The 57,671-nt window shown below is 58.9% G+C and carries 49 protein-coding genes and 2 pseudogenes (2 of these 51 cut by a window edge); 17 read left to right on the forward strand and 34 right to left on the reverse strand.

Annotated elements, in window-relative coordinates; all coding sequences use genetic code 11:
* The 3 genes from AC3WWR_RS09620 to AC3WWR_RS09630 form a co-directional block, all read right to left on the reverse strand.
* Positions 1-766 carry the 5' portion of a YCF48-related protein gene (locus tag AC3WWR_RS09620; RefSeq protein ID WP_020798234.1) on the reverse strand. 365 nt of this gene lie to the left of the window's left edge, so the window shows 766 of its 1,131 coding nt (coding positions 1-766); it begins with the start codon at positions 764-766; the stop codon falls past the left edge of the window.
* Positions 767-861: 95 nt separating this feature from the next.
* Positions 862-2,220: a DUF1329 domain-containing protein gene (locus AC3WWR_RS09625; protein ID WP_020798235.1), complete on the reverse strand. Its 1,359-nt coding sequence runs from the start codon at positions 2,218-2,220 to the stop codon at positions 862-864.
* Between the two features lie 30 nt (positions 2,221-2,250).
* A complete protein-coding gene (locus tag AC3WWR_RS09630; protein WP_020798236.1) occupies positions 2,251-3,912 on the reverse strand; it encodes a DUF1302 domain-containing protein in 1,662 nt (553 codons plus the stop codon).
* 420 nt (positions 3,913-4,332) lie between these two features.
* Between AC3WWR_RS09630 and AC3WWR_RS09635 the strand changes: the two genes are divergently transcribed.
* Together AC3WWR_RS09635 and AC3WWR_RS09640 are read left to right on the forward strand one after the other, a co-directional pair.
* The gene (locus AC3WWR_RS09635) at positions 4,333-5,178 is read left to right on the forward strand and encodes an SDR family oxidoreductase (protein ID WP_020798238.1); all 846 of its coding nucleotides are present in this window, start codon (positions 4,333-4,335) and stop codon (positions 5,176-5,178) included.
* A 90-nt stretch (positions 5,179-5,268) separates the two neighbouring features.
* On the forward strand, positions 5,269-6,153 hold the full coding sequence (locus tag AC3WWR_RS09640; RefSeq protein WP_020798240.1) for a DMT family transporter: 885 nt from the start codon (positions 5,269-5,271) through the stop codon (positions 6,151-6,153).
* Here AC3WWR_RS09640 and AC3WWR_RS09645 read toward each other — a convergent pair.
* The 4 genes and pseudogenes from AC3WWR_RS09645 to AC3WWR_RS09660 all read right to left on the reverse strand — a co-directional run.
* A complete protein-coding gene (locus AC3WWR_RS09645) occupies positions 6,150-6,935 on the reverse strand; it encodes a tyrosine-protein phosphatase (RefSeq protein WP_020798241.1) in 786 nt (261 codons plus the stop codon). The genes AC3WWR_RS09640 and AC3WWR_RS09645 overlap by 4 nt on opposite strands.
* Positions 6,936-6,937: 2 nt before the next feature.
* Positions 6,938-8,137: a phosphotransferase gene (locus AC3WWR_RS09650; RefSeq protein WP_020798242.1), complete on the reverse strand. Its 1,200-nt coding sequence runs from the start codon at positions 8,135-8,137 to the stop codon at positions 6,938-6,940.
* On the reverse strand, positions 8,134-9,171 hold the full coding sequence (locus AC3WWR_RS09655) for an amidohydrolase family protein (RefSeq protein ID WP_020798243.1): 1,038 nt from the start codon (positions 9,169-9,171) through the stop codon (positions 8,134-8,136). Before AC3WWR_RS09655 ends, AC3WWR_RS09650 begins: the two co-directional genes overlap by 4 nt.
* A gap of 395 nt (positions 9,172-9,566) precedes the next feature.
* A pseudogene (locus AC3WWR_RS09660) lies at positions 9,567-9,770 on the reverse strand (DUF1329 domain-containing protein); the annotation flags it as partial.
* An 80-nt stretch (positions 9,771-9,850) separates the two neighbouring features.
* Here AC3WWR_RS09660 and AC3WWR_RS09665 point away from each other — a divergent pair.
* Together AC3WWR_RS09665 and AC3WWR_RS09670 are read left to right on the forward strand one after the other, a co-directional pair.
* Positions 9,851-10,231 (forward strand): TetR-like C-terminal domain-containing protein, encoded by a 381-nt coding sequence (locus tag AC3WWR_RS09665; RefSeq protein WP_020798246.1) that lies wholly within the window; start codon positions 9,851-9,853, stop codon positions 10,229-10,231.
* A 138-nt stretch (positions 10,232-10,369) separates the two neighbouring features.
* On the forward strand, positions 10,370-10,819 hold the full coding sequence (locus AC3WWR_RS09670) for a hypothetical protein (RefSeq protein WP_020798247.1): 450 nt from the start codon (positions 10,370-10,372) through the stop codon (positions 10,817-10,819).
* Positions 10,820-10,986: 167 nt separating this feature from the next.
* On the opposite strand, the gene AC3WWR_RS09675 is transcribed toward AC3WWR_RS09670, so the two are convergent.
* Positions 10,987-11,898 carry a LysR family transcriptional regulator gene (locus tag AC3WWR_RS09675; RefSeq protein WP_033043238.1) on the reverse strand — a complete coding sequence of 304 codons (912 nt, stop codon included), beginning with the start codon at positions 11,896-11,898 and terminating at the stop codon, positions 10,987-10,989.
* Positions 11,899-12,040: 142 nt separating this feature from the next.
* On the opposite strand from AC3WWR_RS09675, the gene AC3WWR_RS09680 reads away from it, so the two are divergent.
* The gene (locus AC3WWR_RS09680) at positions 12,041-12,946 is read left to right on the forward strand and encodes a helix-turn-helix domain-containing protein (protein WP_020798249.1); all 906 of its coding nucleotides are present in this window, start codon (positions 12,041-12,043) and stop codon (positions 12,944-12,946) included.
* Between the two features lie 39 nt (positions 12,947-12,985).
* Here the strand turns inward: AC3WWR_RS09680 and AC3WWR_RS09685 are convergent, their stop codons facing one another.
* The 8 genes from AC3WWR_RS09685 to AC3WWR_RS09720 form a co-directional block, all read right to left on the reverse strand.
* Positions 12,986-13,912, reverse strand: coding sequence for a quinone oxidoreductase family protein (locus AC3WWR_RS09685; protein ID WP_020798250.1), 927 nt, complete (start codon positions 13,910-13,912; stop codon positions 12,986-12,988).
* A 95-nt stretch (positions 13,913-14,007) separates the two neighbouring features.
* The gene (locus tag AC3WWR_RS09690) at positions 14,008-15,255 is read right to left on the reverse strand and encodes an MFS transporter (protein WP_020798251.1); all 1,248 of its coding nucleotides are present in this window, start codon (positions 15,253-15,255) and stop codon (positions 14,008-14,010) included.
* Positions 15,256-15,266: 11 nt separating this feature from the next.
* The gene (locus tag AC3WWR_RS09695) at positions 15,267-16,088 is read right to left on the reverse strand and encodes an SDR family NAD(P)-dependent oxidoreductase (protein ID WP_020798252.1); all 822 of its coding nucleotides are present in this window, start codon (positions 16,086-16,088) and stop codon (positions 15,267-15,269) included.
* Positions 16,089-16,147: 59 nt separating this feature from the next.
* Positions 16,148-17,509: a phosphotransferase family protein gene (locus AC3WWR_RS09700; RefSeq protein ID WP_020798253.1), complete on the reverse strand. Its 1,362-nt coding sequence runs from the start codon at positions 17,507-17,509 to the stop codon at positions 16,148-16,150.
* A gap of 37 nt (positions 17,510-17,546) precedes the next feature.
* Positions 17,547-17,996, reverse strand: coding sequence for a nuclear transport factor 2 family protein (locus AC3WWR_RS09705; protein ID WP_020798254.1), 450 nt, complete (start codon positions 17,994-17,996; stop codon positions 17,547-17,549).
* Between the two features lie 33 nt (positions 17,997-18,029).
* Positions 18,030-18,848 (reverse strand): SDR family NAD(P)-dependent oxidoreductase, encoded by an 819-nt coding sequence (locus AC3WWR_RS09710; protein WP_020798255.1) that lies wholly within the window; start codon positions 18,846-18,848, stop codon positions 18,030-18,032.
* A 66-nt stretch (positions 18,849-18,914) separates the two neighbouring features.
* The gene (locus AC3WWR_RS09715) at positions 18,915-20,267 is read right to left on the reverse strand and encodes a DUF1329 domain-containing protein (RefSeq protein ID WP_020798256.1); all 1,353 of its coding nucleotides are present in this window, start codon (positions 20,265-20,267) and stop codon (positions 18,915-18,917) included.
* Between the two features lie 66 nt (positions 20,268-20,333).
* Positions 20,334-22,004 carry a DUF1302 domain-containing protein gene (locus AC3WWR_RS09720; protein ID WP_033043236.1) on the reverse strand — a complete coding sequence of 557 codons (1,671 nt, stop codon included), beginning with the start codon at positions 22,002-22,004 and terminating at the stop codon, positions 20,334-20,336.
* Between the two features lie 322 nt (positions 22,005-22,326).
* Here AC3WWR_RS09720 and AC3WWR_RS09725 point away from each other — a divergent pair, with 322 nt between their 5' ends.
* A complete protein-coding gene (locus AC3WWR_RS09725) occupies positions 22,327-25,890 on the forward strand; it encodes an indolepyruvate ferredoxin oxidoreductase family protein (protein ID WP_033043235.1) in 3,564 nt (1,187 codons plus the stop codon).
* A gap of 61 nt (positions 25,891-25,951) precedes the next feature.
* Positions 25,952-26,509, forward strand: a complete 558-nt coding sequence (gene folE, locus AC3WWR_RS09730; protein WP_033043233.1) for a GTP cyclohydrolase I FolE — start codon at positions 25,952-25,954, stop codon at positions 26,507-26,509.
* 40 nt (positions 26,510-26,549) lie between these two features.
* Here the strand turns inward: folE and AC3WWR_RS09735 are convergent, their stop codons facing one another.
* The 5 genes from AC3WWR_RS09735 to AC3WWR_RS09755 are packed head-to-tail and all read right to left on the reverse strand — an operon-like array spanning position 26,550 to position 32,725.
* Entirely contained in the window at positions 26,550-27,305 is a 756-nt protein-coding gene (locus AC3WWR_RS09735) for an SDR family NAD(P)-dependent oxidoreductase (RefSeq protein ID WP_033043231.1), read from the reverse strand.
* A gap of 25 nt (positions 27,306-27,330) precedes the next feature.
* The gene (locus AC3WWR_RS09740) at positions 27,331-28,383 is read right to left on the reverse strand and encodes a phosphotransferase family protein (protein ID WP_033043230.1); all 1,053 of its coding nucleotides are present in this window, start codon (positions 28,381-28,383) and stop codon (positions 27,331-27,333) included.
* The gene (locus AC3WWR_RS09745; protein WP_033043229.1) at positions 28,380-29,675 is read right to left on the reverse strand and encodes an acyl-CoA dehydrogenase family protein; all 1,296 of its coding nucleotides are present in this window, start codon (positions 29,673-29,675) and stop codon (positions 28,380-28,382) included. The genes AC3WWR_RS09740 and AC3WWR_RS09745 overlap by 4 nt, the downstream gene beginning before the upstream one ends.
* A 24-nt stretch (positions 29,676-29,699) precedes the next feature.
* Positions 29,700-30,437, reverse strand: a complete 738-nt coding sequence (locus AC3WWR_RS09750; protein WP_033043228.1) for an SDR family NAD(P)-dependent oxidoreductase — start codon at positions 30,435-30,437, stop codon at positions 29,700-29,702.
* A 50-nt stretch (positions 30,438-30,487) separates the two neighbouring features.
* Positions 30,488-32,725, reverse strand: a complete 2,238-nt coding sequence (locus AC3WWR_RS09755; protein ID WP_033043226.1) for a CoA transferase — start codon at positions 32,723-32,725, stop codon at positions 30,488-30,490.
* A gap of 189 nt (positions 32,726-32,914) precedes the next feature.
* Between AC3WWR_RS09755 and AC3WWR_RS09760 the strand changes: the two genes are divergently transcribed.
* Positions 32,915-33,322: a VOC family protein gene (locus AC3WWR_RS09760; protein WP_033043225.1), complete on the forward strand. Its 408-nt coding sequence runs from the start codon at positions 32,915-32,917 to the stop codon at positions 33,320-33,322.
* Here the strand turns inward: AC3WWR_RS09760 and AC3WWR_RS09765 are convergent.
* The 3 genes from AC3WWR_RS09765 to AC3WWR_RS09775 are packed head-to-tail and all read right to left on the reverse strand — an operon-like array spanning position 33,319 to position 36,110.
* On the reverse strand, positions 33,319-34,098 hold the full coding sequence (locus AC3WWR_RS09765) for an SDR family oxidoreductase (RefSeq protein ID WP_033043224.1): 780 nt from the start codon (positions 34,096-34,098) through the stop codon (positions 33,319-33,321). The two genes, AC3WWR_RS09760 and AC3WWR_RS09765, sit on opposite strands and share 4 nt — an antisense overlap.
* Before the next feature lie 24 nt (positions 34,099-34,122).
* Positions 34,123-35,151: an aromatic ring-hydroxylating oxygenase subunit alpha gene (locus AC3WWR_RS09770; protein WP_033043223.1), complete on the reverse strand. Its 1,029-nt coding sequence runs from the start codon at positions 35,149-35,151 to the stop codon at positions 34,123-34,125.
* 17 nt (positions 35,152-35,168) lie between these two features.
* Positions 35,169-36,110 carry a Rieske 2Fe-2S domain-containing protein gene (locus AC3WWR_RS09775; protein WP_057715144.1) on the reverse strand — a complete coding sequence of 314 codons (942 nt, stop codon included), beginning with the start codon at positions 36,108-36,110 and terminating at the stop codon, positions 35,169-35,171.
* Positions 36,111-36,432: 322 nt separating this feature from the next.
* Between AC3WWR_RS09775 and AC3WWR_RS09780 the strand changes: the two genes are divergently transcribed.
* Genes AC3WWR_RS09780 through AC3WWR_RS09790 form a run of 3 tightly spaced genes read left to right on the forward strand, consistent with a single transcriptional unit; the run spans position 36,433 to position 39,605 of the window.
* The gene (locus AC3WWR_RS09780) at positions 36,433-36,912 is read left to right on the forward strand and encodes a MarR family winged helix-turn-helix transcriptional regulator (RefSeq protein ID WP_020798270.1); all 480 of its coding nucleotides are present in this window, start codon (positions 36,433-36,435) and stop codon (positions 36,910-36,912) included.
* Positions 36,905-38,086, forward strand: a complete 1,182-nt coding sequence (locus AC3WWR_RS09785) for an HlyD family secretion protein (RefSeq protein ID WP_033044358.1) — start codon at positions 36,905-36,907, stop codon at positions 38,084-38,086. Before AC3WWR_RS09780 ends, AC3WWR_RS09785 begins: the two co-directional genes overlap by 8 nt.
* The gene (locus tag AC3WWR_RS09790) at positions 38,079-39,605 is read left to right on the forward strand and encodes a DHA2 family efflux MFS transporter permease subunit (protein ID WP_033044361.1); all 1,527 of its coding nucleotides are present in this window, start codon (positions 38,079-38,081) and stop codon (positions 39,603-39,605) included. Before AC3WWR_RS09785 ends, AC3WWR_RS09790 begins: the two co-directional genes overlap by 8 nt.
* Here the strand turns inward: AC3WWR_RS09790 and AC3WWR_RS09795 are convergent.
* From AC3WWR_RS09795 to AC3WWR_RS09805, 3 genes are all read right to left on the reverse strand, one after another.
* Positions 39,593-41,245 (reverse strand): methyl-accepting chemotaxis protein, encoded by a 1,653-nt coding sequence (locus AC3WWR_RS09795; RefSeq protein ID WP_033044363.1) that lies wholly within the window; start codon positions 41,243-41,245, stop codon positions 39,593-39,595. The two genes, AC3WWR_RS09790 and AC3WWR_RS09795, sit on opposite strands and share 13 nt — an antisense overlap.
* Before the next feature lie 218 nt (positions 41,246-41,463).
* Complete coding sequence (locus AC3WWR_RS09800) at positions 41,464-41,781, reverse strand: IclR family transcriptional regulator domain-containing protein (protein ID WP_033044366.1); 318 nt, start codon at positions 41,779-41,781, stop codon at positions 41,464-41,466.
* 222 nt (positions 41,782-42,003) lie between these two features.
* Positions 42,004-44,184: an ATP-binding protein gene (locus AC3WWR_RS09805; protein WP_151142556.1), complete on the reverse strand. Its 2,181-nt coding sequence runs from the start codon at positions 44,182-44,184 to the stop codon at positions 42,004-42,006.
* Between the two features lie 1,075 nt (positions 44,185-45,259).
* On the opposite strand from AC3WWR_RS09805, the pseudogene AC3WWR_RS09810 reads away from it, so the two are divergent.
* The 6 genes and pseudogenes from AC3WWR_RS09810 to AC3WWR_RS09835 form a co-directional block, all read left to right on the forward strand.
* A pseudogene (locus AC3WWR_RS09810) lies at positions 45,260-46,324 on the forward strand (NAD(P)/FAD-dependent oxidoreductase); the annotation flags it as partial.
* Between the two features lie 496 nt (positions 46,325-46,820).
* Positions 46,821-46,988 (forward strand): periplasmic nitrate reductase, NapE protein, encoded by a 168-nt coding sequence (napE, locus tag AC3WWR_RS09815; protein WP_020799563.1) that lies wholly within the window; start codon positions 46,821-46,823, stop codon positions 46,986-46,988.
* A 32-nt stretch (positions 46,989-47,020) separates the two neighbouring features.
* Positions 47,021-47,281, forward strand: coding sequence for a chaperone NapD (locus AC3WWR_RS09820; RefSeq protein ID WP_168758295.1), 261 nt, complete (start codon positions 47,021-47,023; stop codon positions 47,279-47,281).
* Complete coding sequence (gene napA, locus AC3WWR_RS09825) at positions 47,278-49,782, forward strand: nitrate reductase catalytic subunit NapA (RefSeq protein ID WP_168758296.1); 2,505 nt, start codon at positions 47,278-47,280, stop codon at positions 49,780-49,782. The genes AC3WWR_RS09820 and napA overlap by 4 nt, the downstream gene beginning before the upstream one ends.
* Positions 49,783-49,832: 50 nt before the next feature.
* Entirely contained in the window at positions 49,833-50,291 is a 459-nt protein-coding gene (locus AC3WWR_RS09830) for a nitrate reductase cytochrome c-type subunit (protein ID WP_414896148.1), read from the forward strand.
* A 9-nt stretch (positions 50,292-50,300) separates the two neighbouring features.
* On the forward strand, positions 50,301-50,897 hold the full coding sequence (locus AC3WWR_RS09835) for a cytochrome c3 family protein (RefSeq protein ID WP_008060000.1): 597 nt from the start codon (positions 50,301-50,303) through the stop codon (positions 50,895-50,897).
* Between the two features lie 4 nt (positions 50,898-50,901).
* Here AC3WWR_RS09835 and AC3WWR_RS09840 read toward each other — a convergent pair whose 3' ends face one another.
* From AC3WWR_RS09840 to tssA, 7 genes are all read right to left on the reverse strand, one after another.
* The gene (locus AC3WWR_RS09840) at positions 50,902-51,570 is read right to left on the reverse strand and encodes an ATPase (protein WP_432668260.1); all 669 of its coding nucleotides are present in this window, start codon (positions 51,568-51,570) and stop codon (positions 50,902-50,904) included.
* 108 nt (positions 51,571-51,678) lie between these two features.
* Positions 51,679-52,866 (reverse strand): OmpA family protein, encoded by a 1,188-nt coding sequence (locus tag AC3WWR_RS09845; RefSeq protein WP_151142560.1) that lies wholly within the window; start codon positions 52,864-52,866, stop codon positions 51,679-51,681.
* A 15-nt stretch (positions 52,867-52,881) separates the two neighbouring features.
* Entirely contained in the window at positions 52,882-53,331 is a 450-nt protein-coding gene (tssE, locus tag AC3WWR_RS09850) for a type VI secretion system baseplate subunit TssE (RefSeq protein ID WP_020799570.1), read from the reverse strand.
* A 3-nt stretch (positions 53,332-53,334) separates the two neighbouring features.
* Complete coding sequence (tssJ, locus tag AC3WWR_RS09855; protein ID WP_020799571.1) at positions 53,335-53,871, reverse strand: type VI secretion system lipoprotein TssJ; 537 nt, start codon at positions 53,869-53,871, stop codon at positions 53,335-53,337.
* Positions 53,852-54,949: a type VI secretion system baseplate subunit TssG gene (gene tssG, locus AC3WWR_RS09860; protein WP_020799572.1), complete on the reverse strand. Its 1,098-nt coding sequence runs from the start codon at positions 54,947-54,949 to the stop codon at positions 53,852-53,854. The genes tssJ and tssG overlap by 20 nt, the downstream gene beginning before the upstream one ends.
* Positions 54,913-56,682: a type VI secretion system baseplate subunit TssF gene (gene tssF / locus AC3WWR_RS09865; RefSeq protein ID WP_492598661.1), complete on the reverse strand. Its 1,770-nt coding sequence runs from the start codon at positions 56,680-56,682 to the stop codon at positions 54,913-54,915. The genes tssG and tssF overlap by 37 nt, the downstream gene beginning before the upstream one ends.
* A gap of 24 nt (positions 56,683-56,706) precedes the next feature.
* Positions 56,707-57,671, reverse strand: partial view of a type VI secretion system protein TssA gene (tssA, locus tag AC3WWR_RS09870; RefSeq protein ID WP_033040821.1) — the 3' portion only. Its footprint extends 622 nt past the window's final position; only the last 965 of its 1,587 coding nucleotides appear in the window; its start codon lies beyond the right edge, outside the window — the gene reads right to left on this strand; its stop codon occupies positions 56,707-56,709.

Consider the following 57,671-nt stretch of genomic DNA (forward strand, 5'->3'; position numbering starts at 1 on the left):
AACGTTGTTGCTGACGATCCAGGCGCATCAACAGCCCCTGTTCGCCGCTGATATAGAAAGTGCCCGCTTGCTGAGCCAGGCCATACAGGTGCATGCGCCGCTCATTGTCACTGCGCTCGATCCACGGCTCCCAGTTCTGGCCGTTGTCAGTGCTGTGCAACAACAGCCCGAAGGCACCCACGGCAAAGCCGTTGCCTTGTTCATCGAACATCACATCCAGAAAGGGTGCGGCCAATACGCCCGGGGTCGCCGAGGTACCGGCGGCCATTGCCACTTCCCTGACTACCAGGGCCGCGGATTCGTCGCCTTTTTCGGACCGCGGACCGTAGTAGGCATTAAGCAGTGTCAACAGGCGGCGCCCGTCGAGCTGCACTTGCCAGCTGTGACCGCCATCAGTGGTGTGCAGCACCAGGGCATCGTGACCGACGATCCAGCCATTTCGCTCATCGCGAAACCGCACTTGCACCAGATCGCTGGACACCGGACTGTCGACCTGCTGCCAGGTTCGTCCCGCGTCGGTGGAGCGCTGGATCAATCCGTGGAGACCGACGCTGATCATCGCATCGCCAGCCCTGGCGACCGACAACAAGGGTGCGGGCAGCCGCTCGTCCACCCGTTGCGCCGGTACGTCCAGCGTATCGGTGGAAGGCGCAGCCGCGCAATAAGCAGGCATCGCCACCAACGAACTGACACCTACGGTCAACGCAACCGCAAGCAGTAGGCGCGACTTGGAAAAAAGAACAGAAGCAGGGCAAGGGCTAATCATTATTTTTATTCCTTAACCATCCCGCATGGCAGAACCCACCTGTTCTACCCGCCAGGCTTGATGCGCAAACCGACGGGCAGGACAGGCGACTCACATCAGCGTTGAGTGACCCGGGCTACGATGGCTTCAGGGTTCATGTCGCGCTCGCTGAGCGGTTTGTCATAGAACTTGTAACCACCTTTGAGCCCATCGTTGAGCAACGCGTACATGCCTTTGTTGAAGTCATAAACGACGTTTTTCACGTTGTAGGGAATGTTCTTGTCGTAGAGCTGTACGCCACTGAGGAAGATCGAGCGATACAACGCGCCGCTCTTGTCCCAGGCGTCATACAGGCCTACACCGAAGGTGTCTTCATCCAGGTAATAGGTACGTTTGCTGTAGACGTGGCGCATGCCCGGCTTCAACGTCGCCTCCACGACCCACACCCGATGCAGCTCCCAACGCTCGTTGGCCGGGTTGGCGTGGTGCGGCATGAACTGATCTTCCTGCTTGGTACCGAAGTAGAACTTGTAGGCGTTGTACGGAATGTACATCTCTTTTTTGCCGACCAGTTTGTAGTCGAACCGATCCTGGCTGCCGGAGAACATTTGCAGCTCATCGAACAGTGTCACACCGCCCTGACTGGCCACAGGCGTATCGAAGGCGAACTCTGGCGCCAGCTTGACGCGACGCTGACCCGGGGAGTAGCTGAAGGAACGACGAGCCTTGGCCTGTGGGTCGAGGAAGTCGGTGAGCACCACGACTTCACCGGAGCGGCGCGCCGGATAGTCATTGCGCGAGAACACTCGGGCATACATCAGTGAATCACGATCGGCCTGGGAGACCTGGTAGTACGGTGTCTCTTCGAAGGTCGCTTGCTCAGCGGTCTTGGTGATCGAGCCATTGGCGTCCACCACCCAGCTGTTCGAAGAGGAAGTGGTTGAGTAACCGGTGCCGATCTTGTAGCGCACCTGCTGGTTCCACATCACTTCGTTGCCGGTCTTCGGGATCGGGAACGGCAAGCCGCCACGGCAGGACGGATCGACCGCCAGGCCGTCTTTCTGAATCGTGCAACTGCTGGCGTTGCGGACGGTGGCATCCAGCACGGCCTGGGGATAGGCGGTCGTACGGTGGCTTGGATAAATGTCGATGTAATACGTCGGGTACTTCTTGATGAGGGTTTTTTGCCCTTCACTGAGCTTGTCCGCGTACTTGTCGACGTTTTTGGCATCGATACGAAATAGTGGTTTTTCATCCTTGAACGGATCGACCCAGAACCCGCTGTCGGGTACGAAGCCGGCCGGTGCCTTGGTCAGGCCACCGTCATAGGCAGGGATGGTGCCCTCGGCGTTACCCGCCTTGATCGCCCCGAACGGGGTGAGGCTTTTGCCCAGTTCGGAAGCGTCACCGCCTGCCGCCAGGGTGTAGGTCGCCATGCTCATCAGGGCAATGGATAAGGCAAGTTGTCGTTTCATGAACACATTCTCCGATTCTTGTTGGATTTATCAGAAGGAGGTCTTGAAGGTAAATGCCAGCCAGCCGCGGTCGGTACCACCGACCGGACCGTTACCGGCTACAGTGCCGTTGGCCAGATGCTTGGGTTGGGCCTTGGTGTCTGCGTAACGCAAGCCGAACTCATAGAGTTGGGCATAAGTGGCCTTCAGGCCGACTGAGTAGGACAGCGCGCCTTCGTTACCGCCACCGGCAGTCGGGGCGTTGCCATGCAGGCCGTAGTTGACAGTCATTGGGACATCCAGGTCCCAGGAAGGCAGGACCTGAATGTACTGTGGCGTGTAGTTGACGGCAACTGCGTAGTAGTTCTTCGACGAGCAACCATCGGACTCATCGCCGGAGCCGGGGCTGCGAGGGTTTCTGGCATCGGTACAAGCATTCTCGCCAACCCCTTTGTACAACTCTTCGTGCTCGGTCACCCGATCCAGATGGCTGTACGCGAATTCACCAACCAGCGTGCCGTTGTTCGAAATAAAGTTACGCGGCACGCCGTAAACAGCGTTGGCAATGAAGTGGATGGTGTCACCGCGAGGACCTTCATCGTCCAGGGCACTGACGCCGGTGGCATTCAATGCGCCGTTCATCCGATAGGACAATTCGGTACCGACCGCCACAGTGTTGAAGACCCGGGCGAAGCTGAGGCCCGCGAGCTTCACGCCACGTGGGTAAATCACCCGATAGGAGCCCGCTGCTGCCTTGATTTCCGGGGCCAGCCAAGGCTGGTAATCGTCGAACTGACGGTAGTAGGCGCCGAAGGTCGATTCGATTTCTTCGACGTTGAGTTTGCCCATCACGCCCCAGTTCTTGCCATCACGCCCGAATTTCGAATCCTGACGTTGCAGGGTCGAGCCGTTGGCGGCCAACGGTAGCTGGTCCGGGCCTTCGAACAATGGGTCGGCACCACCAAAGTACGTGCCCCCGTAAGGTATGCGAGTCGGTTCCCATTCGTAGAAATACTGAGCGGCAACAGAGAGATGGTCGGTGAGTTGCGCCTTGGCCGATATTTGCCCGACTGGCAGGAACACTTCCTTGGTTTCGATACCAGGACTGGTCGAGGCTTTCACGCCATCACTTGGCGCCTGGGAATAAGACACGGCATGCGCGCCGATGAGCAGGCCCTCACCCCAGTAGTTGGTGTGGCGACCGGCTTTCACGTTGACCGGTATTTCGCCGACGTTGAAGTTTTTCCAGAGGAACGCATCGAGAATTTCGCCCGAAGGACCGTTCATGTAGCGGTCCACTTCACCGCTGTACTTGTTGTTGTGGTAGCTGGTCGCGAACCCTGGAATGTTGCTGTGGACTTTGTCGTCATCGTAGGCCTGGTCATACCAGCCGGCAGCACTGAGACGAGCACCCCAATCGTTGAGATAGGAAAAATCGAACTCACTAAACAGATCGAGACGATTTGTCACGATCTCGTTTCTATCGAACTTGCCGTCCGACTCGTCGTAGTTCGGCGTATTCATGATGTGGCTGTCTTGACTGTCGGTCCGCATCCCCAGGTTGTAACGGACCGTATTGTCCCAACGCACGCGGTAGTCTGGGTTCGACATGTCGAACGAGGCCGCCATCAAACCCTGTGCACTGCCAACCATCAACAGTGTCAGAGCACCTTGAGTCAGCACCCGCCGACCCTGTTTGGTCTTCTCTTTCATACACACTACCTTTTATTTTTATTTTCTGACGTTAAGTGCGTTCAAACAGTCATTCCAGCGATCTGCGAAACCCCACAGGATCGATGCATGTCCCGCCTGGACAGTCCGCTCGAGAGGCCTGGCACGCATCCAGGACCACTTCCCTCCTCAGCTGAAAGCCACCGTAACGGATCGCAATGTAAAATTCCACATAAAGATTGCAGTTCTCTATTCAGAATTTTAACCGCGATTCCTTGGCTATCTGTTTTAGCCAACGGTGTCGCCCGGGGCAATACTGCACACAAAACACATAAACGTTCAAATAATCTTTGACGAATGACCTCTTTGGGCTTTCAATAGTCCGGGCAGACCCCCTGAATACGGGGGTCAGGCAGGAAAACCCGCAAGCGGACCGGCAGAAAAAAAACAACAGGAGCCAGCATGAACATTGATTTGAGTGCAAAGCGCGTGATCATCACGGGTGCTTCCCGGGGCATCGGCCTGGCCATCGCCCGGGCTTTCGCGGCTGAAGGGGCGCGGGTAGCGATTTGCGCCCGCAGTGAGGCAGACGTCCGCGAGGTGGGTTCGCAGCTCGCGGAACACGCCCAGGCGGTCATTGCCCGAGCGGTTGACGTGACCGACAGTGAGGGAGTCAAGGCTTTCGTCGCCGAAGTTGCACACGCCTGGGGCGGTGTCGATGTGCTGGTCAACAATGCGGGTCAAGGACGCGGCGGTAATCTCGATACCCTGACGCCGGAGGCCATCCTCGAACATGCCAACATCCTGCAGATGGGGCATTTTCGTTTCGTCCAGGCCGTGGTGCCGTTCATGCGTGAACAGCGTTGGGGGCGAATCATCGAAATCAACGCCCTGGCCGGCGCGATTCCGACGCCAGACGGCATTCCTTCGGTGATCAACCGCGCGTCGTGCATCGCCCTCTCCCGCTCGCTGGGCATGTCCCTGCCCAAGGACAATATCCTGGTCAACAGCCTGAACATGGGCTGGATCGATACCGGCCAGTGGGACCGTCATTACAAAGAGATGGGGCCGGGCGTGAGTCGCGAGGAGTTCGACGCCATGGTGATGAAAGTCGTGCCGCTCGGACGCTACGGCAAGCCTGAAGACGTTGCCGGCATGGCGCTGTTCCTGGCCAGCGAATATGCCAGCTTCATCAGCGCTGCCTCGATCGACATAGCCGGCGGCATGGGTGGGCAGATTGCTTACTTCCCGACGCTCAAGCGCGACTTTGCCGCTGCCATTGCCGCTCGTAACGCTGCCAGCGAATAACGCGCACACGCAGTCCGGCATTCACTGATCGCCGCGAAAGCGGCCTTGGTCCCGGTGCGCCCGGCGCACCCTCAACGTTGGCGCACCCTGATGAATCTGCTGCTACCCGTCCTTGCCACGCTGATCTGGGCCGCCAGTACGGTGGTCAACCGTCTGTCGGTCGGGGTGATCGACCCCGCAGCCATTTCCTTCTATCGCTGGCTGACGGCGCTGCTGGTGTTGTCACCGGTGTTGTTGCCCAGGGTATGGCGCTTGCGCCGTCAGATTCGCCCTTATCTGGCCAAGCTGTGGCTGCTGGGATTGCTCGGCATGTCGCTGTACCAGTCACTGGCGTATTTTGCGGCACACACCGTCAGCGCCACGTCGATGGGCCTGATTCTGGCGACCATGCCGCTACTCACCGTGCTCCTGGCCTTCCCGGTGCTCAATACCCGGCCCACCGCGACATTGCTGGTCGGCACCCTGGTTTCGTTTGCCGGACTGGCCTGGTTGCTGGCAGCAGGCGACTTGTCTTCACTCTGGCAGCATGGGGTCGGGCAAGGTGAGCTGATGATGTTGGCGGCGTCGCTGTCGTACGCGCTGTATTGCGTGTTGGTGAAGCGCTGGCAGATTCCCCTGCCAACCTGGGAAAGCCTGTATATGCAAATTATCTGCGGCACCCTGCTGCTGGTGCCGCCTTTCGTGCTGGCACCGTCGATAGCCCTGACGGCAAAGAACATCCCACTGGTGTTATTCGCTGGCCTGTTCGCCTCGGCATTGGCACCCGGCCTGTGGATGCGCGGCCTGCAAACCCTCGGCGCAGAAAAAACTGCCGTATTGATGAACCTGGTGCCGCTGTTTACCGCGGTATTGGCGATCGTGCTGCTCGGGGAAACGTTGCACCTGTACCACGCGGTGGGTGGCGGCTTAATTTTGCTGGGGATCGGATTGGCGCAATGGAAACCGGCCCGGGTCATGACCCGCGCCGCGACCTAGGCGACCAGCAAGGTATCTCGCAATGCCTGCAAGCCCGTGCCACTCAAACCACTGAAACGCTGCAGATAGCGATCCAGGCCACCGTATTCAGCCTCGATCACCGCATAAGCGGCATTCAGGTATTCAGGCCGGGCATCCACTACCGCATCGAACGCCGCTTCGCTGACCGGCTGGCCCACCATCCGGCCCACCGCATGACTCATCGCCTGCTGACGCTCTGCACTCAACTGACTGAAACGCCGTGCCGAACGCAAATAGTCGGTCAAGATGTGTTCTGGCGTGACACCAAGGGCATGCAACAGCAGCATGACCGCGATGCCGGTGCGGTCCTTGCCCGCCGTGCAGTGAATCAGCACCGAGCCCTTGCCTGCAGAAAACAACTCGAACAGCGCCGGCAACCGGGGCGCCAACATTCCCGGTAGCCGCCGGTAAACTTCCAGCATCATGGCCCGTGCACCCTCCGCCACCGGATTATTCGCCAGCATGAGGGCAAGGCGTGGATCGGCCCGGACATCGCCTATGACCTCCAGGTGCAACTCCCGGATTGCGTTATTGGGCAAGCGGTTCGGGTAACGTTCACGCTCACCCGCGCTGCGTAAATCGCAGACGGTCTGCAACCCCAGGCGCTGAAGTGTCTGCCAGTCTTCAGCAGTCAGCCCATGCAACTGGTCTGCGCGCAAAAGAATATCGCCGCCAATGCGGCGACCACAATGGGAGGGAATGCCTTTCAAGCTGCGAAAGTTATCCGCGCCTTGCAGACGCAAATCTTCCTGATTGACCACGCTCAACTCTCCAATAAATGTTGATACGCTTGCGTCAACGGCCTTGCGCCCTGCCCCAATATCGGTGTGCGGCGTGGCTTACGGCCGTGGGTTAACAAGCGCACAGTATCAAAATCTTCTGCGGCGGCGAAAAACCGCTCCACCATTGGCAGTCCGGCCTGCCCCCAATCATCCATGTTCGACATCCAGGTCTGCATCCCCCAGACCGGCCAACGCCGTACTTGTTCCCAGGCCGCGTCCTGACCCAGCACGCCTTCGGCTCCCAGGCTAATCAGTTTTTCACGGTAAACACGCAGCAAACGCAGCGCTTCGGCGCGGCGCTCCTCCACGGTCAACGCGCCGAGCATGAAATAGGCGACATCGCGCCATGGCCGGCCACGTCGGGCCAGTTGCCAATCCAGCCAGATACGTTGACCGTCACTGCGCAAGAAACTATTACCCTGATGGGAGTCACCATGGATCAAACAACAGGGTGAAGTCTGCTCCAGTTCAAAAGCTGCCAATTCATCGAAGGCATGGCTAAACAACTCCGGTGATTCGTACATCCATTTCGGCAGCAGCTGCTGGTACTCGGGTTTACGCAGATTGACCTTGATGTAGTTGTACATGCGCAGCAGACCGTCGCTGTCCACCGGGTTGGCCATCGACACCGGCAACCAGCGCTGCTCCTGCAACTGCGGACTGTTCCAGGTAGCAGCATGCACCGTCGCCAGTGACTCGAGCCCCTGAGCAACACCGTCCAAGCCAAGGTGATCGGTGCTATGACCAAATTGCCCGGCAGCCAGACCGAGGTCTTCCATCATCACCACACCTCGACCGCCACCATCGGCGTCCCAGTCGGTGAAAAATGTGGTCGGCAATGGCGCATCGGTCCAGCCGCGCGCCAGATGATACAGGCGCGCTTCCAGCTCACAGATATCGCCGCTCTCGAAACCTTCGGACCAGTTCGACTTCAGGCACACATGCGCAGGAATACCCGCGCGCTGTCCGACCTCGTTCAACTCAAGCCTGGCGCGCAATTTGGTGGTGTGCCCGTTACGGACCTCCAACGCCGTCAGCGCCAGGACCTCGATGCCTGGATAACGCGGCTGCAATAGCTGCGTGAGCCAGGCTGCGGATATCTCACTCAGTTGCCGAGGCAATCGCCCGCTGCGCTGCGGGTATGGCCGCCCGGCGGCCATGTCCAGCAGGCTGTCCGTCACGACGTCAGCACCCGGCCAGCGTTGGCCGGAACCTTCAGCTTGAGGAGTTCGATCGCGTTACCGCTACGAATCCGTTCACGGTCTTGAGCAGACAAACCCAGCCCCTCGGTCAAGTCGCCATGATCATAGGCGCCACCAAAGTTAGTGCCGTATAATAGACGCTCCGCCCCAACCACCTCGGCGACACCACGACGCAAGCCGGGCGCATGCACGTCGAGGTCGAAGTAGAAATTATGCATGTAATCCATCAACGGTCGCTGGTTGCGCGAGTCAGGTGCCATTGCCCGATTGAGCTCGCTCAAACGCCCCAACTGGAAAACCGCCATGCCACCGGCATGGGTGATGTAGGTTTTCAGGGTCGGGAAAACATCCAGTGCGCCGCCGCAGATCAGGTACCAGAAGAACAACGTTTCATCGACGCAATCACCCACGATCGAAGTGGTTTCGAACTTGTCGTCGGTGTGTTTTTCGCCCCAGTAGATCGACTGGTTGAAGCCATGCACCATGATCGGCACATCCAGCTGGGTGAGCTTTTCCCAGACGGGGAACAGGCGTTCATCGTGAGCTTCCAGACCATTGAAATTGGCCCCACCGACGCACACGCCCTTGGCGCCTAACTGAGTCACGGCGCGTTCGATTTCCTTGGCTGCGTTCAGTGGGTCCGCCAGGTTGGCGTGGCACCAGAAATCGAAGTGGTCGGGATCGGCCCGGCAAAATGCCGACAGCTCGTCGTTGCACAGGCGCGCGTATTCGTTGGCGAAATCACCTGCCCAATACATGAAACAGTGGGACGGTGTGGACATCACCAGCTTGTCGACACCCCGTTCGGCCATCAGCTTGCGCCGGCTGGCGTGGGTCATGCGCGCGAGGAGGTTGGCCTGCGCCTCAGCGTCAGTAGCGGCTTTGGCCGGTTGCTTGGTACCGAGGGAAAAATGCCCCACGGTCAGCCCCTGCACCTTCATGAACGGCCCCCAGAACTCGTGGCGGTTCAGCATACCCTCAGTCAGCAAGTGGGCGTGGACATCAATCAGCATGGCATTCTCCTTGTTGTAATAAGCCAGCAGGTCGAACGCCTCATTTGACAGGGCGTTCGGACCGGTTTGAGGGATAACTGCACCGCCAATAATATAGACACTTTTTCTATATGTGTTCATTTATTATTGAAGCTAGAGAAGGTTTTTGGGGTGTGCCTTGTGTGGAACGGGCTTTTGCGGATTGGAAGAACCTGTAGGAGCGAACATGCTCGCGATGGAGGCCCAGACAACGCGTTCATCCAGACAGGGCGCGTTATCGTTGACGTCCATCGCGAGCAGGCTCGCTCCTACAGGGGTCGGCTGTCAGGCCGCCTCAAATGGATATGTACGCCAAAAGAATCCAGCAAAAAAAAAGCGGCCCACTCAGGCCGCAAATGCGTGTCCATTCGATGCAATCAGCGTTGCGTTTCCTGGGAAACAATCGATTCAGGTTTCATGTCGCGCTCCGACAGCGGTGCGTCGTGTACCCGGTAGCCGCCCTTGAGGCCGTCGTTGAGCAACGACCACATGCCCTTGTTGAAGTCATAACTGACGTTTTTCACTGTGTACGGAAGGTTTTTGTCGTACAACTGAACGCCGCTCTGGAACAGCGCGCGGTACGGGGGTTGCCCGCTCCACCTTCTACGCGCACTTTCGCGACAAGGAAGACCTGATCGTTGCCGGGTATGAAGCCATTGGCATGCCCTCAACCAAGGTCACCGAGGTAGGTGGCGACCGTCGTGTCCTGCTGGACGTGTCAGCCTGGCTGTTCAGCGCTACCGAACGTCATGCGGCACTGACGACGTCATTTTTCAGCGGTCCCGGCCAGAGCGTGATTCTTGCCCATCTGGAAAATATCCTGATCATCCAGGTGCGGGAACACTACCGAAAACAGGGTTTGTACCAGGTGGAGCACATGCGTGGCGAAGCGGCGGTACGCTGTTTCGTGGGGGCCTTGATCGGGCTGTGGCTGTGGTGGGTACGCCACGACTATCCGAACTCGGCGCAAGAAATGACCGAGACCTTCGACAGCCTGATGAACAATGGAACCTGGCCGCCGGCCAACAACGCTCGGCAGTAGCGGCGTCACGATGCGGGTCGACCCCCAATACACCCGGCAAAATGGCACCGCCCCTGTCTGCATCCCGCACAAGACATTGCTCAAATGAGCTATACCAAAATCTCCCGTACTACATTTTCGGAGCACAGGAGATTTATCATGAATTTGAGAAATCAATCGGCGGCGCTGATGGCCACTGTGATGATGCTCGGCTGTACGCATTCATCAAACCAGACAGTGACCATTCCTCTGCTTGCTACGCCACAGAACACCGGCGAGATTGCCAATACGACATTGGCCAACCAAGGCAATGAAACCGCCTTTACCTTCATCATTGGCGGGGTTCCAAGCGGAACCCTCAGTCCCTTGAACCTCTATACGTCTATCCATAAAGGGAGCTGCAAACAACCCGGGCCCGTTGCCTACACAATGAATGACCGGATCAACACCAGCCGTATTTCCGATATCGGTGGCTGGACCTATTCACGAAGCGCGCCTGTCGCCATGTCAGAACTGTTTTCCACCGGCTACTCCGTGGTTGTGACAACCACGCCGGCCGATGGCAACGTCGATATTTTCTGCGGAGATATCAAGCAAGCAGCGAATTGAAATTGCGATACCACCCCTGAATTCTGTCCTCTGCGAAGACGCAAAAAAACCCACCTGTGTTGCAGTATCTGAATATCCAATACCACTGCACAGTTTTCGCGATTTACGATCCCCTCCTCACTCGACTCCGGCAAATAGCCAGTCAACGCTGCGCGCCAGCTGCAAGGCTACGAAGCGCAGGCCATGATCAAAAACTGCCGGAATGCCTGGGCCGATGCTGACAAACGGGTATCTGGCAGCCAGATAAGTCCGAGCTCCATGGGGGGAATCACGTCTACCAGCGGGCGGATCTCAATTTTCTTGCCCTCCAGGGACCAGGCCCGGTAGACCATGTCCGAGAGAATGGTCACGCCGAAACCATGCCCCACCAACCCGCGCAATGCCTCCATGGATGAGGTGCGAAAAGCCACCTTGGGCGCCAATCCACGGGATTCCCAGTAGCGCGAAGTCGAAGCCTCCCCCTCATCGACCGTGGCGAGGATATAGGGATGCTCGGCGACGTCTTCGAGATTGATCGAGGTGGCGGACATCAAAGGGTGCTGACTGGCCAACCAGAGTTGGCGGCGAGAACGAATCAGCACCTGGTGAGCGAACCCCTGCAGGTTTGGTGTGTTGGAGACTATCGTCAGGCCCAGGTCGAGATCGCCATTGCCCAGGGCTTCCTCAATGCTGTGACGGTCCATGTCGATCAGGTCGATCTCAACCTGAGGGTAGCTACGTTTGAAGCGCGCCAGCAGCGCAGGCAGAAAATAGCCCAGCACCGTGTAAGAGGCGCCCACTCGTACGGTGCCTTGCATGGCGTGACCGAGAAAAAGCGGTTCACTGAGGGCGTCCTGCAGGGTGTCGAGGATGTGCCGCGCATGCTGGGAAAACTTGTTGCCTTCAGCGGTCAGTGACACGCCATGGGGCAGGCGGTCGAACAGGCTGACGCCCATGGACTGTTCCAGATGCAACACGGCCGCCGTAATCGCCGACTGCGATACATGTGCCTTCAGCGCCGCTTGGGAAAACTGTCCGGCGTCCGCGGCGGCGACAAAATAACGCAGCTGGCGCATTGAAATATCTCTGCCCTTTGTCATCTGATTTTCTGATACCTACGGTCTGAATATATGAAACAGCTTGGTCCACAGCCTCGGTACACTCGAGACCGGGTAGCTGCTTTGCCGTATTGCCACCCTTCGAATTTCAGCACCAACAATAAAAAAGGCTGAAGGTTGAAAAATGAACGCGATCCACTACAGCGAGTACAACTGTGAAGCGTCAGGTAATTTCCTGACCGAAGCTTCACTGGCCAAACAAGGCTTCGATCTGCGCGTTGAACAGGCGCAATGGTCGTGCTCCGGCACGGCCCTGATTGAAACCGGCAACAGTTGCCTGATACGCCTGATGCTGCCTGCCAGCGTTCAAAGCAAGCCTAACTGCGGCAGCTTTGCCAGCCACGGCGCGCATCAATTCCAGCCCTTGGGCAAACTGCTGTTCATTCCCCATCGCACCGAATTCCATCTACGCCACGATGCCAGCAAGCAAAAGGCCCTGGTGTGCCTGTTCGATCCCTCCTCCCTCGGCGCCCTGGGCAGTTATCGCTGGAACTGGAAGGAGAACGTCAGCGAAGCCATGCTTGACCTGCAGAGCGGTTACCTGCACGCGTCCTTGCAACGGCTGGCCGAAGAGGTGAGCAATCCCGGTTTCGCCAGCGAATTGCAAACCGAGTGCCTGCTCACCAGCATTGCCCTGGACCTGCGCCGCGAGTTCATCGACGTTCCCGTCGTTGCCGCCGTTCCCTTACCCGACACTGAAAAACTCAGCCCTCGGCAATTCAACATCCTGCGTGAACTGCTCGATACCACGAGCGACGAAGGCCACTCTTTGCGCCACTTGGCGCAGGCCTGCGAGCTGCCGTTGCGAACTCTGTCCAGTCGCTGCAAAAACACGACTGGCATGACATTGCGCCAATACGCAGCACAACATCGCCTGCGAAAAGCCATGGCGCTGCTGGCCGACACACGGTTACTGATCAAACAAGTTGCCTATCAGGCCGGCTTCAACAATGCAGCAGCCTTCAGTGCCGCATTCCGCAAAGAACTCGGCGTTACACCCGAAGAGTTTCGCCATCAGCGCCGACGCTAAAAGGCACCCGAACAAGGGCACCTTTTAGCGACAGGGGTTTCAACGACGAATCGTGGCAGTGATTTTTGCGTGTGGCCCATTGACCTGCGCGGCCCAGGCTTCAGCTGCCTGATCCAGGGTGAAGTCAAGGTAATCCACCTGAATCTGCTGCTCTTTGGCGATCTTCAGCAGACGCAGCCAGATTTGCTCACGGTCTGCTGGCGCGCGCTGGCCGGTGCCGATGCACGACAAGTTGCGGAACAATAGATCGGCAATATCCAGATTGAGCTGGCGTCCGGCCCCCGTGCCAATGGTCACGATACGGGCGCCCCAATTGGTGGCTTTCAGAGACGTCAACATGGGTTGACCGCACACCAGGTCCAGCACCACGTCAAATCCACCATCGGCCGCGTCCTTGAGAGCTGCGACATCATCGCTACCGCCTAGTGTCACCACCTCATCGGCGAGGCCCCGCGACTTCAAACGGCCCAGCGCTTCACCCGACCGCGCAGCACCGACCACCTTGCCCGCACCCATACCGCGCGCCAGTTGCAAGGCGATCTGGCCGAGGGTACCGGTCGCGCCCAAAATCAGGACTTTTTCACCCTTCTGAATTTCGGCTTTTTCCAGTGGAACGATGGCACCGGTAGCCGCAATGCCCATGCTGATCGCGGTTTTATCGTCCACGTCGTCCGGCACATTCCACACTTCGGCTTGCGGCACCAGGGTGCGCTCTGCCCAGGCACCAAATGGCAGCACCGAGCGTTCCCCGAAATACACCCGACGGCCATCCGGCGCACGGCCTACGCCTTCGCCGCGAATGACACAGGGGTACTCCACTCCGAGACGGTAGGCGCCGAGTACATCCCAGCCCCCCAGGCCAGCGGTATCGACATCGATCAGTACCGCGCCGTCTTGCGGCTTCGGCTCACGAAACTCGTCGACTACCGGCAGCGCATTGCGCTCGGAAATAATTGCTGCACGCATGGCATTCTCCTTGTCTGTTTTATTTTAAGGCTGCACTTAGAGCAGTAGTTGAACACAAATCAATTATTTGTCCATATGTTTAGCTCGAAATTCCACTAGCGGGTCGCCAATGACTCGGCCTGATAACGCGGATACCCACCCAGCGTCAGGAGAAGCAAGGGTCCGACGACAAAGCAGATGAAGCTGAACAACAGCATGGCCGAGTAGCCACCGGTCAGCTTGAACAGTCCCGCAAACAGCAATGGCGAGATCGCGGCACCGGCGGTAATCAGGCCCAGATGGGCACCGAACAAGCGACCGTAGTCGCGCATGCCGAAGTAGCGGGCGATCAGGAATGCCGCGATATCGAATTCGGCGCCCGCACCAACACCCACCAGCAATGTGGCGAGGGTGTACAGGGCAATGCTGGAGTCGCCATAGGCAAAAATGCCGCAGGCAAATGCCGGCATCAAAAGCGCCAAAGAGGCGACACCGGGGGCCCACAACCGGTCAATCAGGTAACCCACCAGCAACCGTCCGAGAATCAGCGACACGCCAAAGCTGCTGAAAACCTGGCTGGCCTGCAGGGCGCTCAGGCCTCGATCCTGCAGCAGTGGCACGATGTTGGTGACCATGCCCACCACGCAGGACACCACCAATGTCATCGACAGGTTGCACACCCAGAACCGCCACGAACGCAGCGCTTCGCGCAACAGCAGCCCGCCGGATCGTTCGCTGACGACCGCAAGTGGTGATGTGCTGTGGCTGACAACAGCGGTCGGCATTAACCAGCGTAACGCCAGTGGCAATGCCAGCAGTATTGGCAACACGCTCAATGCGATAAAACCCGCCTGCCAATTCCAACGGCCGATCGCCCAGGCGGTGATCAGCGGCAGCATGATGGCCGCGAGCCCGGAGCCGCTGAGGATGATCGCCAACGCCAGGCCTCGGTTTTCCTCAAACCACAGGTTGACCAAGTGCGACCAGGTCACCTGCAACGTACCCAGCCCGGCCAGCGGCACCAGGAAAAAACCCAGGTAGAGGGTCCATATCGAGCCACTGACACAGCTCAGGAGGAAGACGCTCACGGACAACGCCAACAAGGACAGCAACGTGATCAGGCGCAGGCCATATCGCAAATTGAGCCAGCCGGCCAATTGCGACGCGACAATGGTGCCCAGCGACAGTGCGGTGATCGCCGCCTGTAACTCCGCCCTGCCCCAGCCCATGGCCTGTTCCAGGGGAATTACCAGGGAGCTGAAGCTGTACAGCAGCAACGAACTGGAACTGGTGGCGACACCCACGAGAGCCAGAATCAGCACCCTCCAACCGCGTTTGAATTCTGCGTTATCAAAGCCTTTCATGGTGTGTGACCTCAGTCGTTGCCGATGAACACAGCCGCTTGCGCGCTCTTGCTCAGCACGTGTGCACGGCGTGCCGGGCCAGGCGCATTGGCGAGCTGTTCGAGGGTGTCTTCGGGGTGTATCAACGTCGGGCCATTGCCCAGCTCCTGAAGCGCCAGAAGCGCCAGGTCTTCAGCCTTGGGCAACGTCATGGTGAGGGCGTCGGGAATGTTCAGTTTGACCATGGCATCGCGCATGGTAGGGGTGTCCACGGTACCGATGACCAGGTTGAGCACATCCACACCACGATCTTTCCACTCCGCCCATAACGACTCGCCGAGGTTCAGCGCAAACCCTTTGGTGGCGGTGTACATCGCCAGTTTTCGAATCCCGCCTAACGCAGCCTGGGAACCCACCAGCAGCAATCCACCTCGCCCGCGTTCCAGCATGGCGGCACCGAAGGCATGGCTGCATTGCATCACAGTTAGGCAGTTGAGGCGCAGCAAGGCGCCCCAGTCGTCGACCGAAGTATCGAGAAAACGCGTGATGTAGGGGTCGCCCCCGGCGTTGTAGATAAACAGACCGACTTGCCGCTTACCAACAGCCGCCAACAATTGCTCACAGGCATCGGGATGGGACAGGTCCTGGATGAGCACCAGCACCTCAACGTCGTACCGTTGCTCCAGATCATTTTTCAACTGCGCCAAGGCTTCGCCACGGCGCGCCACCAGCACACAGTTAAGGCCACGCTCGGCGAGTGCATGGGCAAATGCGGCGCCCACCCCATGCGAGGCACCGGCGATCACTGCCCACGGACCATACCGATGCTTGAAGGCGTTATCAGGAACAGACATAAACACTCCGAAAACAAAGGCCCGGCGGCAAGCCACCGGGCGAGGAAGGCTTCACCGCGTCAGGCGACTGGCGGCAGGTCGATGTGGCTGGCGGAGGCGCCAATGGCGGTGCTGCCATAGACCAGGACGCGCCGCTCGATTTGCGCCATGAACAGGTGCAGCAAGGGTTCGTCGTATTCCGGCCCGGCGTTTTTGACAAAGGTTTCCAGCGCTGCATCGATCTCGCTGTAGTCACTGAAGGTGCGGTCCAGCAGCGCTTGCGCGTCCTGTTGCTCCAGCTTGCGCAAGTGCAACTCCATGGCATCGCCACGGCCCAGGTATTCCACCAGTTTGCTCACTGCGCGCAATTTGGTTTTCTGGAAATCGCTGGCAACCTCCACTTGGGCCAAGGCATCGGTCAGCATGGTCAGCAGCTGTGCATTTGGGCCAGTGCCGACAACGTCCAGCTTCGGCTTTTGCAGGGGAACACCCATGGCCTCGGCCAGCGCATGCACCACCACACGGCGCAGGGCGATATCAAATTCGGTGTAGGTGTCATGCGGGTCACCCGGTTGTGGCGTGGCCACCGATGCCGAGAACTGCATGGTGCTGACCGTGGCGAAGAGCGCGGTGTGGTAGCGCACTACATCAGGCTCCGCCGGTTCGCCGGTCACTTGCTGATAATAGCGATACAAGGCCGCAAAACTGTCCCCGAGCGGTTCGTAATTGTCGCGCATGCGCGCCGAAGCGAGGTCGGCCAGAGGATCACCGATCATGGCGAACTCAAAATCGTAGAGGCCATGCACCTGTCCGTTCTCGAACAGAAACTGCCCCGAATCGTACTGAACGAAAGCAGGCCGGGTTCGGTGCTGTGGCACATTGCGCCGCAGCCAACCGAGGGCGAATTCGGCCAGAGGCTGAGGCTTGGTTTTATTACGCGCATACAGCGGGTAATAGGCTTCCAGACCCGCCAGGGTAATGTCCGCGGCACCTTTGGGCAGGCTGATACCCTGATCGATAAAGGGTTGCAACGGCAGTTGGTGCATACGCACCATGGCATCGACCCACTGGCGTGCAACCCCATGACGTTCGGCATCGCTCTTCGCCGTACTGACGTCACGGCTACCCGGCACCAACTGCATCAGGATGGCTTGCGGGTCTTCGCAAAAGCCGTAGATATGCGGTACGGGCACGCCTTGCTGACCGAGCAAGGAGAGAATGTCCGCCTCCCGGCGCAGATCCGGGAATGGACTGACATCCCCACCGCGCTCGCCCCGAATATGCAACTGAAGGGTTTCGCCATCGCGTTGCAGCTCAAGGTTCCAGGCCGGGCGCCAGCGCAGCAGACGCTGCATGGCGGTGATTTTCCCGCCCAGTAGACCTTCGACAAAGGTACGCAGCTTTTCTTCGACCGGATCACAGGTCACATTTGTTGTTGGCATACATGTCTCCCTCAGACGCTGATGTCCAGCGCCGCTATCAATGGGTGCTGATAACACCAGCGCTCGGCCCGCCCACGTGCTCCAGCGGTACGCCCTTTTTCTTCGCCAGGTCAGCGGTGTCCAGGTACTCGCGCCAGGCACAGATAAGGCCTTGCTCGTTCAGCTCGTACACCGCCACCATCGAATGCGGCATGGGGACGCCATTGCTGACGCAGTAATCATCGCGTTCGGTCATTACCACTCGCTCGGAAGAAACGATGTGGCGCGTGTTGCAGTGGTTATGCGTGACATAACTCATCTGCCGCTCTATCTCCTTGCGCAGCGCGTCACGACCACGGATCACCGGACCACCGGGTACCCAAAGTTGCCAGACAGCGTCGTCGGCAAAAGTGGCCATGATGCGTTCGATATCCGGGCGGCTGCCGTCGCTGCCATCGCCCCAGGCGGCCAGCATGTCGAGGATGAAGCGTTCCTGTTCGAGTGCCATGAAACGGGCTCCAGTGCAGTGAATTGATCGGGATCAGATCGAGGCTTGGGGCAGCAGGAAATTGCGCACCACTGGCACCATCGGCGTACCGCAGCTCATGCCACCGTCTACACGCATCAACGTGCCGTTGACGTAGGCCGCGTCGTCGCTGGCAAGAAATGCGGCCATGGCGGCGATGTCTTCCGGCTCCCCCAGTTGCGGTACGTTTTGCAGGTCGAGAAAAGCGCTCTTCATGGCCTCGTTGGCCCAGCTTTCCATGGCCGGTGTGCGAATGACCCCCGGCAAAATGCCGTTGCAACGAATGCCGCGTTTACCAAAGGTGGCGGCAATGGTTTGCACATACCAATTGAGCGCAGCCTTGGAGGCGCCGTAGCTGAACTGGGAGATTTCGCCGGCAATCGAGCTGGTGGACGATGTGAACAGAATCGAACCGCTGCCCTGGGCGAGCATGTGCGGCAAAGCGTATTTGCACGCCAGGACACCGCCCAGCACGTTGACACGCATGCAGTTGTGGAACAGCTCGGTGTTGAAGTTGATGAAGTCGATATCGCGGGTGGTGGCCGGGTTTCGGTACACCGCATTATTGAACAGCACGTCGATACGGCCGAAAGTCCGGACGGTCTGTTCAACCATCTCCCGCAGGGCGTCTTCCTGGCCGACATCCACTTGCAATGCCAGGGCATTGGCGCCGATTTGAGCCGCCACGGCCTGCGCCGATTCGGCGAAAAGATCGGTGACCACCACGGTGGCGCCTTCCCTGGCAAAACGCAGTGCCGAAGCGCGGCCAATGCCACTGCCCGCGCCAGTGATCACGCAGACTTTGCCGTCCAGGCGTTTCAGAATCTCGCTCATGAATAGGTCTCGGGAACGAAGAAAAAAATCGGCGTCCGAGGCGAACGCCGAAAAGGGCGCACGATGTCAGCGGGTTTGACCACCAGCGATGGTCTGTGGGTTGGCTTCACGCTCGGCGACCGGTTCCTGGCGGTAGCGTGTAGGGCCATTACCGAACATGCCGTACTGGTCACGGGTGAAGTCGTACAGCGAGTAGGAATCCTGTTGCGGATTGTTGGGAATACCGTAGGCCTCGATGTTGTACTGCGAGCCGGTACGGAACAACGCACCGCTGTCGTCCCAGGCGTCGTAGACAGCCGCGCCAAAGGTGTCTTCGTCGATGTAGTAGCGGCGCTTTTTCTGCGCGTGACGCACGCCGTCCTTGCGCGTCGCTTCCACCACCCAGACACGGTGCAGCTCCCAGCGTTCACAGGCCGGATTGATGTGGTTGGGCATGAGCTTTTTCTCCATGTCGCAACCCCATTTCAGCGTGTAGTTGCTGTAGGGAATCAACATTTCCTTCTTGCCCACCAACTTCCAGTCAAAGCGGTCCATCTTCCCGGAGAACAGGAAGATTTCGTCGTAGAACGCTACCCCGCCGAACGCCGAGTTAGGGGTGTCGTAGTTGAACTCCGGAGCCTTGCGTACACGCCGCTGGCCGGTGCTGTAGCTCCAGGCGTAGCGGGAGTCGGTGACCGGGTCGAGGTAATCCCAATACCCGGATGCCTGCCCGGCCGTACGGGCCGGCGCGACGACGTGCGACCAGATACGCTGGGCGATTTTCGGATCACGCCCTGGCACATCCATTTGATAGAAAGGTTTTTCGCCGGTGGAACGGTTGGTGTTGGTCAGCGTGATGTGGCCCTCATTGACCACATAGGCACTGTGGTTCCAGTCCCAGCCATTCACGCCCTGATAGTTGAGGATGTAGTTCCACATCACCTCGCGGCCATCGCGCGGCAGCGGGAAAGGCAGGCCGCCACGGCACGCTTCGCTGATCGACAGACCATCGTTCTCGGTTTTGCAGTCTTTGCGGGTGGCGTTGCGCTGGGTAGCTGCCAGGAAGTTTGCTGGAAAGGTGGCGGTCCGGTGGGTGGGGTACACCTCAAGGTAATACGTGTCGGGGTACTTTTTGAGCAACTTCATCTGCCCGGCCGTCATCTGGTCAGCGTACTGGTCCGCGTTGCTTGCGGTAATGCGCAAGCGTGGCTTTTCATTGGCAAACGGGTTCGGCCAGGTCCCATCGCCAGGCACCATACCGGCAGGGACTTTCAGACCACCGTCGTAAGCCGGAATAGTGCCCGCCGCGTTGCCGGCGACAATCGAACCAAACGCCGTGAGCTTGCCGCCCAGGTCCGCTGTAGTGAAGCTCTCATCAGCCACCGCCGACCCCGCCAAAGCGATGGCCACGAGGCCTATCGCACAAGAATTAATCTTCATGACCTTCTCCATTCAGATGGGTGATCACCAAGCCCGGTGATCACTGCATTGCATTTCAGGGGCGGTTTAGAACGCTGTGCTGACGGTCAGGGAGACCCAGTTACGGTCGGACAGTCCAACGTCGCCGGAACCACCGACGACGGTTTTTCCTACGCCATTGACATCGGCGTAATGGCGTTCGCTGCCGTAGCCGATATAAGACAGCGTCACGTCCATGCGCTCGTCGTAGGTGCCCTTCACACCGGCCTTCCAGGTGTATTTGCCTTCGTTGCCTCCCCCTGTGGCGGCATTGCCGCTGACGCCGTAATCCACGCTCATCGGGGTAGAAATATTCCAACCGGGGAACACCCCCAGCCACTGCGGCGCAAAGCTAACGGCAAGGCCGACATAGTTGTCGGTGGCGCAGCCGAAGTGTTTGTCCTGCCCCGCCGGGCAGCCGCGGTAGCCTTCGCCCTTGAACAGCTCTTCATGCTCTGTCACCTTTTCCACGTGACTGAACGCCATTTCGGTGATCAGGCTGCCGGTGTCGAAGTAATTGGTACGCGGCAGCAACCAAAGGCTGTTGACCACCAGGTGCCAGGTATCACCTCGGGCGCCCTCGTTGTCGACGGTGCTGATGTTGCTGGAGATCAGGGAAGTGTTCTGGCGATACGACAGGTCTACCCCCACGGAACCGCCACCCAGTACCGGTCCTGCGGAGTAACCCAGGCCATAAAGCTTGACGTTGTTGGCGTAAACGTAGCGGGCGAAAGTCGGCGCCACTTGCAGGCCCCACGGGTTGTAATCATCGAACTCGCGGTAGTACAGGCTGACTTCCGAGTGCAGATAGTCGAAGCTGTAGGTACCCATCACGCCCCAGTTGCCCTCGTCCTTGGGCTTGAGCGGATCGATCAATGGCCGTGTGAAACCACTGAACAGCGGCAAGCGGTCCGGGCCTTCCAGTGCGATGTCGGCGGAGGCCAGATAAGTGCCGCCCTCAGGTGCTCGAGTAGTGTCCCATTCGAAGAAATATTGCGCCGCCAGCGACAACTTGTCGGTGACCTGCGCCTGGGTGGAAATCTGCGTCAACGGCAGGAAGATTTCGCGCGTCTCGGTGCCGGGGTTACTCACGGCTTTGCGCCCGTCCAGCGGTGCTTGTGAGTAGGAAATGGCATGCCCGGCAATCAACAAGCCATTGCCCCAATACACGGTGTGCCGGCCGGCACGCACACTGACCGGAATGTCGCCAAGGTTGAAGCGGGTAAACGCAAAGGCGTCCAGCAATTCGCCGCTGGGTCCGCGGTGGTAGCGCTTGGTAAAGTTGGAGTAATGGCCGTTGGTATAGCTCGGCGTACTCTTACCCGGAAATGCGCCGGGGTAGAAGACATTACCATCGCTGGTTTCGACATCGGTGTCTTCGTACGCCTGGTCGTACCAGGCAGCGCCGCTGATGCGAAAGCCGTTGTACTTCTTGTAGGCCACCTCCATTTCGCTCATCAGGTCGACGCGATTGGTCACCACATCGCCTTTATCAAATTTGGAATCAGACTCGTCGTAGGTGGCGTTGTTGGCCAAGGCATTGTCACGCCCCTCAGCTCGCACGCCGACGTTGTAGCGAACGGTGTTGTCCCAGCGCGCGGTGAGGTCCGGATTGCCGGTATCAAACTCGGCAGCCTGACTGTTGCCAACGGACAAGACACACCCGATCACACTGAGCCAGATGGCCAGGCTTAACGGCTTTGGTTTTGCGTCGATCATCAACACTCCCTTCCCATTCTTTTTGTTATTGGCAGCCGAAGTGCCGGGCCGTTTCAACCGCGCCGAAGAGCGCTGGCCTGAGGGCTTCGGTATGGCTGAAGTAAACGGGACAGGGAGGTTTGGGCACAACGATTGGGAGCATTGCTGAAATGCATTTGATATTGATCAAATGCCAAAGAACATTCCGGTATTCAAATATCCAATACCACCCCGCTGTTTTTGTGATTTTACGATCCACCCCCCCCCTCCCTAGACTCCGGCCAATAACTAGGCAACGCCGCTCTCCTGGCGCCGCCATGACAATAAAGCCTGGAGGATGAGCATGAGTGCGTCCACGTCTCTGGATGACAAATACATCCAGCACAGCGGAAAAGTTTTACTCACCGGGATTCAGGCGCTGGTGCGCCTGCCTCTGATGCAGCGCCAGCGCGATCTGGCCAATGGTCTGAATACCGCCGGGTTCATTTCCGGCTACCGTGGCTCGCCGCTGGGTGGTTTTGACCAGGCTTTGTGGAAGGCTCGCGACTATCTCAAGGAGCACCACACGGTGTTCCATCCGGGCATGAACGAAGACCTCGCTGCCACGTCGATCTGGGGTACCCAACAGGTCAATATCTTCGAAGGCGCGACCTACGACGGCGTGTTCGGCATGTGGTACGGCAAGGGCCCGGGCGTCGACCGCTGCGGCGATGTGTTCCGTCACGCCAACGCTGCCGGCACCTCACAATTCGGCGGTGTGCTGGCGATTGCCGGTGATGACCATGGCGCCCGTTCCTCCTCGCTGCCCCATCAGACCGAGCACATTTTCAAAGCGGTCATGATGCCAGTACTGGCGCCATCGGGCGTGCAGGAATACCTCGACTACGGCATGCACGGCTGGGCCATGTCGCGTTATTCCGGTTGCTGGGTTGCGCTCAAGGCGGTGGCCGATACCGTGGAAAGCGCGGCCGTTGTCGACATCGATGTTCATCGCGTACAGCCAATCATTCCCGATATCCCGTTGCCCGAAGGCGGCTTGAATATCCGCTGGCCTGACCCACCCCTGGCGCAGGAACAACGCCTGCTGGAACACAAGCTGTATGCCGCCCTCGCCTATGCCCGGGTCAACCGTCTCGACCGTATCGTGATGGACTCGCCGAAAGCGCGTATCGGCATTATCACGTCCGGAAAGTCGTACCTCGACGTGTGCCAGGCGTTGAAAATCCTCGGCATCGACGAAACACTCGCACAGCAGATCGGCCTGCGCGTGTACAAGGTCGGTATGGTCTGGCCGCTGGAAGCTGAAGGCGTTCGGCAGTTTGCCGAGGGCCTGGAAGAAATCGTGGTGGTCGAAGAAAAACGCCACATGATCGAGTACCAGCTGAAGGAAGAACTCTACAACTGGCGTGAAGACGTGCGCCCGCGCATCGTCGGCAAGTTTGACGATAAAGGCGAATGGAGCCAGCCTCACACCGGCTGGTTACTGCCGGCTACCAATGACCTGACCCCGGCAATGATCGCCCGTGCGTTGGCCAAGCGTATTTTGCGCCTGCATCAGAATGGTCCGCTGCAAGTAAGCCTGGCGGTACTGGACGCACAACTGGCCAGCAAAGGCCAGTTCAGCAACCTGATGGAACGCGTGCCCCACTACTGTTCCGGTTGCCCGCACAACACCTCGACCAAGGTCCCGCAGGGCAGTCGTGCGCTGGCCGGTATCGGTTGCCACTACATGGCGGCCTGGATCTATCCGCAGACCCAGACCTTCAGCCAGATGGGCGGCGAAGGCGTGGCATGGATCGGCCAGGCACCTTTCACCAAGACCCGGCACGTCTTCGCTAACCTGGGCGACGGCACCTATTTCCACTCCGGCATTCTCGCGATTCGGGCCGCCATCGCGGCCAAGGTGCAAATTACCTACAAGATTCTCTACAACGATGCCGTGGCCATGACCGGCGGACAGCCTGTGGACGGCAGCCTCAGCGTTGCGCAGATCAGCCGACAGCTCGCGGCCGAGGGCGTGCAACGTATTGTGGTCGTCAGTGACGATGTCGAGAAATATCAGCACATCCGTGATCTGGCAGACGGCGTGCCGGTGCTGCGTCGCGACAAAATGGACGAAGTGCAGGAACAGTTGCGCCAGTTCCAGGGGGTGTCGGCAATCATCTATGACCAGACCTGTGCCGCGGAAAAACGCCGGCGGCGTAAACGCGGCAAATTCCCGGACCCTGCACGTCGGGTCGTGATCAACGAAGCAGTATGTGAAGGCTGTGGCGATTGCAGCAGCAAGTCCAACTGCATGTCGGTGGTGGCGGTGGAAACCGAGTACGGCCGCAAGCGTGAAATTGACCAGTCTTCATGCAACAAAGACTTCACCTGTCTCAACGGTTTTTGCCCGAGTTTTGTCACGGTCGAAGGTGGCACCTTGCGCAAACCCAAAGCCCTGGCTTCCGCGAAGGATGACGTGTGGGATTTGCCGACGCCCGCGACCGTAGCGCTGGATGAGCCATATAGCATCCTGGTCACTGGCGTGGGCGGTACGGGCGTGGTGACCATCGGCGCCCTGCTGGGAATGGCGGCGTTCATCGAAGGCAAAGGCACGCTCAATCTGGACATGGCCGGCATGGCACAAAAAGGCGGTGCGGTGTGGTCGCACATTCGTATTGCCGCGCACCAGGAACAGTTGTTTGCACCGCGGATTGCCGAAGGTGAGACCACCCTGCTGCTCGGTTGCGACCTGGTGGTCAGCGCCAACACCGAAACCCTGTCCAAGCTGCGTCACGGTGTTACCCATGCCTTGATCAACAGCGAGGAAAGCATCACCAGCGCCTTTGTGCGCACCTTCGCCCAGCAAGCGGAAAGTGGTGATTTGCTTAAGCACCCGGATCCGAAATTCCAGACCCAAAGCATGTCGGCACAAATTGCCGAAGCGGTGGGCTCTGACCAGGCGGACTTTATCGACGCAAGCAAAATCGCCACGGCATTGATGGGCGACTCGATTGCCACCAACACCTTCATGCTTGGCTATGCCTACCAGAAAGGATGGTTGCCGGTGGGTAAAGCGGCGCTGCTACAGGCCATCGAACTGAACGGCACGGCGGTGCCCTTTAACCTCTCGGCCTTTGACTGGGGCCGGTGCAGCGCCCATGACCTGCCACGGGTATTACGCAAACTGCAAGCCGGCAAGGTGCAAAGCCCGGACCGCTTACTGTCGCAAAGCCTGGAAGAAACGCTGGCACGGCGCATGGAGTTTCTCACTGCGTACCAGAACTACGCCTATGCCCAACGTTACCGGTATCGTGTCGAGCAATTCATCAAGGCGGAAACCGCACTGCTCGGACAACCGGGCAAGCTGTCGGCAAGCGTCGCCCGCTACTACTTCAAAGTGCTGGCGATCAAGGATGAATACGAAGTGGCGCGCCTGTTTACCGATGGCCAGTTCCTGGAAAAAATCCAGGCCAGTTTCGAGGGCGACTACCGCCTGCGCTTCCACCTGGCGCCGCCGCTGCTGAACGATAACGGCTCCGGCCCTGAACCGAAAAAACGCAGCTTCGGTCCGTGGATGCTGCAAGGCTTCAAGCTGCTGGCCAGGCTCAAGTTCCTGCGTAATACCTGGCTTGATCCATTCGGTCGTACCCATGAGCGCAAGGTGGAACGCAATTGGCTGGCCAACTACGAACAGGTCCTCGATGAAGTGCTGGCGGGCTTGACCACCCACAAATTGGGCCTGGCCCAGGATCTGGTGGAATTGCCTGAAAGCGTTCGCGGCTATGGTCCGGTCAAAGATCGATTCCTCGGCCATGCGCAACAACGCCAGGCGCAATTGCTGGAGCAGTGGCGCAATGGCAACACCGCCCAGTTTCATGATGCCAGCCAGAGCAATAGCAAAATCGCCGTCACTCAACTGTAAGCCTTGCCCGGGCTGCACATTGTGCAGCCCGGGATGTTGGTTCATTCAACAAGGTCAAACCATGAACGAAGAACTGGCCAGAAATTACCGTGAGATTCTCCACGGCGTAGGTGAAAACCCAGAACGTGAAGGTTTGCTGGACACACCAACGCGCGCGGCAAAAGCAATGCAGTACCTGTGTCATGGCTACCAGCAAAGCCTCGAACAGGTTGTCAATGGCGCACTGTTTGAATCGGACAACGATGAGATGGTCATCGTCCGGGACATCGAACTTTACTCCCTGTGCGAACATCATTTGCTGCCGTTTATTGGCAAGGCCCATGTCGCCTATATACCGACAGGCAAGGTGCTGGGGCTGTCGAAAATCGCGCGTATTGTCGATATGTACGCCCGGCGCTTACAGATCCAGGAAAACCTGACACGCCAGATTGCCGACGCCATTGCCCAGGTGACCGATGCCGCCGGGGTGGCGGTGGTGATCGAGGCAAAACACATGTGCATGATGATGCGCGGTGTGGAGAAGCAGAACTCGGTGATGAGCACCTCGGTGATGCTCGGCGCGTTTCGTGAGTCGTACAACACTCGCCAGGAGTTCTTGCAACTGATCCGCGGCCGCTAGGCGCGTGTGCCGGGCTCATTCCAGGCACACCGCTTGCCACTCAACTGAGCATCATCATCCCGCCGTCAATCACCAGCGTCTGACCGGTGACAAACCGCGAGCCATCGCCGGCAAGAAACACCAGCACAGGGGCCAGGTCCCGGGCCGGTTCGCCCAGCTTGCCGCCGATTGGCACTTGGCCGGCCATGTACGCATCGTGTTGCTGCAATTGCTCGGCGCTCATGCTCGCGCGGGTGGCGTCGTACATTGGCGTCCACATCGCCGGAGCAATCGCGTTGACGGTAATGCCCAAGGGCCCCCACTCCCGCGCCACCGTGCGCGTCCACGCCAGTACGGCGCCCTTGCTGGCGGCGTAATGGGCTTTGCCCGGCTGTCCGAGTACGCCTGCGGCAGAGGCGAAATTGATGATGCGCCCGCCGCTGCCCTTGAGCAGCTCATAGGCCGCTCGGTTGGTCAGGAAGGTGCCACGGGTATTGACCGCAAAGACCTTTTCCCACTCGTCCAGCGTGATGCTGTCGGCGCTGGCATTGGGCGCGATGCCCGCGGCATGCACCAGCACATCCAGGCCGTTGAGCTGTTCGCTGGCCCAGGCAAAGGCCGCGTCCACCGATTGGCTGTCAGCGATGTCACAGACTCGCGAGTGCGCCCAACCACCACCGTCACCCGTTATCGAGGCTGCCTCGCCCAGGTCGAGACTGACGACATGGGCACCCTCTTCCACAAACGCCTTGACCACTGCCGCGCCAATGCCGCGGGCGCCCCCCGTGACGATGATCCGCTTAGCGGCCAGTTGCATGGGCTGTTCCTCTTGTCTGGATTTATCAGGATAGTTGCTCGATACGTTGCAACGCCGTAGCGATCAGGCGCAGCGCCGAGGCGTGGTGTTTTTCACCGGTGACCCTGCAGGCTTTACCTGCACAGGCACGTGCGTGGCTGACTTCGAGAAAAATGCCGAGCTTGAACCCAGCCAACACCAGGTACCAGGTGAAGTCCGCCAACGAGCGTGAGCTGCCGGCGCGGTAATGGGCGACCAATTCATCGCTGCTGCAAAAGCCATCCCAGGGATGCACTTCGATGGTGCCGGCGCCACGACCCTCGGCATCGGGCCAGGTCACCACCAGCCAGGCGAGATCGAGCAACGGATCACCGACGGTGGCGAGCTCCCAATCGACTACCGCGGCGAGCTCTGCGTCGTCGTGCCGGAACATGACATTGGACAGGTGAAAGTCACCGTGCTGGATACCGGCCTGGAACTGCTTCGGGCAATGATCGCCCAACCAGCTGGCTAATCGTTCGAGCCCCGGCAGACCCTTGGCGCCGGGCCAACCGGGATAGTCTTTGACACTGTCCAGCTGCGCCAGCCAGCGTGAGACCTGACGCTGGTGAAAACCCTCAGGCCGGCCAAAATCCGCCAGCCCCACCGCCTGGTAGTCAATTTCGCCCAGGCGCAACAGCGCATCGACCATGGCCAGCCCCATGCGCCGGCGCATTTCAGGCTGCTGCGCATGAGGCGCCGGCAAACCGGTCGCGCAGTTGGGATTGAAACCCTGTATTGGTTCCATCAAGTAGAAACTGGCACCCAAAACGCCTGGGTCAGTACAATCGGCAATCAAACCGGCATGGGGCACTTGCGACCCCGCCAATGCCTTGAGCAAACGCGCTTCACGGGCAATCGTCTTGCCGCCGACTTCGCGCAGTTCCCTGGAAGGCCGACGCAGGACGAATTCACGCGAACCGCGCCGAAAGCGCAGCAGCAGGTTTTGCGTGCCTCCGGTCAAACGTATCGGGGCTTCGATGGGGCCGCGCTCCAGGCCTTGACTATCCATCCAGTCGGCCAGGCGCTCGAGGTCGACCAGATCCTGCCAGTCGTTCATGGATTGCGCTCGCCAAGGCTGGCCAATACGTCGGCGTATTTTTCCCGGGCACGGGCCTCGGCGGTGGGTCGATGGTAATCGGGGAACAATTCGTCGCAGGGCTGATAGTCGCGCAGCAGCTGTTTGGCAACCGTGACTTTGTGCACCTCGGTTGGCCCATCGGCCAGTCCCATCTGGAAGGAGCGCACGATGTAGCCGGTAAAGGGCATTTCTTCACTGACGCCCAGCGAACCATGCACATGCAAGGCGCGGGCGGCGATGTCATGCAGCACCTTGGGCATGACAGCCTTCACTGCGGCGATGTCCTTGCGCACTCGCTTATAGTCCTGGTACTGATCGATGCGCCACGCCGTGCGCATCACCAGCAAGCGAAATTGCTCCAGCTCGATCCATGAATCGGCAATTTTTTCCTGGATCATTTGCTTGTCCGCCAAACGGCTGCCCTGGGTACTGCGCGACAGGGACCGCTCACAGAGTGCATCAAGGGCTTTTTGCGCCTGGCCAATCACCCGCATGGCGTGGTGCACGCGGCCACCACCGAGCCGAACCTGAGCCACGACAAATGCCTGACCGGGCGCACCGAGCATATCGCCCGCAGGCACTCGCACCTTGTCGAATGACAGGTAAGCATGGGTGGCGGCGGGGTCATCGGCGATACCGACGTTACGGATAATGCTCACCCCGGGAGCGTCAGCGGCGACGATGAACATCGACATACCTTCATGCACCGATACGCTTTTATCGGTGACCGCCATCACGATATAGAACGTAGCGTAGCGGGCATTGGAGGCAAACCATTTTTCGCCGCTCAGCAGCCAGTCATCGCCATCGCGCACCGCTTCGGTGGTGAACACGGCGGGATCCGCGCCACCTTGCGGCTCGGTCATGGCGAAGCAGGACACGATATCGCCATCGAGCAGCGGTTGCAGGTAGCGATGCTTCTGCGCCGGGGTGCCGTAATGGGCGAGGATTTCCCCGTTGCCGGAATCGGGAGCCTGGCAGCCAAACACAATCGGGCCAAACAGCGAACGACCGAGAATTTCATTGATCAATGCCAGGCGCACCTGGCCATACCCTGCCCCACCCAGCTCCGGCCCCAGGTGACAAGCCCACAATTTGCGTGCCTTTACCTGCGCTTGCAGCGGTTTGACCAGTTGCTTGAACAACGGATCGTGGATATTCCAGGGGCTGCCCAGCACATGATCGAGGGGCTCGACTTCCTCACGTACAAACTGCTCGATCCAATCCAGTTCCGCCTGTATCTCGGGGTCGGTCTGAAAGTCCCAGGCCATGGTGTGTCTCCTAGCAAATAGCGATCAGGCCAGCAGCATGCCGCCGTCGACCAACAGGGTTTGGCCGAGCACATAGCTAGCCAGCGGCGAGGCAAGAAACAGCGCCACGTTGGCCATGTCCTGGGGCGTGCCCAGGCGCCCTTGAGGAATGGCCCGCAACGCGCCTTCGAGGCGCTTGGGGTTGCTGGTGGTCACACGTGTCAGCTTGGTTTCCACCAGCCCGGGGGCAATGCCGTTGACCCGGATGCCGTCACGAGCCCAGGCTTCGGCCAGGGTGCGAGTGAGTCCAAAAGCACCGGTTTTCGAAGCGTTGTAGGCCGGATTGCCACGCGTGGAGTGGAAGGCGGCAGCGGAACTGACGGTGATCATCGAGCCCTTGGCCTGCATTAACAGCGGGTGAAACTTCTGTGCGCACACCATCAGGCTGGTGAGATTGACGTCGAGTACGCGCTTGAAACCCTCGGTCAGAAATTCCTGACGGTCGTAGAGCACCGTGCCTTGTGCTTGCACCAGCACATCCAGGCGAGTGAAGGGCACGCTGGCGACTTCAATCAACGCCGCGTCCGCAACGTCGACCTGGGCGTAGTGCAGGCCTTCGAGATTAGAGTCGGGTGAATCTCGATAGGCCGCTGCCGAGGCTCGTGTGCCCCAGACATGCACCTCGGCACCGCGCTGGCGAAAGTTCTGTGCAATGCCATTGCCAATGCCACTGGAACCGCCGATCACCAGCACGGTTTTACCGCTGAAATCCAACTCGTACATGGGTGTTCCTTGTGCTTGTCGATGAATGCTGTCGAGCAATAGCCACACTTTTACAGCGCCACCAGACCCGCCGAGGCCATGCGCTCAATTTCACTGCTGGTGTAGCCGAGCTCTGCCATGACTTGCCGGGTATGTTGGCCGAGGGCCGGTGGCGGGCGATTCAGCGACAACGGCAAATTGCCGAAATCCCAGAACGCGCCAATCTGTTGCAGGTCCCCGTACACCGCATGGGGATAATGGGCATGCAGGCCCGCAGCAGCGTGTTCGGGGCTGTCGAGAAACACATCCATCTGCGCCTCCAGCACTGCCTGTGCGGGAACCTGCACGCCAGCCAGTGCTGCCAGTGCCGCCTGCCGGGTGAGGCCTGCGAAATAATCCTCGGGCCGACTGCCCACCAGTGCGGTGAAGCGCTGAATTTCATCAGGCTGCAGCGCTGCCACCACCAGCCAGGCATCGCTACACAGATAGAGGCGGTGTGCGTCATTCAGACCCGTCTGTTGTGCATCCATATGGGCGACAGGAGTGAGACGGCCGTCCTCCAGCACCACCGCTTCGCTCATCGACAGCAACGTGGCGCCCAACAATGAGGAACTGACCATTTGCCCGGCTCCGCTGCGATTGCGCTCGTACAACCCCAGTAGCAAGGCATAAAGCGAGGATAAACCGGCAAAAAAATCACCCACGCCAAAACGCAGCCACATCGGCGCTTGTCCTTCGCCGCCCTGCTCGACCTCCCAGCCGCAGGAGGCCTGCATCAGTTGGTCAAAGCCTGGCCAATCCGCACGCGGGCCGTTCGGCCCGTAGGCGCTGACATGGCAATAGACCAACTGCGGGTTAAGTGCTTTGAGACGCTCGTAGTCAACCTTGAGTTTGCGTGCGGCCGGCAGCCGCATGTTGTGGTGCACCACATCGGCCCAGCGTGCCAGCGTCTCGACGACGGGCTCGGTTTGCGGATCACCCAGTTGCAGCGCGACCCCCAATTTGCCCCGCTGGGTACCACTGAAAATTCGCTCCAGACGGCGCATGGCGTCGCCTTTAGGGGCTTCGATTTTAATGACCTCGGCGCCCAGGTCCGCCAGCAGCATGCAGGCAAACGGCCCGGCCAGGTAGGCGCCCAGATCCAGGACTTTCAAGCCATGCAGCGGTGGCAATGGAGCGGGACTCGACGGGTGCCCTCGCACCGGAACCCATGTATCAGCGCCCGGCAGTACTGCGTTCCCTTCACCAGCCAGTGGTGCGCTGCCGCCGACTCGCGCAGGTGGCTGCACCTGCCAGGCCGGGCCCGGTTGCAGGGTCTTGCCCAGTTGTACATCGTCAACTTCAACCACATAGCCATTGAGGTGCGCCTGCTCGTCGAAGTAGATATCGCCAAAGGCGCCGGCAATTTGCGCGGCCACATCGTGCTGCCAGAAATGCTCGACCCAATCCTGCGCCGGTCGTGTGGTGATAATGGCCTTGTTGGCGCCGAAGTTGGGCGCCACATGGCTCGGAGGCCATAACGCATTCAGGCGAGCCACTTCGGTTTCGCCCAGTTCGCTGAGCGCTGCGGCCATCCACGGCGATTTGTCCGGCGAGTAGTGCACATGCAGCCAGCGGCCATCGGCGCACTGGTGCAATGGAATCGGAATGTATTTATCCAGGCCCTTGGCGAAGGCTGGGGTTGGCGTTTGCGCCCGGTTCCAATGCATGGTCATGGGCACCAGGGCCGCCTGGGCCAGACTCGTATGGGCGATGCCGCCACAGCCGTCACGGTCGCGCGCCAGCAACCGCGCCATTACCCCGACCACACACAGCCAGCAGGCCAGCCAGTTGGCGAATGGCATGCGCACAAACACCGGGCCGGGGCGATGCGCGGGCTGCTCATCCAACAGGCCCAGGCGCGCCAGGATCAGTGTTTCCCGTGGAATGGCATTCGCCAGCGCATGCCGTTGCGGCCAGCCGCTGATCGCAGAGACAACCAATCGGGGGAAGTCTGCGACGAGCAGCGCGTCTGCCAGACCATGGGCCTGCGCCACTGCTGGGGTGAAATCGTGCAGCAGCACATCGGCAGTGGCTAGGAGTAACCGCAACTGCTGGCGATCGGCAGGGTTTTCCAGGTCAAGGGTGACACTGCGCTTGCCACGATTGAGCACCGCGAACAGCGCCTGGTGGTCTCTAGCCGCGTTGCCAGGCGATTCAACCATGACCACTTCGGCACCCGCTTCACACAGTTGCAGGCCGGCGGCTGAACCGGCAATGCCAGAACACAGGCTGATGACGCGAATGCCTTCAAGGATTGCCTGGCTCATACAGCACCTTTCAGTGGCTTGTTCTGCTCAAAGCGTTCTGCAGCAAAGCTGCAGAACGAATCCATGGCGTCACCCTAAGCCATCGAAAATTAATTTCATATATAGATTAGTATTCCGAATATAGAATCATAAGCGCGAATATGAACAATAGTTAATAATAAGTTCAATAACACAATCAAGGGCCTCGACATGATCCTGCGCATGGACCACTTCACTATTGTCTCTGACCAACTGCAGGCGACACGGGATTTCTATGTTGAGGTGCTGGGTTTGGTTGAGGGGCCACGCCCGCCCTTCCCGGTTCCCGGGTTCTGGCTTTACACCCGGAACCAGCCAGTGCTGCATGTCGTGGGCGTAGCGCAAATGCCGGAACCGCGACGTGGCGTGCTCGACCATATGGCCTTTCATGCCAGTGGCTTGCAGACGATGTGCACGCGCCTGATCGAGCATGGCGTGCGCTTCAAGATCATTCGTGCGCCAGGCTCGCAACGCACCTGGCAGCTGTTTATGCAGGACCCCAACGGGGTTGAAGTCGAACTCGACTTTGACGCCAGCGAAGAGCCGCCAGCCGATTGGAAAGAACGCCGGGCCGGCTAGATCAACCCGGAGTAACTGCCGCCGTCGACCTGCAGGTTTTGCCCGGTGATGTAGCCGGCCTGAGCCGAACAAAGAAACGCACAGGCCGCTGCAAATTCACTCGGCTGGCCAAATCGGCGCGCGGCTATTGGCTTGAGCATTTCCACCCGCGCCTGCTCGACGCTGAGTCGGCGATGCTTGGCCAACTGCTCGGTCATGAAGCGCAGGCGGTCGGTTTCAATACGTTCGGGCAGCAGATTATTGATGGTCACGTTATCCCGCGCGACCTCGATGGACAGGGCTTTGCAGAAAGCCGTAAGCCCTGCACGCGCCGCCGTGGACAATCCCAGGGGCAAGCGTGGCGACTTGACCATCGCCGAGGTGATATTGACGATTCGGCCAAACCCCCGCTCGCGCATCCCGCCGACCAGCGCCTGAATCAGCAAAATGCCTGAAAGCATATTGGCCTCAATGGCCGCCAACCAGGCGGCATGGTCCCAATCCTCCAGACGGCCCGGTTCCGGGCCTCCGTTGTTGGTCACCAGGATATCCACCACCGGACACGCGGCCAGCAGCGCCTGTCGACCGACTGCGGTGGACAGGTCGGCCACCACGGTGCGTGGCAGTCGACCCGTGCTGCGCAAGATGTCTTGCGCAGTTTGTTGCAGGCTCTCGGCATCGCGACCATTGATCAGCACATCGCAGCCCTCCTGCGCCAATGCCTGCGCACAGGCTTTGCCAAGTCCTCGTGAGGATGCGCACACCACCGCAATACGCCCGCCAATACCCAAATCCATTGCAATACTCCTCCCGCGTGGGCGTCAGTCGTTCATGCCGAGCAAGGCCGTGATATCGCGGCCTGGTTCAGCGTCGCTGCCGTAGGCGAATTGACCGGCGCGCTGGCGTTCGACCAACTGCTCCATCTGGTAGCGATAACGGGTACCTGGCGTATCGAAGCGCGAGTGCAGGTCGCGACGTTGGTCGACTTCGAAATAACGTTGATTCTGCGGGCGCACCACCGAGTTGTCCTGGGGCTGGATGATGTAGTTGATGCGCGGCATCACATAGCGAAAAGGCGCGGGTGCAGCGGTGGTGTTGAAGGTGACGTCACACCGCGATCGATGCTTGCCCACCGGCAGGAACGGTTGCAGGTTGGGCACGTCATACCCGGGGCGAAAGCGCGGATAGGAGATGCACACGTTGCTGCGCAAGTGAATGTGCAGCACGGCGCGAAAGTCCTGGTATTTGGCACGCACACCGCCGACCCAGCGCATGATGGGCGCCACTGACTTTTGCGCCACGGTACGGGTGCGGGTCACGGTCTCGGAGGTCCATTGCACCTCCACCACGTCCGACTCACTGATACCGTCGCCAATGGTATTGGCATGCAGGAAATCGGCATGGGTCAGGTCAATCAGGTTTTCCACCGACAGCGCCGAGGTCGCATCAAAACGCACGGTACGCTGGGTGTAACCGGGAAGACTGCCGTCCTGCGGTAGAAACGGAATATGCGGGAGCAACTGTATGTCGGCTGCGTCCGGGTTGCCGTACCAGACCCAGATGTAGCCGTAACGCTCAACCAGCGGATAAAAGCCCCGTCCCCCGGTAAACGCTGTGAGTATCAGCTCTTTCTGGGGGAAATGCGGGTGAAACTCGGCAGCCACCGCGCGCCCGTTGTCCCGCCACAGGTAATAGGGCTGGGCATGAATGATCCGGCGAATGGGCCGTGCACTCAGGTCGCGGCTATGGGACACCGGGAACCAGGTGTCACGCAGGTCGTAGTTGATCGGCGTCCAGTCACCCCGCACTTTGCCAGGGATCGTATCGGTGGAGGAAGGCACGGCATGCATGGTGGGAACTCCTGTGCTCAGACGACTGCGCTGACGGGAATCAGGCGCGGTTGGCGCAACCCGCGCAGTTCGCGGGATGAGGCTTGCAACAGGGCCGCGACGGCTGCGCCATCAATCAGGCTTTTCACCTGGAATGGGGCTTGTTTACGCAGGCGTGCTGCTCGCCAGCGCAACGGTGCCCTGGCCGGCACCTGCTCATGCACGTAGCCACGCCAACACAGGCTGGTGGTGCCACGACGATTGGCACCGGTCGCGATCATCAGCGTCACTAGCGGCAATTCATCTTCGCTCAGCAAATCCACCCGAACAGTACCGCCGTTCAAGGGGACGGCGGTGCGTACAATCAAGGGGTAATCCACCACAAACTGCGAAGGCAGGATTTGTGTGCTCCATACCGCACCTCGTTCCAGAACCACACGCCCCTGCTCGCTGCGCAGATCGCCAAGGAAAAAATCGGTAAGGCGCACATGGGGAAACCCGAGCAAGCATTCCGGACCGTCGAGCATCGCATCCAGGTACTGGTCGTGACTCATGTTGACGATAGTGGAACCGGTAAATTCGCGTCCGCTGGGTTGGTAATCGCTGCTGGGCAATGCCCCTTGCGGTGCCCCCTCACCCAACCACACATGGACAAAACCATTTTCCTCGCGCACCGCAAAGGCACGCGCGGCATAACGTGCAGGTACGCGCTCATCGGCATGCAGATTGGGGATCTGCGTGCAGCCACCACTGGCGCCATCAAAGGTCCAGCCGTGATAACCGCATTGCAGGCCGGACTCGACGACTCGCCCCAGAGCCAGCGGCACCCGCCGATGTGGGCAACGGTCTTCCAAGGCAAAGGCTTGGCCGGCCGCGTTTCGGAACAGCACCAACTCCTCCCCGGCAAAGGCCACGGCCAATGGCGTTTGATCATTCACGGCCTCGCAAAGCGCCATGGCCCACCAGCCTGGGGTCATCATCGGGCTGCCTCTTTGTTATTGGTCTTGGGCAATTGCGTTGAACGCAGTCAGCGTTAACGGTAATGCTTCGTGGTGGATAGAGCAAACATAATTCGACAGTTTTTTATTTTCTGTCGATATTTTTTTAGACCCAGCATAAAAAGGCAAAATTCAGGCATAAAGCCGAAACATCTCGGCTTAAAGAGCACATTTCAGCTTGATAAGCGACCTCCAAATGGACATTTTTTCTTTATGTGATCATGTTTTAATGAAAAATAGCTAGCGAGCAATCCATAAGCCTGATTACCATTAGCTTGCTCATTGACTCCAAGGTGCGCTGACGATGACCCAATCCACCCTCGGCTTTGTCCTCCATGACGTTGCCCGCTTGATGCGTAAGCGCTTTGAACAATGGGCTCGCGCAGCCGGTCTCACGCGCTCGCAATGGCAAGTCCTGGCCAAGCTGTCGATTCATGAGGGCATCCACCAGAAAGGCCTGGCAGACCTGTTGGAAATCGAGTCGGTCACCCTGGTGCGCTTGCTGGACAAGATGCAGGAGCGCGGGTTGATCGAACGCCGAAACCACCCCACCGACCGCCGTTACTCCTTGCTGTTTCTCACCCCGGCTGCGCATCCGCTGTTGCAATTCATGCGCACCATCGGCGAGCAAACCCGACTGGAAACCATGGCGGATTTCTCCATTCAGGAGCACGACCAATTGCTGCAGTACCTCGAACGTATGCGTGAACACTTGCTGACAGCCTGCGGTCAGCCCGTGGATGAGCCCACAGGTTGTGCAGCAAGCGAGGTGAAGCATGGCTGAGCCCACATTGCAGCGCCCTGCCGTGCACGCTGAAGCCCGACCGCTCGAGCCAGCGGAAAAACCCCAGATGCAGGCGCCCGAGGCGTCGGCCCTTGTTGGCCATGCTGAAGTTCCGGCTGACACGGCACGCCAACGCTGGCGCATCGGCCTGTTCTTGCTGGCACCGATCAGTGTCGTGGCCTGTGCCGCCTGGTACGTGTTGGGTGGCCAGGTCGTGAGCACCGACAACGCGTATATCCAGGCCGAGCGGGTGGGGGTTTCAACCGATGTCGCCGGGATCGTCGCGGCCATTGAAGTCAGTGACAACCAAAGCGTGAGCAAAGGCCAGGTGTTGTTCCGTCTCAAGCCCGAGCCCTTTGAAATCGCCGTGGCCAGTGCCAAGGCGCAGCTGGAAAACGCGCGCAACCAGATCCTTTACCTCAAGGCCAGCTACAACCAATCGCTGGCCGAGATCGCCCAGGCTGAAGCCAAATTGCCCTTTTACCAGACCAATCTGCAACGGCTGGAAAAGCTGGTCAGCGTTGCCGCCGTATCCAGGACTGTCTACGACGACGCCCACCAGGACCTCGACAACACCCGTCAGCAGGTGTCGGTCGCCAAGGCCCAGGCTGCCGCGGCGCTGGCTCAACTGGGTGGGCGTCTGGACAGAGCTCTGGAGCTGCATCCCTCCTACTTGCAAGCGCTGGCGGCACTGAATGAAGCCGAACGCAACCTGCGAAACTCCGTGGTCATCGCCCCGTTCGACGGCGTCGTCACCAACGTTGACTCGCTGCAAGTGGGCGCGTACCTCCAACCACCACAATCGGGCTTCAGCCTGGTGTCCAGCGAGCAGCTGTGGGTCGCTGCATCACCGAAAGAGACCGAGCTGACCAACGCTCACATCGGCCAGGGCGTAACCATTGAGGTAGACACTTATCCGGGTGTCACCTGGCATGGCACCGTGGAAAGCATTAGCCCGGCGTCCAGTTCGAGCTTCTCCCTGTTGCCGGCCCAGAACACCACGGGCAACTGGGTGAAGGTTGTGCAGCGCATTCCAGTACGGATCCATATCGACGATGCGGCAGGCAAACCGGCGCTGCGCCACGGCATGAGCGCCGTGGTCGATATCGACACCGGCACGGCCCGTGGCCTGCCGAAGCTGCTGGCAAACCTGTTCGCACGCCATCATGAGTGAAGTATCCGGACCACTTCCGCCATCGCCGTTGCGGGTACTGATCACCTTGTGTGTGGTGCTGGCGGTGGTCATGCAGGCGCTGGACACCACCATCGCCAACGTCGCCCTGCCCTATATGCAGGGCAGCGTATCGGCCAGCGCCGATCAGATTAACTGGGTGCTGACCTCGTACATCGTCGCCACCGCGATCATGACCCCGCCCTCGGCCTTCCTGGCCCGTCGCTTCGGTCGCAAGCGCGTGTTGCTGTGGTCGATCCTGGGTTTTGTCCTGGCGTCGGTGCTCTGTGGCATTGCCCGCTCCCTGGAAGAAATCATCCTGTTCCGCCTGCTGCAAGGGGTGGCAGGGGCGGCGCTAGTGCCGCTGTCACAAGGCATTCTCCTGGATATTTACCCGCAGAAAGACCGAGGGTCGGCAGTGGCCTTGTTCGGGGTATCGGTCATGGTCGGTCCGGTATTGGGCCCGATGCTCGGCGGCTGGCTGACGGAACACCTCAGCTGGCGCTGGGTGTTCTTCATCAACTTGCCTATCGGGTTGCTGGCCTTCATCGGCATGACCCGCTTCATTCGGGAAACCCCGGCCGACAAAACCGCACGCCTGGATTGGCTGGGCTTTGGCTCCCTCAGCGTGGCCATCATGTCGATTCAACTGTTCCTCGACCGCGGCGAACAACTGGGCTGGTTCGACTCTGGGGAAATCATCCTGGAAGCGCTGGTGGCCGCCATCGCTTCGTACATTTTCATCGTCCACACCTTCACCTACGACAAGCCCTTTATCAGCCTGAAGTTGTTCAAGGATCGCAATTACTCGGTGGCGGTGGTGTTTATCTTCATCATCGGCATCACCTACCTGGCCTCGCTGGCACTGATGACACCCTACCTGCAAACCCTGATGGGCTACCCGGTTCTCACCGCCGGCATGGTCATGGGGCCGCGCGGCCTGGGGACGATGCTGAGCATGTTCCTTGCGGGGAAGATCATCGGCAAAGTCGATATTCGCTGGATACTGTTTTGCGGCCTGGTGTTGTCCGCCTGGTCGATGTACATGATGACTGGCTGGACGCCGGCCGTGTCCATCGACACCATCGTCTACGTCGGCTTTATCCAGGGCGCGAGCCTGGGCCTGTTGTTCGTCCCGCTGACCACCATCGCCTTTACCACCCTGCCCCCACATTTGCGTGGCGAAGCCACGGGCCTGTACAACCTGTCACGCAATGTCGGTTCGAGCGTTGGCATCTCGATCGTCACGGTGCTGCTGGCGCAAAACACCCAGATCAACCATGCCGAAATCGGCGCCTACGTGACGCCGTTCAACCGCCTGTTCGACGCCTGGCCTGTCAACAACCAACTCAATCCATTGACCGCCAGCGGGCGTGCAGCCCTGGATGGCTTGATCACTGTTCAAGCCAGCTGGGTGGCTTACCTGGATGACTTCAAGCTGCTGATGTGGTTATCCATTGGCGTCATACCGCTGCTGCTGATATTCAGGACTGCGAAGTCTCAAGCCAATCAGGCCTCGTAGCGAAAACGACCCACCGCTACGTTCAGCTCATCGGACAGTTCGCGCAAGGACACCACGGCTCCGGATACCTGATGGGTGATCGCATCACCCTCACCGGCCATGCGCGCGATGTGCTCGACGTTGGCCACGATGCCCCGCCCGCCCTCGCTCTGCACGCTCACCGCATCGGCAATCCGGTCCACCCCGCGCGTGGAGTCACCGACCAGTTCCGTCGCCTGTTGCAGGGTACTTTCCAACTCACTCAGCAACCGGCCGCTGTCCTCAAGTGCCACGGTGCCCGCACTCAATGCCTGGTCGACGATCCCGGACTGGTTCTCCAGCTTCAACGTCAACTGGTTGATCGAGTTGGCTGCAAGCGCCGAGCGTTGTGCCAGGTTACGCACTTCGTCGGCCACCACGCTGAAACCGCGCCCGCTTTCTCCGGCACGCGCCGCCTCGATGGCCGCATTGAGCGCCAGCATGCTGGTCTGCGCGGAGAGGTCCTTGACCTGACCGATGCTGGCGGTGATCGCTGTCGTGCTTTCGACAAAATCGCCCACCGAGCCGCGGATGGCGGAGAAGGCATGGCGCACGCTGTCGATTTTCTCGAGTAGTCGCGACAAGGCCAAGTGCCCATCTTGCGCACCGCGCAAACTGGCTTCGGCGCAGCTGCGCAGACTTTCAGCATGACTGGAAATTGCCGCAATGCCGTCGCTCATCTGCTCGATGGTCATCGACACCGCACCCACCGCACCGGCCTGCGCCGTGGAGCTTTGCGCCACGCGCGCCGAAGTACCCACCAGTTCCTCCGCCGACGCGCCGACCGACGCTGCGACTCCGGCAACCTGGCGCATTGCTTGCTGAAAGCTATCAATGAGTTCGTTGAATGCCTGGGCCGTGTGGGCAATCTCGTCTCGGCCCATGACTCGCACACGTCGGGTCAGGTCGCCATCGCGCAATTCGATCGAAGCCTGCTCGATTTCCCGGATGGGCCGGAGGATCTGGGCGCGCAACAAAAGGCTGACCATGACGGCCAGTACGCTGGCGCCGAGCAATACCGCGACCAGCATTCGTGACACCTGGCGTTGCATGGCACCGGCCTCGGCAAAGGCCCCGGAGGTCAGCTGCGCCTGCAGCCCCAGCAGGCGATTGAACTGACCTTGCAGACCATTGTTGTCGGCGCGCACCCTGCCCAGCAGCGAGGCTGCCTGTATCTGATCGCTCAGGGCCGTGCGCTTGAAATCGGCAAGGCCTTCGCCGACCACGGCGGCCTGCTCCTGCACGGCGCGGTAGAGTTCTTTCTCCTCCTCACCCAGACGCGTCTCGCGAGCCACCTTGTCCAGCCCGGCTCGCATGTCGTCGACACTGGCCTGCATGTCTTCCAGGTAGGCCTCCAACTCCTCGGCAGAAGCTTGCCCATTGGATTCAAGGATGCGCGCGCCTATGGCATAGGCCCCGACCATCGCCGCCTGCGAGGCAGACGCGGTTTCCAGTACCTGGCGATACTGCTGGAAACGCAACTGGTCGATTTCCTCGATCACCGCTTGTTGCCTGGCCAGCCCGCGGTAGGCCAGACCCGAGACGATCAATAGCGCGAGCACAAATATCCCAGGCAGCACGAGGAGCTTGGCGCCGATGGAGAGGCGTTTGAGAAATGACATGGTGTTTCCCGTTTTTGTTTTTATAGGGCGTGCCTGAACAGGCGGCTTATTCAACTTCATTCTTTATACAGTATTTGATTCTACCGTCAGAACGTCAATTGAAAAAAGGCTCGATCCAAAGCAACGTGCGGCAGTTCGTGCCAATGGCCTCCACCTACTACAGGTGGCAGGCTATCAACTGATATCCGCTTTCCCGCGTCACGCTCATACAAGCTGTCCTAATCGATACTGCGCAAGCCTTTGATGAGGTCTTCCTTACATTTCAGGAGTGCGGCTTCAACCGTTTCCTTCGCCTGTTCAATTCGCCAAACCGGGCCGACAACATCGATCGCATACCGGCCTTGAGGTGTCTTTATGCCCACTGCTATCGCACCAACACCCATCGTGTGCTCATCAAAGTCATAGGCGAATCCGCCCTGCCCGACCTGCTCCAACTGTTTCAACAACTGGGGGAGCGTAGGTGTGTTGGGGGCGAACTGTTTGAGCTCCGGCCCCAGCAATTCGCAGATAGCCTGGTCATGCAGGGTGGACAGCATGAATACACCCAAGCACAAATACAGCAACACGTCGGAGAATGAAGTCCTAGCCTTTCAGGCTGAGTTTTCACGTAGAAGCGTGCTGAAGAGGTGCTTTCACCGATCCATCCTGCGGCATTTTGAGAAAACCGACTTATTCAACAGAATCGGCCAAAAGCAGACGGTCAGTCCCGATCTTATGGGCGGCTGTGTAGGCTATTGGGTGACTATTCCACATCAACTTCAAACCAGAGCTTTAATTTTTCCATATAAATCGTAGAGGTGTAGCGCTGACATATCCAAAATAGGTTCATACATAAACGAATTCAAATGGATATTTTCCGGCGTCATGAGGTTGACCTGAGATAGCACCATTATCTGATCGCTAGCGCCAGGAAACATCAAAGAAAATTTACTATACAACTCAAAGGTCTGGTTGCTGCTTATGTCATTGACAAATTTTGAATCATTGATTTTAGCAATCATAAATTCTTCAGCTTTGAGCCGAATCCCGATTGATAAAATCACCTTGGATTCCAACTCCACATCATCATCCGCCTTAACGGCCAAAGCTTCTGCTTCATCGTAAATAAGCTGCATTGCAGAGGTCGTCGGATTTGGAAGTGACAGATTGGCCTGATCCAGCAATGTAGCTTTGAATGACGCTTCTAAATCTCCAATGGTCAGCGTCGCGCTATCTGCCTTGACGTGTAACAGCGACGTGAGCATGAGATAGTGCGGACTCGTAACACCATGGCAGTATTCAGCTAAATTGCGCACGAATGGGATACTTGCTACAAGAAAGGCAGGGTTTTTTGCTAGGCCACTTTTCCACGTCGTGAAAGGATTTTTCTGATATTTTTCTTCTACAAAAGCCAGCGCCCCCTGATTTTTTTTAGCAAATAATCTACGACTCCTAGCAATTTGAAGCCTGCTACTAATCGTTCGATGGAAATCGAAATTATGCGTTAAAAAAACCAGTCTAAAAAATGGAATTTTTGCAATTTCGTTGAAGTACTCAATTATTGCGTATTTATTTTTATAATCAAATGAATCTGCGATATCGTCAATTATCAGCAGCGTTTGTTTATTTGACTCACGCCGCGCTTGAATCTCAAACAACACATTGAGTATATACAAAGCACGCTTTTCACCTTGACTCAGAACCTGAAGCAGTTTTTCCTCTTCTACACCACACGTTCCTTGTCCATCCTGAAACTCAAAAGCAACTTTCGGGGTTTCCCCCTTGAGAATAACATCTTGTTGATTCTGAACGATCAGCTTAAACGGCACGTAAAACCTTTCATTGAACTGGGTAACAACCGCAGCCCACTTCGTTTTTTCTGCCTCCGCTTGATGTGCCGTCTCTGCGATTATATCCTTTGCTGACGCATAAGCCGCAGCAAATAAAATCAAAGCGGGTTTGGCGGCATTAAAATAGGAATTCCACAGCTTCTTCCTGAACCCGTTAAAATCCCCAAGCTCGGCCAAAATTTCCGGATGCCCTGTTAGATACTCTCGAAACTTCTTGAGCTCCGAGTTTTTTTGAAGCTGCTTATCTACGGCTTCAAATTTTGCGGATAGCTCTTTATCACCCAGAATGCGCTGCTTCTCCGCAACAACAAGCTCCTCCAATTCTTTCGCTGAGGCGACCTCTAACTTTTCGCCACCATTTGAAATATTCAGCGTATGGTTTGCATCAAAAAACCCGTTGCTTTGAAGGTTTTTGGAAACATCGGCGGCACCAGTATGATTGAACTTTTTGCTGAGCAATGGAGATTTCTCAACAAGCTCTTGATACTTCGACATATATTCTTGCAGTTGATCGTGCAAAGTCCCAGCCTTGAACGCTGCGATTGTTTTATCATTGAATATTTCGGCATATGCCAAGTCCGAAAATCGAGTATCACCATCTAAGTTATCAGCTAGATCTGCAAAGAAGTCATAAGGATTTTTAAACAGAAAGACGTCTTTAATTTCAGAGGCTGGCGATGCTTTTCCTGGCCAACCTGAGATTTCCTTCAGCGTCTTCAAGAGACTTTCTTGAGTTGAGTCGATATTTCGAACAGCCGCTTCGTATTCATGCCTCAACTTTGGATTAACTAGAAGCGTTGAGGTCCCTGCCCCGGCATATCGTTCAACATATGGTTTGATAACAAATAAGGACTCAGGAGTGATCGGCGTAGCTGGGGCAGAAGTAATTAATCTGCTGGTTGGACGTTCGGGAAATATCAGATCTTGGCTGTCCCGTCCCTCTTGGACATCCAGAAAAGTTCGCGCTAGCGAAGTCTTCATGAAACCGTTTGGCGCGTATACAGAGAAAGCAGAACCAGCTGGAACCTTCGCACTTCCTTTAAACGTGAGTATTGCGTCGAGCTTTTGTATTCCGTAGCAATTCTCTAGTTTAATATCTAAGAGATCCATATCCATTTCTCCAGTTTGAAGGTACTGCGAAAGATCGACACTATCGATTTGCCAGCATTCTGTCTATGCGTTGTTGTGGTGAATCCGGTTCAGTCTCATACGCGTGGTTATACGGCCATCGAGCTGCTTCGCGGAAGCTAGCCACGGGAGCAGGAGTAGCATTGAGCGATAGGCTGTTGTCGGCTAGGTGCTGCCTTCTCCACAGGATGCTTCGGGCCGGCTTCTGCCCGTCACCAAGGACAGCTCCCGGCCGATTCTGTTGAAAAAGTCGGCCATGGTTTCCACGACAGAAAAGTACGCGCTTGAGATTGAAATCTTTGCTTTGAGCATGGGATTCGGGGCTCAGATTTCGCGTAGCGACGCGCAAAAAAGACGTTTTCAGCGCTCAGTATGGGGGCAGTCTGGAAGAAGCGACTTTTTCAACAGAATCGGTCGACTTCTGCCAGTCACGACAGGGCGAATGGGCGCTGACAACATGGCATCTTGCGCAGGCTCGACCTGAAAGTCTCGCGTCTGAACCTGCGCGCGTGTGCGCTGGCTCGGCATCGTCATGATCTTCTCCTCGCTCGAACCGTGCACGGAGCAGCCTCCCTGAACTTGATGGCGTCCGAAAGTTATCTGCCCTGTAAATCACTTCAAGCAGACACCGAAACCAAATTGCACATGGACGAATCGCCGGTTTCCGCATGGCTTTAGTGAATCACGCCCCTCTTCTCCTCGGCGTACTGTCGATCGCGTCTCTGCGTGCTAAATTCGCCATGACGTTTGAGAATTTTGGTTTCTCAAATCCGTTAACTCACTCGAAAGAATGATCAATGGTGGCGCCATACAGGTGTAAGTTCATTACCTAAATTTCAATACAAATCGTTTGTCCTGCAGTCAATTAAATCTGGCATGGCTATATCACCTAGTGACAAAGGGGGTGTCAGCGTCGACATAGCTCTTGCCGATATTAGAAACCATAGTGAGTTAGCCTAGACTCCAGCGCAAACGGCGTAGATGGTGTGGGCGATCCCCCTATACCACTGTTGACTATTCAGCAAGTCAACATTATCTGAGTCGGCTAAGCTGGGCCACCGGCAGCCTCTCGGGCGAGGAAGCCATGCGTAAGCAGATGCGTCGCAGCCTCGGCGATGAAGTCGACGATTTCATCTGGCACCTGCGCTGGCGCGGGCACCAGATCATCAAGCAACGGGTGGAGAAATACGGCATCGCCTGCGACCTCAAGCACGGCCACCTGCACGCGGCGTACAAACCTGCCCACATGGACGGTTTGCGCAAGGACTACGACGAAGCGCTGCGCCGCGGCATGGGTGACGACGTCAGCCTGCTCGACCGCAGCCAGGTACGCGACCTGCTGCAGAGCGACCTCTACCACGGCGCGATCAAGAACACCCGCAACATGCACCTGCATCCACTCAACCTGTGCATCGGCGAAGCGCAGGCGGCAGAAAGCCTGGGCGCATTGATCTTCGAAAACAGCGAAGTGCTGGAAATCATTCACGGCGACCAACCAGGCGTGCGCACCGCCCAAGGTCGCATCGATGCCAATCAGGTGCTGCTGGCCGGTGACGTCTACCACAAGCTGGAACCGGGCAAGCTCAAGGGCAAGATCTTCCCGGCAATGGGCGGCATCGTCACCACTGCGCCGCTGGGCGACCTGGCCAAACAGATCAACCCTGAAGACCTCGCCGTCTACGATTGCCGCTTCGTGCTCGACTACTACCGCCTGACCGCCGACGGCCGCCTGTTGTTCGGCGGCGGCGCCAACTACAGCGGCAAGGATTCGCGCGACATCGCCGCCGAGTTACGCCCGTGCATCGAGCAGACGTTCCCGGCACTCAAAGGCGTGGCCATCGACTATCAGTGGAGCTGCGCGATGGGCATCGTGATCAACCGCATCCCGCAAGTGGGCAAACTCTCGGACAACGTCTGGTACTGCCAGGGCTACTCCGGGCACGGCATCGCCACCACCCACATCATGGGCGAAATCATGGGCCGCGCGATCACCGGGCAGCTTGAGCAGTACGACACCTTCGCTGCCTGCCAGCATATCCGCGTGCCCATGGGCGACCTGCTTGGCAACCCGATGCTGGCGGCGGGCATGTGGTACTACCAGATGCTGGAGCGACTGCGCTGATAGTGCGACAGCTAAAACCCGACTGTGGGAGCCTGCTCGCCTCCACAGTTTGTCTGCAGTGACTCAAGCCGCGAATCACGCGCCAGCTATCAATTCCTTCGATCTTTCAAATCACCAAGGCGAATTTTTTATTTGCGTCCGACCTGTTCAAGATGAGCGCCATCACCCCTGACTCGGATGGAAACGACATGAATCTGAATTTCGCCTTTGCCTGCATGATCGTGGTTTCATTCACCATCGCATTGGTGCACAGCTGATGGGCAACAACGCACTCCCTTTCCACCTATCGATCGGCTAAACGAACAACTACCAAACAAGAAACGCTATCAACTCGCTGCATATTGGTAACTCAGCGCTGTAACGATCCGCAGTCTTATAACTGCATGTGGCAGACCGGTGAGTATCGGCCACCGCCTGTCGATAAAAGTCGTAACAACAGCCCTCCTTATAATTCCGTGATCTAGTCTGGAGTGCACGTTCGGCTGGAGCGCACTCCATGTCATTGACAGAAGAGCAAAAACCGCAACGACGCAAGGAAATGCGCCTGTTTCTGTTTCTTGTCATTTGCCTTTTCCCGTTACTTTCAGTCGCCATTGTCGGCAGTTACGGTTTCCTTATCTGGTTTTTCCAAATGCTCTACGGCCCTCCCGGACCGCCCAACTAAAAGCCCTTCAATAGAGCCTGTTGGAGTCAACCATGGACGAAATCCTGCACATCGCCAGCCTTGTGGTACTTGCCCGACCTGAACGCTTCGACGCCGTCAAAGCCAACCTGCGACTATTGGACGGCGTGGAATTGCATCAGGAAAGTGCCGCCGGGAAACTGGTGGTAGTCCTTGAGGCCGTAAACGAAAACCAGATCCTGCAACGCATCGATCAAATCAACAATCTGCCGGGCGTACTCAACGCTGCGCTGATCTATCACGAAATTCTCGATCCCGCGGGAGACAGCCAATGAGCATGTCGCGCCGAGCATTCGTCAAGGCCCAGGCCGCTGCCATTGCAGCCTCCGCGGCCGGCCTGCCGATATTCACCACTGCCAGCAACCTGGTCACCGAAGCGGACATGGTCACCCTGGACTGGAACAAGGCGCCCTGCCGTTTTTGCGGCACCGGTTGCAGCGTGATGGTCGCGACCCGGGACAACCGGGTGGTCGCCACCCATGGCGACGTCAAGGCCGAGGTCAACCGCGGGTTGAACTGCGTGAAGGGCTATTTTCTGTCCAAGATCATGTACGGCGTCGACCGCCTGACCCAGCCGCTGCTGCGCATGAACAACGGCCAGTACGACAAGCAGGGCGAGTTCCAGGCGATCAGTTGGGACAAGGCCTTCGACATCATGGAAGAAAAATTCAAGCAGGCCTTGAAAACCAAGGGCCCCGAATCGGTCGGCATGTTCGGCTCGGGACAATGGACGGTGTGGGAAGGTTATGCCGCCAACAAACTGATGAAGGCCGGCTTTCGCAGCAACAACATCGACCCCAATGCCCGCCATTGCATGGCCTCGGCGGTGATGGGTTTCATGCGCACCTTTGGCGCGGATGAGCCGATGGGTTGCTACGACGACATCGAAGCCACCGACGCCTTTGTGTTGTGGGGCTCGAACATGGCGGAGATGCATCCGATCCTGTGGAGCCGCGTCACCGACCGGCGCCTGAGCTATCCGCACGTGAAAGTCGCGGTGCTGTCGACCTTCGAACACCGCAGCTTCGAACTGGCCGACATCCCCATGGTGTTCAAGCCGCAAACCGACCTGCTGATCCTCAACTACATCGCCAATCACATCATCGAAAGTGGCGCGGTCAATCAGGATTTCATCAGCAAGCACACGCGCTTCGCCAAGGGCGCCGACGATATCGGCTACGGCTTGCGCCCGGATAACCCGCTGGAAAAACAGGCGAAGAACGCCGACAAGGCCAATACCTGGACGGACATGTCCTTCGAGCAGTTCGCCGAGTTCGTCAAACCCTACACCCTGGAACGCACGGCGAAAGAAACCGGGGTTGCGCCTGATCGCCTCAAGTCGTTGGCCGAACTCTATGCCGACCCCAACCGTAAAGTCGTGTCCTTCTGGACCATGGGTTTCAACCAGCACACCCGCGGAGTTTGGGCCAACAACCTGATCTACAACATCCATTTGCTCACGGGCAAGATCAGCGAACCGGGCAACAGCCCCTTCTCGTTGACCGGCCAGCCATCCGCCTGTGGCACTGCTCGCGAGGTCGGGACTTTCTCCCACCGCCTGCCCGCCGACATGGTGGTGACCAACCCCAAGCACCGCGCCACCGCGGAAAAAATCTGGAAGCTGCCCGCCGGCACCATTCAGGAGAAAGTCGGCTTTCATGCGGTGCAACAAAGCCGCATGCTCAAGGACGGTGTGCTCAACGTGTACTGGACCCAGGCCAGCAACAACATGCAGGCTGGGCCCAACATCATGCAGGAAGTGTTGCCGGGCTGGCGCAACCCGGACAACTTCGTGATCGTCTCGGACGTCTACCCCACCGTTTCTGCCCAGGCGGCCGACCTGATCCTGCCCAGCGCGATGTGGGTGGAAAAGGAAGGCGCCTTCGGCAACGCCGAGCGCCGCACGCAGTTCTGGCATCAGTTGGTCAGCGCGCCGGGAGACGCCAAGTCCGACCTGTGGCAGTTGGTGGAGTTTTCCAAACGCTTCAAGACCGATGAAACCTGGCCCGCGGAGTTGCTGGCCAAGGCCCCGGAGTACAAGGGCAAAACCCTGTTCGAAGTGTTGTTCAAGAACGGCCAGGTCGACGAGTTTCCCGTCGAGCAAATCGAGACCGGCTACAAGAACGATGAAGCCAAGGCCTTTGGTTTCTACCTGCAAAAGGGCCTGTTCGAAGAGTACGCGCAGTTTGGTCGCGGTCATGGTCATGACCTCGCGGCCTTCGATCGCTACCACAGCGAACGCGGCCTGCGCTGGCCGGTGGTCGACGGCAAGGAAACCCGCTGGCGCTACCGCGAGGGGCTCGACCCCTATGTGGAAACGGGCAGCGAAGTGCAGTTCTACGGCTACCCGGACAAGAAGGCGATCATCTTCGCCCTGCCCTACGAGCCACCGGCCGAAGCGCCGGACGCCGACTTCCCGTTCTGGCTGAGCACCGGCCGGGTCCTGGAGCATTGGCACACGGGCACCATGACCCAACGGGTGGAAGAACTGTACAAAGCCGTGCCCGACGCGCTGGTCTACATGCACCCCGAGGATGCCAAGGCCATGAACGCACGCCGTGGCAGCGAAGTGAAGCTGATCAGCCGCCGTGGGGAAATCCGCGCCCGCATCGAAACCCGCGGGCGCAACAAACCGCCGCGCGGCCTGGTGTTCGTGCCGTTTTTCGATGCCAACAAGCTGATCAACAAGGTCACGCTCGACGCCACCGACCCGATCTCCAAGCAGACCGACTACAAGAAATGCGCGATCCGCATCGAGTTGATCAGCGTGGCTTGAGGAGAACCGTCATGACTTTTCGCATCCTGCCACTGTTCCTGCTCGCCGTGATGGGCACTTTTTTGGGCGCTGCGATCGCCGCCGAGATTGATTACCCCCTGGATGCACCGGGCCCGGACGGACGCCGGCCAGGCGGCACCCTGACGCAAAACGCGCCAGCGCCGCCCCTGGCCGACGATGAAAACAAGGACCTCAAGCGCGAGCGCAACTACCCTGACCAGCCACCGACCATCCCGCACAGCATTCGCGGCTATCAGATCGACAAGAACGGCAACAAGTGCCTGTCCTGCCACAGCCGGGCCAACAGTCCACGCAGCCAGGCGACGATGATCAGCATCACCCACTACATGGACCGCGACGGCCAGGCGCTGGCGGCTGTCTCACCGCGTCGCTACTTTTGCAACCAGTGCCATGTGCCGCAAAAAGATGTGCTGCCACTGGTGGGCAACAGCTTCGAGACCATCGACAAAATCCTGCAAGACGACGCCAACGCCGCGCAGAAACGATGAGGAGGCGCCATGAAAGCACTGTTCGCCCTGCTTAAGGACTACTGGGGCATCCTCTGTCGGCCGAGCGTTTATTTCAGCCTGGGATTCCTGACGCTGGGCGGTTTCATCGCCGGGATCATTTTCTGGGGTGGGTTCAACACGGCACTGGAGCTGACGAACACCGAGAAGTTCTGCATTTCCTGCCACGAAATGCGCGACAACGTGTTTGTCGAATTACAGGACACCATCCACTACACCAACCGCTCGGGTGTGCGCGCGAGCTGCCCGGATTGCCACGTACCCCATGAATGGACCCACAAGATCGCGCGTAAAATGCAGGCTTCGAAGGAAGTCTGGGGCAAGCTTTTCGGCACCATCGACACCCGCGACAAATTCCTCAACCTGCGCCGTGAGCTGGCGGAACACGAATGGGCCAGGCTCAAGGCCAACGACTCGCGCGAATGCCGCAATTGCCACAACTTCGAATTCATGGACTTTACCCGCCAGGGCAAACGGGCAGCGGCCATGCATTCCACGTCATTGGCCAAGGGCGAGGCCACCTGCATCGACTGCCACAAGGGCATTGCGCACAAGCTGCCGGATATGAGCGGTGTCAAAGGCTGGTAGCGGTTCAGTTGCTCGCCACATGATCCACTGGACCGGTGGTCACCAGTGTCTGCAACGACGCATCGAACTGTTTCAACGCCTTCACTTGCAACTCGGTCTGCTGATTGATTTGCGCGGCAATCTGTGGCGCGGCTTTGCCATGCACCCACACCGAGGGCATCTGCTCGGCACGTGAACCTTGCGCCTGGCCGATGTACTGCAGGTTCGAATCGTAGAACCTGGCCATAAACCGCGCCTCAACCTGATTGTTGCGTTTGGACACCAGGCGACTGAAAGTATCGAGCATCACCACCACGTCCGGATGAGCCTGCAGCGCCGCATCGAGGTTGTCATAGACCGTCACCGCGGCGAACTCCTTCTGCAACGACGTCATCAACCAACCAATCGCCCGTTGCGGGTCGGAACTGTCGACGAACGCCTGGCTGATCCGCTTATCCAGCCCGGGGTTCTGCGCCCCCTTTACCGCCACCGCGTGATAGCTCTCGAGATATTGCTGGGTGTTGAGCGTGTTTTCGCTGTAGAGCACCGCCACCTTCTGCGCGTGTTGCAAACGCACAGTGCTGTCGGCAATCGGCAGGAAACGGCAGGACGCATCGCCAGCCATGGCCGGCGCGGTTGCAGCCACACTGGCGCTGAACAGGGCGAAAAAAGCCAGCAGGGTCGAGATTCTCATCGCGCTTATTCCTTCAATGGCGAGATCGGTATGGCGCTATCTTCCTCCCTTGGCGGAAAAACAGAACTTGCATTCCTTGATGATGGGTATCGAGCGAATGAATGGTTGCTATGACGCTGCCTGCTCGCCTGTTTTCCCGCAGGCTCCCGCCTGGGGCACCAGTTGGATATCGACACGCCGGTTGGCCGCGCGCCCGGCCTCGCTGTCGTTGCTGGCGATCGGCTGGCTGTCGGCAAAGCCCTGAACCGCGAAGCAGCTGTCGGGAATATCGCCCATCCGCTGCATCCAGCCGCGCACGGCCGAGGCCCGAGCGTGGGACAGCTGCAGGTTTTGTTCGGCACTGCCCTTGGCGTCGCTGTGCCCCGCAATGACGATCAACCAGTCAGGTTGGGCCTTGATGTCGACCAGGGCGCTGATTAATACCTTGGTCGAGCCGGGCTTGAGTTCGGCGCTGCCGGGGGCGAAGAGGGAGAGGCTGTCGAGGCGTACGGGCTCGGGCACCCTGGGTGGCGCCTCGAAAACGCTGGTCAGGCGATTAATACCCTCCTTGTCCGGGCTCGCCAGCCAGGTCGTCCAGAAGGCGCCCGCGGCCAAGGTAATCATCGCGGCGGCGGCGAACAGCCAAGGGCCAAGCCGTCGCGCCTGCTTCTGTTGACCGCCAGCCAACACGACAGGCATCGGCGGCGTCGGCAGGACCACAATTGGCATCGCCGGGAGCGGTTGCGGCAGTCTTGCCGACAATGCCACCGCGTCGAACAACGAGTGGGGCTGCGTGTGGGTCTGCGCCAGCCTCTGTAGCAGACCTTCGACTTGCTGACGCAGCGCTTGCAATGTGCCCGGCGAATGCTGTGCCTGTCGATTCAGCCGTGCGTGCAAGCACTCCAGTGCCGCGCCCAGTTGAGCGATCGCTGGCAGCCCCCAGGGTTGCGGCTCCAGGCTGCGCAGCAGGGGCTGCAGGCGCGCGAACAGCCAAGCCAGGATTTCCAGGCGCGCCGGCTCCATCGCCGGCCACAGCGTTGCCCATTCGCAGACCAGCGCCTCGACCAGCGCGATCCCCTGGACCATACCTTCCAGACCGTGGAGGTGACTACGGGCCAGTACGAATGCAGCGGCTGTTTGCAACTCCGCCCCGTTGCGCTGGAACAACACCAGGCACAATTGTTCCACCTTGACCCAATCCACATCGGGGCAGGCCGGATGGCTCAGTCTGGCTAACTCTTCACGCAGTGCCTTGAACTCAATGAAGGCGCTTGGGTCGCCGCCAAGCCTGATTCGCATCTCAAACAACGCTGTCATTGCGCATTCCTTTGGTTAATCAATTCCCGACATCGATAGATAGTGCTGTCGCTTCAAGTGACGTACCAGGACATGGCCGCCTGGTGTGAGCGTGGTGCCGAAGGTCAGTCGACGGCCCCCCTTGAGTTGCACTTCGAGGCTGTACTCCAGATGACCCGGTCGGGTCTGGGGCAGCAGCTCGATGCCAATCGTGCCCAGGCGCGGCTCGTACTTGGCCAATGTGTCGGCCATGGCACTCATCAGTCCATGTGCCGTCCCCGGCAGGCCCTGCAGAATCTTGCCCATGTCCGGCAGGCCATAATCGGGCAGATGGTCGAGCGCACCGGCCCGGCTGTTTAAGATGCGGCGCAGGTTGTCCAGCACCGACAGCGTGCACTGATCCTCATCGGCGACCAGGTGCAGATCCAGTTCGCCGTCGAAATTCTGCAGAAGCGTCTCGTACAACGAGGGATTGAGATCGCTCATCCGTCACTCCTTGGCCAGTGGGCGCAGGGTCAGTCGGTTATCCCCCAGTTCGATCACCCGCACCCGGTCCGGGTCGAGGTCATCGCGTGCCAGGGTCAGGCGCCAGGTATCGGCTCGGTTATCGAACTCACGGAACAATGCGACCACGGCGATATAGCGTGCCTGCTTGTCCAGGGGGATGTTCAATTGCACACCCTGGTCGGGCTTGACCACCAGGGTTCGTTTGTCCAGCAGGTCCGCACTCAATACGTGCTCGTCCTGGCTGAGCAAGCTATCGTAGTTGGCCTTTTCCAGCACCTTGCGGTCACGCAGTTGATAAACCCGCACCAGGGTCGGCACGGACAACGCGTTCATGTCGATCCCGGCAGTGTTCAGCGCCGCGCGCCCGCTGAGGTCCAGGTGCAGGGTTTTCACCTGCTTGTAGAAGATCGCCTCGGTGGTCGAGGTCGTCGCATCTGTCACGCTCTGGGTTACCCCGCAAGCGCTGAGCAATACACCGAACGCGGCGACCCCCAATGATTTAGAAACTGTACGCGACATGCTGTGTCTCCCTGTCCTGGCGGTTTTTCTGCAGGCCTTGATAGCGGCCCAGATTGATCGTGATGGTGGTGCTTTCGCAGGCCTGCCTGGCATCACTGCCCAGGCCCAGGACCGCGGTCATGCCCAGCAACACCTGCGCTCGTCCCAATAGCGGTTGCGGCAGGCTGTGCAGGGGCAACGATAACTGCAGCTTTACCGTGCAACGCCAGCCCAGGTACACGCGCAGCAATACCAAAAGATCGTTGTACAACTGGCCACCCGGCAGCCAGCCACGGGCCTCGTCCCGGTCTTCGGTGAACAGCGAAAGATGCAACTGACTGTTGGCGTCGTAGCCGACAGCGCCCAGGGGTGTGCCCTGCGACAAGCGCACCGGATGCTCGGCGGACAGGCTCGCCGGCTGCGCCAGCAGCACTTTCTGCGGCCAGTGTGGCGTTACCTGCGTCCGGGTTTTGCGAGCCAGCAACTTCACCAGCGCAGTAATGCCTTCGGCGTTGCGAGTGGGCAGTCGCATCACGCTGAGCAAGGCGAGGAAGCGCGATATCGGCGTGGCAACCTGGCTGGCTGTTCCGGGTATGCCCAGGCCGATCAGTCCCAGCAGGCATTGCGAAGTTGCATCCGTACCACCGGCTTCGAAGGCGGCCGGATAGGAGTACTTGCGCCATATCCGGTAGAACTGGGTAAAGATCCGGTGGTTGAAAATGTCGAGGAACGCTTCAAGCGCCTCGTGTCCCTCGCGTCGCTGGGCGATATCGTCCAGAAAAGCCGTCGGCAATGGCGAGTCCACGCCGTACAGACCCAACAGGCGCGTGCGCACCGTGGGCGGACGCCAAGGATGCTTATCGTCGGTTTCAATGGCCTTCAGTTCACCGGCAGGGAAGCCCATGCCCGGGTCTGGCCGAAAGCGCACCGGATCATCCGCGGGTGACGTGGTGCTGCCCAGTGGCGGGTGATCGGGCAGCGCCTGTTCAAGCAACTGGCAGAAGCGATACAGATTCGCCTCGGCCACCTGCCCCTTCAGGGCTTCGAGTAAACCGCTGGCTTTCAGCCGGGAATACGCTGACTGTGGTTCTCGTTCCATCGCAGGCACTTTCCAGTAGGTTGCAGGATCAGCGTGAGCTGGTTGTAGAGGTGGATGTCGGCGTACAGGGCGAAGAAGCGATTGAGCATTTCGCCGAACAGGCTGATGTCGCCCTCACCGCTGAAGCCGTTGGCATCCAGGGTGACTTCGATATCCACCCCGCGCAGCAGAAAGCCTCTTTCGAAGCGCTGGACCAGGTGGTGGCCGACCTCGACAATCGCCGCCAGGCGACGTCTGTTCAGCTCACAGCCCGTCCAGTCATACAACGCCAGCGTGCCGCGCAGCACTTCGGCATTGTCGAGCATCGGCAGGAAGTTCGACCCAAGATGACTCAGCACCCGCCAGTGGAAGCGGTCGCGGTTGGGCGGATAGCACGGCAAGGTCGGCGCACACAAGTTGCGCACCCGCAAGTCGACCTGGATCGATTGCACCGGCGTATCGAGCAAAGTTCCTTGCAGTGCCTTGCGCGGCAGTTGGCCGTGGGTGCCGGTCAAGCGCAGCGACAGGCTTTCGCTGCTGTCCAGCCGATCCTGATCGAAACCTGCGCCACCCAGGATCAGCCAAGTGTCATGCAGACCATTGGGGCCACGCTTGAGTCGTGTATGGAAATACCGCTCCGGCGCTTCATCACGCAACATGCCGCCCTTGTGACGAAAGCTGGTGAATGGCACGTATTCATGGCGCACGGCGCTCTTCGAGCCGCTGACCCGATCCACCGAATAAATCTCCGTATGCCCGTCCTGCAAGCGCATGGGACGAAGCAGGTAATCTGTTTGCAGGGGCGCCAGGGTCATTGGGTCGGACTCAAGCGTGAACAGATTGATCACTGGCACGCAATGCAGGCGAATGTGCTCGGCGCTCGGAATGAACGCCTGGGGCAACGGCTCGCGCAGCACCACCTCGAGTTCGAACCAGGGGGTATTCGGTGGCAGCTCCAGGCGCTCGAGCCCGCAGAGGGTCACGAACATGAACTTCTCGCGAAAGGTGAAATACTCCAGCAGCAACTGATAGCCACTGAAGGCACTGTCGCCCTTGGGCCACAGGCGATCCTCGTCACCGAATCCCTTGGGCGAAAAATGACCCTCCAGCAGAGAGCGGCCCGTCTGGTCAGGCAGGCGTACATACAAGGCTTGAGCGTTGAGGGTCAGCGCCTGATGCAGCGCACTGGCCAGCGCCGCATCGGCATTGAGGTACAACGGCAGGCGGCTCAGGTCGATCTCGCTGGCGTTGGCCATTGCACCGCAGGCAAAACGCAGTCTCAGCAGCGAGCGACCGTCCGGTTCATGGGCCACCTGCACGCGCTCCAGGGCTAGCGGCTGCAATGTCAGGCCTTGGGTGGTGGTATAGCGGCAACGGGTGCGCAATGGTCCGATGGGTTGCGACAGCACTTCAAAACCGCTGCCGATGTGCTCGCTGCGCTTCATCTGCGCGAGCTCGGGCAGCAACTCGACAATCGAGAGCGACGGTATGGTGCGCAGGTAATGTGGCCAGAGCAGGCTGACCAGTCCTTCGGTCAGCTCCGGCAGGTCATCGTCGAGCTTTTCGCGCAACCGCCCCATCAGGAAGGCAAACCCTTCAAACAGCCGCTCCACATACGGGTCGCGCGCGCCCGACTTGTCGAGGTTCAGTTGGGCCGCCCGGTCGGGATAAGCCTCTGCGAACTCCTTGCCAGCCTCGCGCAGGTAGCGCATTTCGGCCTCGAAATACTGCAATGTCAGATTGTCGATGCTCAAAGTTAGAATCCTGATCAATGAGGTTTAGCCACAGAGCACTGCGGCACGTACCGGGTCGACTGCCACCAGCGCAGCCAGCAGCGCCTCCATGCGCCGGGTCAGGCTGGGCTTGTCCGCGTCATTGCGTTGAACCTTCAGGCGCAACAGCTTGAGCAGGCGCGCCTTGACCTCGAAACTCAGCTCCGTTTCCCATTCGGCCAACCCATGACGTTGTCCACTGGCATCCAGTTCGCCGAGCAGGTGAATGGCCAGTTCGCTCTTGCCGTATTGCTCGGCCACCCGCGCCATCAACAGGCGCAACAACCAGCGTTGGCGGCCGGTATGGATGCCCGGACGCGCGGCCAGCCAGGCCAATGAGTGCTCGACGCCATCGCTGTCGGCCTGTGCCAGCGCTTCGCCTTCCAATGACAGGATCCCGGGGTCCTCGCCGGTTGCGGCAACGGTCGGCGCCGGTAGCCATTGCTGAGGCCGATTGCCACAGACGTGCTGGCTGATCCACTCGCGTGTCACCTCGTCCGCCAAGGGCGAGCCATCGTTCCAGCACAACGCCTCCAGCCCCGGCAAGCGCTCGAGGAACATGCCCAGGTCGCGCTTGGCAATGTCGGCCCAGCTGTCCTGTGGCGCGGGTTGTTTGATCAGTGCCTGGTACAGGTACCACTGCAAATCCAGCCAGAAATGGTTCACACCCTCGGCGTAGATCCGCTCCACCAGATCCAACAGTTCATTGAAGCTCTGTTGCAGGTGCAGGCGCTTGAGTTGTGCGCGGTATTCGCCACGGGGGGGTGCCAGGCGCGTCTTGCCACTGGCGTCCTGCAGTGGTGCTGCATGCACGGTATCCCAGCGCAGGCTTTTCATCAGGCGATGAGCCGCCAACCAACCCTGGGATTGTTCGCGCAAATAACCTGCCAACGCTCGACCGCTGTCCAGCAAATCGCGCCCGGATCTGATGACCGTCGCGTCGGGGGCAGCCGCTCGCGCGTTCGTCTCGT

Source organism: Pseudomonas sp. EB271-G4-1 (genome assembly GCF_058791355.1).

Excerpts from the sequence above, each read along its gene's own strand:
- AC3WWR_RS09740 (WP_033043230.1), bottom strand. The coding sequence starts at position 28,383 with ATGAACGACTGGCAGGATCTGGTCGACCTCGAGCGCCTGGCCGACTGG.
- AC3WWR_RS09785 (WP_033044358.1), top strand. The coding sequence starts at position 36,905 with ATGGCTGAGCCCACATTGCAGCGCCCTGCCGTGCACGCTGAAGCCCGA.
- AC3WWR_RS09715 (WP_020798256.1), bottom strand. The coding sequence starts at position 20,267 with ATGAAGATTAATTCTTGTGCGATAGGCCTCGTGGCCATCGCTTTGGCG.
- AC3WWR_RS09755 (WP_033043226.1), bottom strand. The coding sequence starts at position 32,725 with ATGAGCCAGGCAATCCTTGAAGGCATTCGCGTCATCAGCCTGTGTTCT.
- AC3WWR_RS09830 (WP_414896148.1), top strand. The coding sequence starts at position 49,833 with ATGGGCACTTTTTTGGGCGCTGCGATCGCCGCCGAGATTGATTACCCC.
- AC3WWR_RS09680 (WP_020798249.1), top strand. The coding sequence starts at position 12,041 with ATGAACGCGATCCACTACAGCGAGTACAACTGTGAAGCGTCAGGTAAT.
- AC3WWR_RS09840 (WP_432668260.1), bottom strand. The coding sequence starts at position 51,570 with ATGAGAATCTCGACCCTGCTGGCTTTTTTCGCCCTGTTCAGCGCCAGT.
- AC3WWR_RS09640 (WP_020798240.1), top strand. The coding sequence starts at position 5,269 with ATGAATCTGCTGCTACCCGTCCTTGCCACGCTGATCTGGGCCGCCAGT.
- AC3WWR_RS09725 (WP_033043235.1), top strand. The coding sequence starts at position 22,327 with ATGAGTGCGTCCACGTCTCTGGATGACAAATACATCCAGCACAGCGGA.
- AC3WWR_RS09790 (WP_033044361.1), top strand. The coding sequence starts at position 38,079 with ATGAGTGAAGTATCCGGACCACTTCCGCCATCGCCGTTGCGGGTACTG.
- AC3WWR_RS09765 (WP_033043224.1), bottom strand. The coding sequence starts at position 34,098 with ATGGATTTGGGTATTGGCGGGCGTATTGCGGTGGTGTGCGCATCCTCA.
- AC3WWR_RS09770 (WP_033043223.1), bottom strand. The coding sequence starts at position 35,151 with ATGCATGCCGTGCCTTCCTCCACCGATACGATCCCTGGCAAAGTGCGG.
- AC3WWR_RS09665 (WP_020798246.1), top strand. The coding sequence starts at position 9,851 with ATGCCCTCAACCAAGGTCACCGAGGTAGGTGGCGACCGTCGTGTCCTG.
- AC3WWR_RS09745 (WP_033043229.1), bottom strand. The coding sequence starts at position 29,675 with ATGGCCTGGGACTTTCAGACCGACCCCGAGATACAGGCGGAACTGGAT.
- AC3WWR_RS09760 (WP_033043225.1), top strand. The coding sequence starts at position 32,915 with ATGATCCTGCGCATGGACCACTTCACTATTGTCTCTGACCAACTGCAG.
- AC3WWR_RS09775 (WP_057715144.1), bottom strand. The coding sequence starts at position 36,110 with ATGATGACCCCAGGCTGGTGGGCCATGGCGCTTTGCGAGGCCGTGAAT.
- AC3WWR_RS09695 (WP_020798252.1), bottom strand. The coding sequence starts at position 16,088 with ATGTCTGTTCCTGATAACGCCTTCAAGCATCGGTATGGTCCGTGGGCA.
- AC3WWR_RS09820 (WP_168758295.1), top strand. The coding sequence starts at position 47,021 with ATGGACGAAATCCTGCACATCGCCAGCCTTGTGGTACTTGCCCGACCT.
- napE (WP_020799563.1), top strand. The coding sequence starts at position 46,821 with ATGTCATTGACAGAAGAGCAAAAACCGCAACGACGCAAGGAAATGCGC.
- AC3WWR_RS09690 (WP_020798251.1), bottom strand. The coding sequence starts at position 15,255 with ATGAAAGGCTTTGATAACGCAGAATTCAAACGCGGTTGGAGGGTGCTG.
- AC3WWR_RS09720 (WP_033043236.1), bottom strand. The coding sequence starts at position 22,004 with ATGATCGACGCAAAACCAAAGCCGTTAAGCCTGGCCATCTGGCTCAGT.
- AC3WWR_RS09835 (WP_008060000.1), top strand. The coding sequence starts at position 50,301 with ATGAAAGCACTGTTCGCCCTGCTTAAGGACTACTGGGGCATCCTCTGT.
- AC3WWR_RS09700 (WP_020798253.1), bottom strand. The coding sequence starts at position 17,509 with ATGCCAACAACAAATGTGACCTGTGATCCGGTCGAAGAAAAGCTGCGT.
- AC3WWR_RS09795 (WP_033044363.1), bottom strand. The coding sequence starts at position 41,245 with ATGTCATTTCTCAAACGCCTCTCCATCGGCGCCAAGCTCCTCGTGCTG.
- folE (WP_033043233.1), top strand. The coding sequence starts at position 25,952 with ATGAACGAAGAACTGGCCAGAAATTACCGTGAGATTCTCCACGGCGTA.
- AC3WWR_RS09630 (WP_020798236.1), bottom strand. The coding sequence starts at position 3,912 with ATGAAAGAGAAGACCAAACAGGGTCGGCGGGTGCTGACTCAAGGTGCT.
- tssJ (WP_020799571.1), bottom strand. The coding sequence starts at position 53,871 with ATGTCGCGTACAGTTTCTAAATCATTGGGGGTCGCCGCGTTCGGTGTA.
- tssE (WP_020799570.1), bottom strand. The coding sequence starts at position 53,331 with ATGAGCGATCTCAATCCCTCGTTGTACGAGACGCTTCTGCAGAATTTC.
- napA (WP_168758296.1), top strand. The coding sequence starts at position 47,278 with ATGAGCATGTCGCGCCGAGCATTCGTCAAGGCCCAGGCCGCTGCCATT.
- AC3WWR_RS09675 (WP_033043238.1), bottom strand. The coding sequence starts at position 11,898 with ATGACAAAGGGCAGAGATATTTCAATGCGCCAGCTGCGTTATTTTGTC.
- AC3WWR_RS09655 (WP_020798243.1), bottom strand. The coding sequence starts at position 9,171 with ATGCTGATTGATGTCCACGCCCACTTGCTGACTGAGGGTATGCTGAAC.
- AC3WWR_RS09705 (WP_020798254.1), bottom strand. The coding sequence starts at position 17,996 with ATGGCACTCGAACAGGAACGCTTCATCCTCGACATGCTGGCCGCCTGG.
- AC3WWR_RS09780 (WP_020798270.1), top strand. The coding sequence starts at position 36,433 with ATGACCCAATCCACCCTCGGCTTTGTCCTCCATGACGTTGCCCGCTTG.
- AC3WWR_RS09845 (WP_151142560.1), bottom strand. The coding sequence starts at position 52,866 with ATGACAGCGTTGTTTGAGATGCGAATCAGGCTTGGCGGCGACCCAAGC.
- AC3WWR_RS09805 (WP_151142556.1), bottom strand. The coding sequence starts at position 44,184 with ATGGATCTCTTAGATATTAAACTAGAGAATTGCTACGGAATACAAAAG.
- tssG (WP_020799572.1), bottom strand. The coding sequence starts at position 54,949 with ATGGAACGAGAACCACAGTCAGCGTATTCCCGGCTGAAAGCCAGCGGT.
- AC3WWR_RS09670 (WP_020798247.1), top strand. The coding sequence starts at position 10,370 with ATGAATTTGAGAAATCAATCGGCGGCGCTGATGGCCACTGTGATGATG.
- AC3WWR_RS09800 (WP_033044366.1), bottom strand. The coding sequence starts at position 41,781 with ATGCTGTCCACCCTGCATGACCAGGCTATCTGCGAATTGCTGGGGCCG.
- AC3WWR_RS09735 (WP_033043231.1), bottom strand. The coding sequence starts at position 27,305 with ATGCAACTGGCCGCTAAGCGGATCATCGTCACGGGGGGCGCCCGCGGC.
- AC3WWR_RS09710 (WP_020798255.1), bottom strand. The coding sequence starts at position 18,848 with ATGAGCGAGATTCTGAAACGCCTGGACGGCAAAGTCTGCGTGATCACT.
- AC3WWR_RS09635 (WP_020798238.1), top strand. The coding sequence starts at position 4,333 with ATGAACATTGATTTGAGTGCAAAGCGCGTGATCATCACGGGTGCTTCC.
- AC3WWR_RS09625 (WP_020798235.1), bottom strand. The coding sequence starts at position 2,220 with ATGAAACGACAACTTGCCTTATCCATTGCCCTGATGAGCATGGCGACC.
- AC3WWR_RS09685 (WP_020798250.1), bottom strand. The coding sequence starts at position 13,912 with ATGCGTGCAGCAATTATTTCCGAGCGCAATGCGCTGCCGGTAGTCGAC.
- AC3WWR_RS09750 (WP_033043228.1), bottom strand. The coding sequence starts at position 30,437 with ATGTACGAGTTGGATTTCAGCGGTAAAACCGTGCTGGTGATCGGCGGT.